The sequence below is a fragment of the Klebsiella sp. GG_Kp173 genome, assembly GCF_040062415.1.
In the GTDB taxonomy this organism is placed as follows: domain Bacteria; phylum Pseudomonadota; class Gammaproteobacteria; order Enterobacterales; family Enterobacteriaceae; genus Klebsiella; species Klebsiella quasipneumoniae.
Genome location: NZ_JBEAFZ010000077.1, coordinates 53953 through 104702 on the forward strand (window position 1 = coordinate 53953; position 50750 = coordinate 104702).

The following is a 50750-nucleotide window of genomic DNA, read 5'->3' on the forward strand; positions in this document are numbered from 1 at the left end:
GCGCCACGGTGCTGGACGTCTACAAGAGCATCGGCTTCCTCAACATGGGCGATGTCCCGATGTTTGCCGTCGGCTTCGTGATGGCGTTTATCGTGGCGCTGATTGCGATTAAAACTTTCCTGCAGCTGATCAAACGGATCTCGTTCATTCCGTTCGCTATCTACCGCTTTATCGTCGCGGCAGCGGTTTACGTGGTCTTCTTCTAAGGCCTGCGCCCTCAGCCTTGCGGCTGGGGGCAACGCTGTTCCTTCCACTGCGCCACCGCCGCAATTCTCCGCCGCGTCAGCTCCTCGCGAATTTCCGCCCCTTTAAACCCCGCCGCCACCACCTCTTTGGTGGAGACCGACCGCGCCACTTCCCAGGCCTCTAATAGCAGGCGCCCCTGCGGATAATCGCTAGCCTCGAAACCGGTGCGCCCGCGAACGTCGGCTTCGCTGGTGAGGGCGATCTGCTGCACGCGCTGCGGTTTACGCCAGGCGTCAATGCTGTCGAAGAGTTTAACGAGGGTTTTCGGCTGCAGGATCGGTAGGGTGTGGATCAGATCATGATACTCCGCCACCAGTTTCGCGAGATCGCGGATATCATTCGGCACCCGCAGACGCGCGCAGAGCTGTTCCACCAGCTTGACTCCCGCCGGGCCATGGCCGTGGTGACGCGGCCAGAGCGCTTTCGGCGTCAGCCCTTTGCCAAGGTCATGGCATAGGGTGGCGAAGCGCACATCGACGTCCGGCGACAGCATCGCGGCCATCGTGACGGTCATCAGGGTGTGCAGGCCGGTGTCGATTTCCGGGTGCCATTTTGCCGGGGCCGGCACGCCGTACAGGGCGTCAATCTCCGGGAACAGCACCTTGAGGGCCTGGCAGTCGCGCAGCGTCTGAAAAAAGACCTGCGGGTTGCGGGTGGTCAACGCGCTTTCCGTCTCTTTCCACACCCGCTCCGGCGTTAAATGGGCCAGTTCGCCGGCCTCAACCATGGCGGCCATCAGGGTCTGGGTCTCTTCGGCAATGCGAAAACCGAGATGGGCATAGCGGGCGGCAAAGCGCGCCACGCGCAGCACGCGCAGCGGATCTTCGCTAAAGGCAGGGGAGACATGGCGCAGCAGACGCTGGCGGAGATCGTTTTGTCCGCCGTAGGGGTCGATAATTGCGCCGTCGGCGTCCTGGGCGAGGGCGTTGACCGTCAGGTCACGGCGCAGCAGATCCGCTTCGAGGGTGACGTCCGGGGCGGCATAGCAGGTAAAACCGGTATAGCCTGCGCCGGATTTGCGCTCGGTGCGTGCCAGGGCATACTCTTCCCGGCTTTGCGGATGAAGGAACACGGGAAAGTCGCGGCCTACCTGCTGATAGCCCGCGTCAAGCATCTGTTGCGGAGTGGCGCCCACCACCACCCAGTCTCGGTCTTTGACCGGCAGTCCTAACAGCGCGTCGCGCACCGCACCGCCGACCAGATAACTCTTCACGCCTGATTCTCCCGTATCTGTTTTTTGCAAGATGATACGTAAGTCTGGCAGAGAAGACGAATTAGTTCATCCACCGGTCTTTACGTTTGCGGCTTGGCACCAGATGCGGCAGCACCAGACCCAGCAGCAGACCGACGCCCAACACGCCGCCGCCGTACATAAACCACTGCATGATAATGGTGCGCTGTTTGTCATCAAGCTGCAGATTCGCCGCATTCACCTTCTTCTGCGCGACAACCAGCTCATTTTTCAACTTTTGGTTCTCGTCTTTCAGCGCGTTGATCACGCTGTCGCTGCCGGCGACTTTCTTCTGCATATCCGCCGTGCGCTGGTTCCAGGTGGCGTCGATATTATTCAGCTTATCGGTCAGCGTTTTGACCTGGTTTTCCAGATCCGGGACGCGGGTGCGCAGGCTGGGCTCGTTGCTCAGCTCTTTCAGCGGGATCCAGGCAGTACGCCCATTGGCGTCGCGGATCTGCGCGTAACTGGTGCTGTCGTTGGTTTGCAGCACCGCCACTTCTTCCCCGGCGTTGATGGTGCCGACCAGACGATAATTATCGCCCGGGCCGCTGCGAACCCAGGTGTTCAGCTCATCGGAAACGTAGCGCTTTTCTTCTGCGTGAACCGCCGTGGCGGCGCTAAGCGCGAGCAAAGTAAAAGTAATCAGGCGTAATTTTGGCATCAGGTCATCGTTTGGTCATAAAAAGTGGAACGATAGTAGAGGCATCGCCAGAGCGACGCAAAGTTTTCCGCCACAATCGGAATCATCCAGGAGGTGGCCCGGCAAAAAGCGCGTTGCATGGCGATTCGCCGCAAAATACTATCTACTGACAAAAAATATCGTCGTAAGTTCGCCGCAATTTGTCGGCGCAGCACAGAAGCGGAAGAATTCAGTCATGGCTCAAGAAATCGAACTTAAGTTTATCGTCGCTCAGGATGGGGTAGAGACGCTGCGCGAGCAGCTCAATGCGCTCGAGGCGAAACATACGCCCGCGGGCCAGTTGCTGAACATTTATTACGAAACCGCCGATAACTGGCTGCGTCGTCACGACATGGGGCTGCGCATCCGCGGCGATCAGGGGCGTTATGAAATGACGCTGAAAATCGCCGGTCGGGTGGTGGGCGGCCTGCACCAGCGCCCGGAATACAATATCCCACTGGATAAACCGGAGCTGGCGCTTGAGCGCCTGCCGGCGGAGGTCTGGCCGCAAGGGGAACTTCCGGCCGCGCTGGCGGAGCATGTCCAGCCGCTGTTCAGCACCGACTTTGCCCGTGAACGCTGGGTGATCCAGGAAGGAAAGAGTGAGATTGAGATTGCCCTCGATCGCGGCGAAGTGAAGGCGGGCGAGCATCAGGAGCCGATCTGCGAGCTGGAGCTGGAGTTGCTCGCCGGGGAGACCGCCGATCTGCTGCGCTTCGCGCAGCGTTTGCTGGAGAGCGGCGTCCTGCGTCAGGGGAGCCTGAGCAAAGCCGCGCGCGGGTATCATCTGGCGCAAGGCAACAATGAACGCCCGGTGGCCCGGTTGGCGGTGCTGCCGGTGGCGGCGAAGGCCAGCGTGGAGCAGGGGCTGGAGGCGGCGCTGGAGAGCGCCCTGGCGCACTGGCTGTATCACGATGAGGTCTGGCTGCGCGGCAACGCGAAAGCTAAAGCGGAAATCCTGCTGGCGTTGGCCCGCGTGCGCCATGCCCTCGTGCTGTTCGGCGGCATCGTGCCGCGGAAGGCGACCACCCACCTCCGCGCCTTGCTGAACGACGCCGAAGCCGCGCTGCTGGCCGCGGACACCGCCGAGGAGGCGTTATTCTGCACCGAGGTCGTCGCCGCCAAACTGGCGCTGACCGAATGGCTGGTCCAGCGCGGCTGGCGTCCGTTCCTCAACGAGGCGGGAGAGAAAAAAATAGCCGGATCGTTCAAACGGTTTGCCGATATTAACCTCTCGCGGGTGGCGGCCGAGCTGCGAAGCGCCGTGCAGCATCTGGCGGTTGAAGATGCCGCCGACCAGTTGCCGAAGCTGTCCCGCGATATCGACAGCGTCCAGCTGCTGGCGGGCGCCTATGGCGACGCCGTCGCGCCGTGGCTGGAGAACTGGCAGGAGCTTCAGCGTGCGATAGAGCATGACGACCGCAGCGTCTTTGAATATTTCCGTCGCCAGGCGCTGGCTGCCGAGCCGTTCTGGCTGCATAGTGGAAAACGATAATTACAGGCCAGGGAGCCCCTATGATGCCGCTTTCTTCGCAGTTACAGCAGCACTGGCAGACGGTCGCTGACCGCCTGCCAGCGGATTTTCCCGTCGCCGAACTGAGCCCGCAGGCCCGGTCGGTGATGGCGTTCAGTGATTTTGTCGAACAGAGTGTGATCGCCCAGCCAGGCTGGCTGAACGAGCTTGCGGACTCCTCGCCGGAGGCGGAAGAGTGGCGGCATTACGAGACCTGGCTGCAGGATCGCCTGCAAGCGGTGGCTGACGAAGCGGGGTTGATGCGAGAGCTGCGTCTTTTCCGCCGCCAGATGATGGTCCGCATTGCCTGGGCGCAGGCGCTGTCGCTGGTAAGCGAAGAAGAGACGCTGCAGCAGCTGAGCGTCCTGGCAGAGACCCTGATTGTCGCCGCTCGCGACTGGCTGTATGCCGCCTGCTGCAAGGAGTGGGGAACGCCCTGCAACGCCGAGGGTCAGCCGCAGCCGCTGCTGATCCTCGGGATGGGAAAGCTGGGCGGCGGCGAGCTGAACTTCTCTTCCGATATCGATCTGATTTTTGCCTGGCCTGAGCATGGCGCCACCCGCGGCGGTCGCCGCGAGCTGGATAACGCCCAGTTCTTTACCCGCCTGGGGCAGCGGCTGATCAAGGCGCTCGACCAGCCGACGCAGGACGGCTTTGTCTATCGGGTGGACATGCGCCTGCGACCGTTTGGCGACAGCGGGCCGCTGGTGCTCAGCTTTGCGGCGCTGGAGGATTATTACCAGGAGCAGGGCCGGGACTGGGAACGCTACGCGATGGTGAAAGCGCGGATCATGGGCGATAACGACGACGCCTACGCCAGCGAGCTGCGCGCGATGCTTCGCCCCTTCGTCTTCCGCCGCTATATCGACTTCAGCGTGATCCAGTCGCTGCGTAACATGAAAGGGATGATCGCTCGCGAAGTGCGGCGTCGCGGGCTGAAAGACAACATCAAGCTCGGCGCCGGCGGGATCCGTGAAATTGAGTTTATCGTGCAGGTCTTTCAGCTGATCCGCGGCGGTCGCGAACCTGCGCTGCAGCAGCGGGCGCTGCTGCCGACGCTGGCGGCGATTGATGAGCTGCATCTGCTGCCGGAAGGCGACGCGGCGCTGCTGCGCGCGGCCTATCTGTTCCTGCGCCGGCTGGAAAATTTGTTGCAGAGCATCAACGATGAGCAGACTCAAACTCTGCCGCAGGATGAACTGAACCGCGCCAGGCTGGCGTGGGGGATGCATACCGATGACTGGGAGACGCTGAGCGCGCAGCTGGCGAGCCATATGGCCAGCGTGCGGCGGGTGTTTAATGAGCTGATCGGCGATGATGAGGCTCAGTCGCCGGATGAGCAGCTCGCCGAGTACTGGCGCGAGCTGTGGCAGGATGCGCTGGAAGAAGATGACGCCAGCCCGGCGCTGGCGCATTTAAACGACGCCGACCGCCGCAGCGTGCTGGCGCTGATTGCCGATTTCCGTAAAGAGCTGGATCGGCGCACCATCGGCCCGCGCGGCCGCCAGGTGCTGGATCAACTGATGCCGCATCTGCTGAGCGAAATCTGCTCGCGCGCCGATGCGCCGCTGCCTCTGGCTCGGATCACGCCGCTGTTGACCGGGATCGTCACTCGCACCACCTATCTTGAACTGCTGAGCGAATTCCCCGGCGCGCTGAAGCACCTGATTACGCTCTGCGCCGCGTCGCCGATGGTCGCCAGCCAGCTGGCGCGCCACCCGCTGCTGCTTGATGAGCTACTGGATCCCAACACCCTCTATCAGCCGACGGCGACCGATGCCTATCGCGATGAGCTGCGTCAGTATCTGCTGCGGGTGCCGGAAGAAGATGAAGAGCAGCAGCTGGAGGCATTGCGCCAGTTCAAGCAGGCGCAGCAGCTGCATATCGCCGCGGCGGATATCGCTGGCACGCTACCGGTGATGAAGGTTAGCGATCACTTAACCTGGCTTGCCGAAGCCATCCTCGACGCGGTGGTGCAGCAGGCATGGGGACAGATGGTGGCCCGCTACGGCCAGCCGACCCATCTGCACGATCGCCAGGGGCGCGGCTTCGCCGTCGTCGGCTACGGCAAGCTCGGCGGCTGGGAGCTGGGCTACAGTTCCGATCTCGACCTGGTGTTCCTCCATGACTGCCCGCCGGAGGTGATGACCGACGGCGAGCGTGAGATCGACGGCCGTCAGTTCTACCTGCGGCTGGCTCAGCGGATCATGCATCTGTTCAGCACCCGCACTTCGTCCGGTATTCTCTACGAAGTTGACGCCCGGCTGCGCCCTTCCGGCGCGGCGGGGATGCTGGTTACCACCGCCGACGCGTTTGCCGACTATCAGCAGAACGAAGCCTGGACATGGGAGCATCAGGCGTTGGTGCGCGCTCGCGTGGTCTATGGCGACCCGGCGCTGCAGGCGCGATTTGACGCCATTCGGCGCGATATTCTGACCACCGTGCGGGATGGCGCGACCCTGCAGACCGAGGTTCGCGAGATGCGCGAGAAGATGCGTGCCCACCTTGGCAACAAACATGCCGATCGTTTTGATATCAAAGCCGATGCCGGTGGGATCACGGATATTGAATTTATTACCCAGTATCTGGTCCTACGCTATGCCAGCGACAAGCCAAAGCTGACCCGCTGGTCTGATAACGTGCGTATTCTCGAGCTGCTGGCGCAGAACGACATCATGGACGAGGAGGAAGCGCGAGCTTTAACGCACGCGTACACCACCTTGCGTGATGCGCTCCATCACCTGGCCCTGCAGGAGCTGCCGGGACACGTGGCGCCGGAGGCATTCAGCCGGGAGCGTGAGCAGGTCAGCGCCAGCTGGCAGAAGTGGCTGATGGCTTAACTATAAAATCGGGTGTGCTATTATCGCGCGCAAAGTTTGCGTCTCGCAGGAGAGAGTCATGAAAGTAACGCTGCCGGAGTTTGAACGTGCAGGAGTGTTGGTGGTGGGTGATGTGATGCTGGACCGCTACTGGTACGGCCCCACCAGTCGTATTTCCCCGGAAGCCCCGGTGCCGGTGGTGAAGGTGGAAAATATCGAAGAACGTCCTGGCGGCGCGGCAAACGTAGCGATGAACATCGCCTCCCTGGGGGCGACGTCGCGCCTGGTGGGATTGACCGGGATTGATGACGCCGCTCGCGCGCTGAGCCAGGCGCTGGCCAACGTCAATGTGAAGTGCGACTTCGTCTCCGTCCCGACTCACCCGACCATCACCAAGCTGCGGGTGCTGTCGCGCAACCAGCAGCTGATCCGCCTCGACTTTGAAGAGGGCTTCTCCGGCGTTGATCCGCAGCCGATGCACGAGCGCATTCAGCAGGCGCTGGGCGCCATTGGCGCGCTGGTTCTCTCGGATTACGCCAAAGGGGCGTTGACCAGCGTCCAGACGATGATCAAGCTCGCCCGTGAAGCAGGCGTGCCGGTGCTGATCGATCCGAAAGGCACCGATTTCGAACGCTATCGCGGCGCGACGCTGCTCACCCCGAACCTCTCTGAGTTTGAAGCGGTGGTGGGCAAGTGCCAGGATGAAGCGGAGATCGTTGAGCGCGGCATGAAGCTTATCGCCGAATTCGAACTGTCAGCGCTGCTGGTGACGCGCTCTGAGCAGGGGATGACGCTGCTGCAGCCGGGGCGTCCGCCGCTGCATATGCCGACTCAGGCTCAGGAAGTGTACGATGTCACCGGCGCCGGCGACACGGTGATTGGCGTGCTGGCGGCGACCCTGGCCTCCGGCAACACCCTGGAAGAGGCCTGCTATTTCGCTAACGCCGCGGCGGGCGTGGTGGTTGGCAAGCTGGGGACCTCCACCGTTTCCCCTGTCGAGCTGGAAAATGCGGTTCGCGGCCGGGCTGAGACCGGCTTCGGCGTGATGAGCGAAGCGGAACTCAAACAGGCGGTAGCGGCAGCGCGCAAGCGCGGCGAGAAAGTGGTCATGACCAACGGCGTCTTCGACATTCTGCACGCCGGCCATGTTTCCTATCTGGCGAATGCGCGCAAACTGGGCGACCGTCTGATCGTGGCGGTCAACAGCGATGCCTCCACCAAACGACTGAAAGGCGAAACCCGCCCGGTGAACCCGCTGGAGCAGCGGATGATCGTGCTGGGGGCGCTGGAGGCGGTCGACTGGGTGGTCTCCTTCGAAGAAGATACACCGCAGCGCCTGATTGCCGGGATCCTGCCGGATCTGCTGGTGAAAGGCGGCGACTACAAACCGGAGCAGATCGCCGGCAGTGAAGAGGTCTGGGCGAACGGTGGCGAAGTGCTGGTGCTCAACTTTGAAGATGGCTGCTCGACCACCAATATTATTAAGAAAATACAAAAAGATAGCGAAAAATAACCGTTTCGCTATTCCCCCGCCATAACGGTGCGGCACCACGGCCTGCGATAGCGATATCGCGGGCCGTTTTTATTTAATGATGTGGAAAATGATTTGGCGCAATAAATAATCATATTAAGCGCATTTTTCGTACAAATGGCGTTAAGGTAAGCGTAAATACTGAAGTGAGTAAAAGGCATATGACTGATCAGAACATCCACCGCTGAAGGAGTATGCGCATGAACCATAACGACATGTATTCAATGAAGAATTTTGATTTTTTGGCACGGAGTTTCGCCAGAATGCACGCCCAGGGCCAGCCAGTTGATCTTCAGGCCATTGTCGGCAATATGGATGAAGAACATCGTGAATGGTTTTGCCAGCGCTATGAACTGTACTGCCGTCAGGTCAACAGCCCGGCGGAAGCCGCACACTAAGCCAACGCAAACGGGCCCCTGAGGGCCCGTTTTTTTACTGCTGCTCTTCGCTGCCAGGCGTCGTCGCCGGGCGGTTTTCGAGGTCATTCAGGCGCTGTTCCAGCAGCGCCAGTTTTTCGCGGGTCCGCAGCAGAACCTGAGTCTGCACGTCAAACTCTTCGCGGCTGACCAGGTCCAGACGGGTCAGCTGCGACTGCAGCGCCTGGCGGATTTTCTTTTCAACATCCTCACCCAGATCGCGAAGTCCTTTTGGCATCGACTCATGGACCTGGCGGGCGATTTGTTCAATTTTTTTCGGGTCAATCATGGTGGTTTCCTGCTCGGGTCGGATGATTGATCATTGTAGTGCGAACCAGGCCGCCTATAAACCAGAAATGTTTGAAGCTTATGCATTGCCGAGGATAGTCAATAGCGTTATAGTTATCTCGCTTATTCTCAGGGCGGGGCGAAATTCCCCACCGGCGGTAAATCAACCATGGCGTTGAAAGCCCGCGAGCGCTTCCCGTGACTACGGGAAGGTCAGCAGATCCGGTGTAATTCCGGGGCCGACGGTTAAAGTCCGGATGGGAGAGAGTAACGGCACAGTCGGGCCCAGGCCCGCTCGCGTTGACTTTTGCCGCTAAACCGGCGCTCCTAAGACTGCCCTGATTCTGGTAACCATAATTTTAATGAGGTTTTTTTACCATGAATCAGACGCTCCTTTCTTCTTTTGGTACCGCTTTTGAACGTGTGGAACACGCTTTGGACGCCCTGCGCGAAGGCCGCGGCGTGATGGTGCTTGACGATGAAGACCGTGAAAACGAAGGCGATATGATCTTCGCCGCCGAAACCATGACCGTAGAGCAGATGGCGCTGACCATTCGTCACGGCAGCGGCATTGTGTGCCTGTGCCTGACCGAAGATCGCCGCAAACAGCTGGATCTGCCGATGATGGTGGAGAACAACACCAGCGCCTACGGCACCGGATTTACCGTCACCATCGAAGCGGCGGAAGGCGTGACCACCGGCGTTTCCGCTGCTGACCGCGTGACCACCGTCCGCGCGGCGATTGCCGACGGCGCGAAACCTTCAGATCTCAACCGTCCTGGCCACGTTTTCCCGCTGCGGGCGCAGCCGGGCGGCGTACTGACCCGCGGCGGCCACACTGAAGCCACTATTGACCTCGTGACCCTCGCTGGCTTCAAACCGGCAGGCGTGCTGTGCGAGCTGACCAATGACGATGGCACCATGGCGCGCGCGCCGGAGTGCATCGCGTTCGCTCAGCAGCACAATATGGCAGTGGTCACGATTGAAGATCTGGTGGCCTATCGTCGCGAACATGAGCGTAAAGCCAGCTAATCAGCGGCTCACAACGCCAGTGAAAACAGCCCGCTTATTAGTGGGCTGTTTTGTTTCTGTGCCTTAACCGATGCCCATCGTCTGGAGCACCACCAGACTCAGCCCCATCACCGACATCCCGCACAGAACGCCATAGCTCGGGTTGCTTTGCGGATCGATCTCTTTCGCCAGCGGCATCAGTTCATCGACCGACAGCGCCACCATAATCCCGGCGACGGCGGCCATGATCGCGCCCATGACCATCGGCGAGACCAGGCTACCCAGAATCAGCCACGCCAGCACGCCGCCCAAAATCTCCGCCATGCCGGAAAGACCGGCCCAGAGCACCGCCTTACTGCGCGATCCGGTGGCGGCATATACCGGCCCGGCAACGGCCAGTCCTTCAGGAATATTGTGCAGGGCGACGGCAAGCGCCACTCCCATGCCAAGCTCGAGGTTGTTGCTGGCCGTGACATAGGTGGCGATCCCTTCCGGAAAGTTATGCAGGCTGATACCCAACGTCAGCAGAATGGCGGTGCGGCGTAAATTGCGCGGGCGCGGCGCGGCGGGGGTCATCAAATCCTGCGGGTGGGCATGCGGCAGCAGGCGATCGAGACCAAAGTAGCCCAGCAGGCCGAAAACAAACATTCCGTAGCCGAGCAGCGGCGACATGTCCTCGGCGGCCAGCGCGGCAGGCAGCATTTCCATCAACGAAATCAACAGCATGATCCCGGCGGCAAAGCCGAGGGAGAAGCCCAGCAGGCGGTTAGAGGGTTTCTGGCCAATCACGCCGAAAATGGCGCCTATAAAGGTTGCGCTACCGGCTAACAGCGTCAATATTAAGGGTGATGACATCGCTTCTCTCCCTGCGAAAATAAGTGCATAGGAGTATATTGCCTGAGGATGCGCGTACGGGACAGCTCCCTTTACCGCGAATTACATTCAAATTTTCTGACGATCATCATCATGGTTATCTGAGTTTATCCTGGCGCAAAAGCGCGTAATGTGAGCACATCACATTGACACCCTAAGGATATCATCATGTCCCGTACCCGAATGCCCGCGTTGTTTCTCGGCCATGGCAGCCCAATGAACGTGCTGGAAGACAACCGCTATACCCGCGCCTGGGCTCACCTGGGCGAAACCCTGCCGCGTCCGAAAGCGATCGTGGTGGTCTCTGCGCACTGGTTCACGCGCGGTACGGGCGTGACGGCGATGGAGGCCCCGAAGACCATTCACGACTTCGGCGGTTTCCCGCAGGCGCTGTATGACACCCATTACCCGGCGCCGGGCTCCCCGGCGCTGGCGCAACGGCTGGTGGAGCTGCTCTCGCCGGTGCCGGTCACTCTCGATAAAGAAGCCTGGGGATTTGACCATGGCTCGTGGGGCGTGCTGATCAAGATGTATCCGCATGCGGATATCCCGATGGTTCAGCTGAGCATCGACAGCACCAAACCGCCGGCCTGGCATCTCGAAATGGGGCGAAAGCTGGCCTCGCTGCGTGATGAAGGGATTATGCTGGTGGCCAGCGGCAACGTGGTGCACAACCTGCGTACCGCCCGCTGGCATGGCGAGAACACGCCGTATCCGTGGGCGGAGTCCTTCAACAACTACGTGAAGGCGAATCTGCAGTGGCAGGGCCCGGACGATCAGCACCCGCTGGTTAACTACCTGGCATACGAAGGGGGCTCGCTCTCCAACCCAACGGCGGAGCATTTCCTGCCGCTGTTATACGTGCTGGGGGCATGGGATGGCGTTGAGGCGATTTCGACCCCGGTCGATGGCATCGAGATGGGCTCGCTGAGTATGCTGTCGGTGGTGGTTGGCGCCTGATAAAAATTGTGCTCCGGCGGCGGTATCGTCGCCGGAGCGCGGCATTATTCGACGAAAATGTGCGGATAGAAACGCGACAGATCCTGGGTAATCAGCGCCCGGTCTTCACGAATGCCGATCCCGGCGGGCTGATCGTTGATGAGCCAGCTGCCAATCAGCGTGTAGCTGTCACCAAACTTCGGCAGCGGGTAAAATTCCTGCACGATAGTGCCTTCTTCCCCATACGGACCTTCCACCGACTCCACCACCTTGCCCTGTTCAACGATCGACACGTTGGCGCCTTCGCGGGAGAAGATCGGCTTAATGACGTACTTCTCCATCTCCGGATGGGCATCTTCGCTGAAGTAAGCCGCCAGCAGATTCGGGTGATTGGGGAACATTTCCCACAGCATCGGCAGCAGCGCTTTGTTGGAGATGATGCTCTTCCACGCCGGCTCCAGCCAGCGGACGCCAGCGTCTTCCAGCTTGGTGGAGAACATCTCCCGCAGCATAAACTCCCACGGATAGAGCTTGAACAGGTTGCCAATCACCTGATCCTGGAGATCGGTAAACTGGCCTTTTTCACCCAGTCCAATATCTTCGATGTAGAGGAATTCCGTCGCCAGCCCCGCCTCGGCGGCGCAATCCTGCAGATATTGCACGGTGCCGCGATCTTCAACGGTATCGCGGCAGCAGGCCATATGCAGCAGCTGGAAGCCAAACTGCTCGCGCAGCTCACCGAAGCGATCGATCAGCTTCTCCTGCAGGCTATTGAACTGGTCGCTGCCCGCCGGCAGCTTGCCGGCGTTGAGCTGGTCTTCCAGCCAGATCCACTGGAAGAAGGCCGCTTCATACAGCGAGGTCGGCGTGTCGGCATTGTTCTCCAGCAGCTTCGGCTCGCCGACGCCATCCCAGGCCAGGTCGAGACGTGAGTAGAGTGACGGCTGGTTGGTTTTCCACGACTGGCGCACAAAGCCCCAGGTGTGTTTAGGGATGCGGAATTTGGTCATCAGCTCATCGCTGGCGATCACTTTTTCCACCACCTGAAGACACATCTGATGCAGCTCGGCGGTGACCTCCTCCAGCTTTTCCACCTGGGCGAGGCTCAGCTTGTAATAAGCCTCTTCGCTCCAGTAGGGCTCGCCGTACATGGTGTGGAAGTTGAAGCCGTATTCGGTCGCTTTCTCGCGCCAGTCCGGGCGCTCGGTAATGCTGACTCTTTCCATGTTGCTTAGCCGCCCATTGAGCGAGAAGAAGAGGTTGAGCCTGCGGCGCTACGCTGCATAGTCGACTGCTTCGCCACCGACTCGCCGAAGCCCCCGCGGGTGACGGTCGTGGTGGTTGCCGGTTTCGGCGCCATCGCGGTTTTCGGCACGTTCATGGTGCGGCCCGGCTGGGCGGCGCCATAGCTCTTACCGCTGGCGTCAGTGTACTGACCGTAGGCCGGGCTGGCAGGGTTTTTGGAGCTGAACAGCGGCTGCTGTTGCGCCATGCCGCCGCCCATCAGGCGGCCCATCATGTAGCCGGCCATCAGCGGCATCCAAAAGCTGCCGCTGCTTTGCGCCTGGGCCTGGTTTTCCGGGGCGACGCCCGCCTGGGCAGGCGTTTGCTGGCACTGACCTTCGCCAAACTCGGCGACGCAGTCTTCGCGGGTGGCATATTTCGGCGCGGTGCGCTCTGCCTCTTTCACCGCGTTGGTGTAGGCCGTGGTGCATTCGGCTGCTTTGCCCGGGTTGGCGGCGGAGCAGTCATCGGCGTTCTGGTACAGCGAGACCGTTTCGTCGCTTTTTTCACAACCGGCAAGCATAAAGACCGCGGTGACGGCCAGGGCGACCGGCGTCAGGTGGCGTGCGCTCCAGCTTTTGCGGAACGACGAATGATTAATATTTTTTGTCCGTTTCATATTTGTCTTCCAGGACCCAGTGGTATGGCGTGTGTTAACGCTCAGGATAGAGGATGAGTGGTGGAAAATGAAGCGAAGAGGGGCGCTAAGCGGGGGATCTTTACGTTGCCTTACGTTTAACGCATCGCCTGTCCGACGGACAGGCGATGCGCGTCACAGTATGAAAATTACTGACGGAACGGATTGCTGCCGCTGCTATGGGTCGTCGTCCGTGCGGACGCCGGCTTCATAGCCGCAGTCGTGTTGCCGTAACCATCGGCAGTAGCATCCTGCTGCGGATTTTCCGGCGCGACGCTGTCGGCAGAGGTCGAGATCGGTTTGCCCAAGGTGTTGTTCAGGGCGATCAGATCCTGCTCGTTCAGCGTACCTAACGCCGACTTGATGTTCAGCTCGTTGATCAGGTAGTTGTAGCGCGCATTAGAGAGCTGCTGTTTGGCGTTGTACAGTGTGGTGGTGGCGTCGAGGACGTCAACGATAGTACGGGTACCCACCGAGTAGCCAGCTTCCATCGCATCCAGGGAGCTTTGCGCAGAGACCACCGCCTGTTTGTAGGCGTTGATGCTGCTGATAGAGGCATTCACGTTGTTAAACGAAGAACGCACGGTCTGGACCACGCTGCGGTGAGCGCTTTCCAGCTGCTCGCTGGCGCCGACGAAATTGTACTGCGCCTGTTTGACCTGCGAGTTAACCATCCCGCCCTGATACAGCGGCAGGGAGAAGCTCAGGCCGATTTTGTTCTGACCGATATCAGCATCTGGCGTGGTACTGTTTGAGCCGCTGTAGCGGTTGTTGGAAACGCCAGACGAGGCGTTCAAATCCAGGGTCGGCAAATGGCCGTCCTGCGCCTGGCGAATCTGCTCGCGGGCCAGGTCCTGATTCAGACGCGCCTGCAGCAGCGACAGGTTGCGGTTCTCCGCTTCCTTCAGCAGGGCGTTCACCGCCTGCGGTTTGCTGGTTTTGAAGCCGTCTACGTTCAGGGAGGCCAGCTCCGGGTAGTAGTTGCCGGTAACCTGGCGCAGCTCTTCCACGGCGTTGTCGAGATCGTTACGCGCGGTCACTTCGTTCGCCAGCACGGCGTCGTATTGTGAGCGGGCGTTCTGCACGTCGGTGATCGCCACCAGACCGACGTTAAAGCGCTGGGTGGTTTGATCCAACTGACGGTAAATAGCCTGTTTCTGCGCTTCGGTATAAGAGAGCGTGTCGATGGCGGCCAGCACTTTGAAATAGGCCGTCGCGGTATTCAGAATCAGCGTTTGCTGATCGGTCTGATACGTGACATCCTGAATGCCTGCCGCTTTTTCCTGCAGCGTCAGGGCGCGCCATTTCGACATATCAAACAGAACCTGCGTTAACTGCAGCGAGCCGCTGGTGACGTTAGAATTCTGGTCTTTATAATCACGGAAGCCGCTGGTATAGGTATAATCCGCTCCCAGCCCGAGCTGAGGCAGTAATGGACTGCGCGCTTCGTTGATCTTTTCGAATGCGGCGTCACGATCGGCTGCCGATTTACGCAGATCGGGGTTGCTGATGCGCGCCTGCTGGTAAACCTGAAGCAGGTTTTCCGCCTGGCTCATGGCGCTGAACCCGGTCAGGCTCAGGCCGATAAGAATGGGGAGCAATTTCTTCATTTGCATTCCTTGTTGTGAAGCATTTAGCGCTGGTCTAATTCTAAGAAAAATTCCGCTGATTGTATCGATTCTGCCGCCGTAAAAAGTTGGCGTTACGTGCCATCCGGCGGTAATTTGCACCAATCTAACATACGGACCGTAAAACGGTAGCCAAACGGTCTGGAAATCCCTCATTTCGGATTAGCAGGACATAACAATGAGCAAACCCATCCACCAGGGAATTACCTTCTCCAAAAATGATGTAGAAATTATTGCACGCGAAACGCTGTATCGTGGTTTTTTTTCACTCGATTTATACCGTTTTCGCCACCGCCTGTTTAACGGCGGCATGAGCGGCGAAGTCACCCGTGAAATTTTTGAGCGCGGGCATGCCGCCGTCTTGCTACCCTTTGACCCGGTGCGGGACGAAGTGGTGCTGGTCGAACAAATCCGTATCGCCGCCTATGATACCAGCGAGAGCCCGTGGCTGCTGGAAATGGTCGCCGGCATGATCGAGGCGGGTGAGACGGTGGAAGATGTCGCCCGTCGGGAAGCGCTGGAAGAGGCCGGGCTTGAAGTTGGGCGGACGAAACCAATATTAAGCTATCTGGCCAGTCCGGGCGGCACCAGTGAACGGTTATCGATCCTGGTGGGCGAAGTTGATGCATCGACGGCAAAAGGCATTCACGGCCTGGCCGAGGAAAATGAGGATATTCGGGTGCATGTGGTAAGCCGGGAGCAGGCTTACCAGTGGGTAGAAGAGGGGAAAATCGACAACGCAGCCTCTGTCATCGCCTTGCAATGGCTGCAATTGCATTATCACAATTTACGAAACGAGTGGACAAAATGAAGCGTTATACACCTGACTTCCCTGAGATGATGCGCCTGTGCGAGACCAATTTCGCCCAGTTGCGCCGCCTGTTGCCGCGAACGGATGCAGCGGGTGAGAAGGTGAGCTATCAGGTGGGAAGCGCGCAATATCGGTTAACGATAACGGAATCAACCCGCTACACTACTCTGGTGGCGATAGAGCAGACTCTGCCAGCGGTGAGCTACTGGAGTCTGCCATCCATGACCGTTCGCCTCTACCATGACGCCATGGTGGCCGAAGTGTGTTCGAGTCAGCAGATCTTTCGCTTCAAAGCGCGATATGATTATCCTAATAAAAAGTTGCATCAACGCGACGAAAAGCATCAAATTAACCAGTTTCTGGCCGACTGGCTGCGTTACTGTTTAGCACATGGAGCGATGGCGATTCCGGTTTGTTAGCGTCGTTAAACCTAAGGACACCATTTGGAAAGCCTGTTAAACCTACCTCTGGCTGGTGAGGCCAGAGTCAGGATCTTACAAATTACTGATACTCACCTGTTTGCTGAAAAACATGAAACGTTGTTAGGCATCAATACCTGGGAAAGCTATCAGGCCGTACTGTCGGCCATTCATGCCTCACAGCGTCCATGCGATTTGATTGTCGCAACAGGCGATCTGGCGCAGGATCACTCCTCCGCGGCCTACCAGCATTTTGCTGAGGGCATCGCGAGTTTTGCTGCACCCTGCGTCTGGCTACCGGGCAACCATGATTTCCAGCCGGCGATGTACAGCACCCTGCAGGAGTCGGGCATTTCCCCCGCCAAGCGCGTGTTTCTCGGCGACCACTGGCAGATCCTGCTGCTGGACAGCCAAGTGTTTGGCGTTCCCCATGGTGAGCTGAGCGACTTCCAGCTGGAATGGCTCGAACATAAGCTGGCGGAGGCGCCGGAGCGTTATACCTTACTTCTGCTGCATCATCATCCGCTGCCGGCCGGCTGCAGCTGGCTGGATCAACACAGTCTGCGCAACGCCGGCGCGCTGGACAGCGCGCTGAGCGCCTGGCCTCGGGTGAAGCATCTGCTGTGCGGCCATATTCATCAGGAACTGGATCTCGACTGGAATGGCCGACGTATGATGGCGACGCCGTCGACCTGCGTTCAGTTCAAGCCGCACTGCGCCAATTTCACCCTCGATACGGTGTCGCCGGGCTGGCGCTGGCTGGAGCTTCACCCTGACGGAACGCTGACCACCGAAGTGTGCCGCCTGGAAGGCGCGGCGTTTCATCCGGATATTGCTTCAGAAGGCTACTGATGGCGACGCTTCTTTATCTGCACGGCTTTAACAGTTCCCCGCGCTCGGCGAAGGCGACGGCGTTAAAGACCTGGCTGGCGCAGCACTATCCTGAGATCGCCATGGTGGTGCCTGAGCTGCCGCCTTACCCGGCGGAAACGGCGGAGCTGCTGGAGTCCATCGTGCTGGAGCACGGCGGCGAGCCGCTGGGGGTCGTAGGGTCGTCGCTGGGCGGCTACTACGCCACCTGGCTGTCGCAATGCTTTATGCTGCCAGCGGTCGTGGTTAACCCGGCGGTGCGGCCGTTTGAGCTGCTGAACAATTTTCTCGGCCACAATGAGAATCCGTACACCGGGCAGCAATATGTGCTAGAGTCTCGCCATATTTACGATCTCAAAGTCATGCAAATCGACCCGCTCGAAGCGCCGGATTTACTCTGGCTGCTGCAGCAGACCGGGGATGAAGTGCTTGATTACCGCCAGGCCGTTCATTACTACGCCTCCTGCCGGCAGACGGTGGAGGAGGGCGGTAATCACGCATTTGTCGGCTTTGACGATCATTTCACTCAGATTATCGAATTTCTCGGCCTGCGCTAAACGGCCCTGAACGACCTACGAATACACACCATGACGCAATCTTCATATAACGCTGATGCCATTGAGGTACTCACCGGGCTAGAGCCGGTGCGCCGCCGTCCGGGCATGTATACCGACACCACCCGTCCTAACCATCTTGGTCAGGAAGTGATTGATAACAGTGTGGACGAAGCGCTGGCAGGCCACGCCAAACGCGTGGAAGTGATCCTTCACGCCGACCAGTCCCTCGAGGTGATTGACGACGGGCGCGGGATGCCGGTCGACATTCACCCGGAAGAGGGGGTGCCGGCGGTTGAGCTGATCCTCTGCCGACTGCACGCGGGCGGTAAGTTTTCCAACAAAAACTACCAGTTTTCCGGCGGCCTGCACGGGGTGGGGATTTCGGTGGTCAACGCCCTGTCTAAACGCGTGGAGGTCAACGTGCGTCGCGACGGTCAGGTCTACAGCATCGCCTTTGAGAATGGTGAGAAAGTAGAAGACCTGCACGTCACCGGCACCTGCGGTAAACGCAACACCGGGACCAGCGTCCATTTCTGGCCTGACGAAAGCTTCTTCGATAGCCCGCGCTTCTCCGTTTCGCGTTTGACCCACTTGTTAAAAGCGAAAGCGGTGCTGTGCCCGGGCGTGGAAATTGTTTTCCGCGATCAGGTCAACAACAGCGAGCAGAGCTGGTGCTATGCCGATGGCCTTAACGACTACCTTAGCGAAGCGGTGAACGGCCTGCCGCTGCTGCCGGAAAAACCCTTCGTCGGCACCTTCTCCGGTGAGACGGAGGCGGTGGACTGGGCGCTGCTGTGGCTGCCGGAAGGCGGCGAGCTGCTGACCGAGAGTTATGTCAACCTGATCCCGACCATGCAGGGCGGGACGCACGTCAACGGCCTGCGCCAGGGGCTGCTGGACGCGATGCGTGAGTTCTGCGAGTACCGTAATATTCTGCCGCGCGGGGTGAAACTGTCGGCGGAAGATATCTGGGATCGCTGCGCCTACGTGCTGTCGGTGAAGATGCAGGATCCGCAGTTCGCCGGGCAAACCAAAGAGCGCCTGTCGTCGCGTCAGTGCGCGGCGTTCGTCTCCGGCGTGGTGAAAGACGCCTTCAGCCTGTGGCTGAACCAGAACGTGCAGGCTGCGGAGCTGCTGGCGGAGATGGCCATCTCCAGCGCCCAGCGTCGTCTGCGCGCCGCCAAGAAAGTGGTGCGCAAAAAGCTGACCAGCGGTCCGGCGCTGCCGGGTAAGCTGGCCGACTGCACCGCCCAGGATCTGAACCGTACCGAACTGTTCCTCGTCGAAGGGGACTCGGCGGGCGGGTCAGCCAAGCAGGCGCGCGATCGTGAATATCAGGCGATCATGCCGCTGAAAGGCAAGATCCTTAATACCTGGGAAGTCTCTTCCGATGAAGTGTTAGCTTCGCAAGAAGTGCACGACATTTCGGTGGCGATTGGTATTGACCCGGATAGCGATGATTTAAGCCAGCTGCGCTACGGCAAAATTTGTATTCTGGCGGATGCGGACTCCGATGGCCTGCACATTGCCACGCTGCTGTGCGCGCTGTTCGTGAGACACTTCCGTACTCTGGTGAAAGAGGGGCACGTCTACGTGGCGCTGCCGCCGCTGTACCGTATCGACCTCGGCAAAGAGGTTTACTACGCGCTAACGGAAGAAGAAAAAACCGGCGTGCTGGAGCAGCTGAAGCGCAAGAAAGGCAAGCCAAACGTCCAGCGCTTTAAAGGTCTCGGCGAGATGAACCCGATGCAGCTGCGGGAAACCACCCTCGACCCAAATACCCGCCGCCTGGTGCAGCTGGTGATCAGCGATGAGGATGAGCAGCAGACCACGGCGATGATGGATATGCTGTTGGCCAAGAAGCGTTCTGAAGACCGTCGCAACTGGCTGCAGGAGAAGGGCGATATGGCGGACCTGGAAGTGTAAGACCGCACGCTGCGCCAGACGTAAAAGGGAGCCTCAGGCTCCCTTTTCTTATTCCGTTTCAGCGTCGGCGGGCTTAGACGCCGGCCTGCAGGATACGGATGGTGGTCTCCAGCACATCGCCTTTGACCGCTTCCGACCAGGCTTTCATGTGCGGGGTCTGCAGGTGAGCTTCAAGATGCGCGACGCTTTCCCACTGCTCCACCATGACGATAGAGTCAGGAGCGGTGGTCTGGAAGCTGACGCCAGCGGCATGATCCACCATGGGCGCATAGCCGTGGCAGCCGGCTTCCTGCAAAACGGTCGGAATAATTTTCGCGAACTGATCGAGAACCGCCTGGCGGTGGTGCTGGCCCGGACGGGTACGGATTTCTGCAATCACTGTTAACATGGTTAACTCAACTCCTTCTGTGTGGATCTTGTCATACTCCAGGTTCCAATAACTCGAAATATGTAGAGCATAGACCCCTAGTTAACCAAAAATTTCCGCCAGATGCTTGCGATATTCTGCGATATACCGCGGGACATCAGGCATTTTTATCACGTCGTTGGCGATAAAGGTTGGCAGCGCCTCCATACCCAGGAACTGGTTGGCTTTATGGAACGGCAGGTAAACGCCGTCAACGCCAACGCCGTGGAAGAACTGCTCTTTGTCGGTGAAGGCCTCCATTGGCGCGTTCCAGGTCAGGGAGAGCATATATTTTTTCCCCTGCACCAGGCCACCGGAGCCATATTTTTTGCTGGCGTCGGAGCGGGTACGGCCGTCGCTGGCGTACAGCGAACCGTGGCCTTCGGTAAAGACGTCATCCATATATTTTTTCACCGTCCACGGGGCGCCCATCCACCAGCCCGGCATCTGCCAGATCACCACATCGGCCCAGAGGAAATTCTGCACTTCGGCTTTTACGTCGTACTCGCTTTCGGCGCGAACGCTTTTAACATCGTGCCCGGCGTCGCGCAGATAACTCTCCGCGACCTCGGTCAGGGTGTCGTTCAGTTGGCCATTCGAGTGGGCGAATTTTTTTGCGCCATTGATAATCAGGATGTTGCTCATTAGTTGTCCTCAATCTTGAAAATTTGCCGACGATCTTACCCCGCGAAGCGGGGCAGTAAAATGAGCAAAATGTGCAAAGTCTTTTGCTAAATGAGCAATAATCCCGCTACCAGCCAACGCGGGCTTCGAAGCCGCCGTCGCGGGCGTTGGCAAACTCGACGCGCATGCCATGCAGCGAGGCGATGCGCCGGACGATAGACAAGCCCAGGCCGCTGCCCGGAGCATCCTGACCAGGCGGGCGGTAAAAACGCTCGCCGACGCGCGCCAGCGCCTGCGGGCTAATGCCGGGGCCGTTATCGCGGACCCGAAACTCGCGGGCGTTGAGGGTGATATCGACCTGACTGCCGCGCGGGCTGTAGCGCACCGCGTTATCCAGCAGATTGCGCACCAGCAGGCTGAGGAGCAGCGGCTGGCCGGTGCGGGAGATGCCAGAGGCATTAAGATGCAGGCGCAGCTCAATCCCGGACTGCTGCGCCGGGTGGTACATCTCCATTACCGCCGACTGCAGCAGGTCGTCGATGGCGACCGGCTGCAGGTCGTCCAGCTGGGCGAGCGAGTCCAGCCGCGACAGCGTCAGCAGCTGATCCACCAGACGGGTGGCGCGATCGATCCCCTGATGGAGCTGAGCCAGGGCTTTCTCCCGCCCTTGTGGATCGTCCAGAGAGAGCTGGGCGACTTCAGTCTGCACCTTCAGCGCCGCCAACGGGCTGCGCAGCTCGTGGGCGGCATCAGAGGTAAACCGACGCTCGCGCAGCATGACGTCGTGGGTGCGCTGGAACAGCTGATTCAGGGCTTCGACCAGCGGGCGGACTTCAGGGGGGATCTTCTCCACGCTGAGCGATTCCGCCGAGTCCGGCGCGCGCAAACGCAGCGTGCGCGCCAGATGTTTCAACGGCGCCAGTTCGCGGCTTAACAGCACGATGAGCAGCACGAACATCAGCGGCAGGGCGACCATCCACGGAGTGAGCTGCGAGGTGACAATGTCCATCGCCATTTCGCGGCGATAATCCCACTCCTGGCCGACGGCGATGCGGTGGCGGCCATCGGCGGTGGTTAACCACAGGAAGCGCCACTCGTCATCATCGCCGCGCAGGTAGCCATCGCTAAAGCCCTCACGCTGCGAGTGCCACTGTATATCCTCTCCGTTCTCGCCGTCGTTAAGCACCATTTTGCCGTCGCGGGTGAAGATGGCGAACGCCAGCGCATCGTCGTCGATATGCCCGTGGCGCACCTTTTTCTTTTCCCCGAGCGATGCCGGCGGGGCGCGCAGTTCATCGAAATGCATGGCGCTCAGGCGGCGGGCGAACAGCAGCTGCTGGGTATCAAACAGCTTATCCAGCTTTTTACTGGTCTGCTGCCAGGCGATCACGCTGGCCACGCCCCAGGCGGCGGCGGTCAGCACGGCAAACAGCAGCGTCAGGCGCAGGCGCAGGCTCAGGCGGGCAAGTCGTTTCATGCGTCACCCAGGGTATAGCCGATGCCGTGGACGGTGCGGATAAATTCACTGCCGAGTTTGCGCCGCAGATGGTGGACGTGAACTTCCACGGCGTTGCTGGAGACCTCGTCGTCCCAGTTGTAGAGCTTTTCTTCAATAAGCTTACGCGGCAGCACGCGCCCGGCGTTACGCAGCAGCAGTTCCAGCAGGGCGAACTCCTTCGGCTTCAGCGTCAGGCTTTCGCCGTCGAGGCTGGCGGTTAAGCGGTTCGGGTCAAGGCGTACCTTGCCGTGGCGCAACTCGCTGCTGCTCTGGCCGTGGGCACGGCGGATCAATGCTTCGAGGCGGGCCGCTACCTCAATCAGGGCGAAAGGTTTGCACAGATAATCATCGGCGCCCAGGCGCAGCCCCTCCACCCGCTGGCTGAGCGCATCGCGGGCGGTGAGGATCAGCACCGGTTCATGGCGGCCTTTGTCGCGCCACTCGCGCAGAATATCGAGGCCATCAACGCCAGGAAGAGTGAGATCAAGAATTGCCGCGTCGTAGGGGGCGCTGTATAGGGCGTTTTTGCCCTCCAGCCCGGCGGTAAACCAGTCGATGCTGAAGCCCATTTTGCTTAGCCCGGCCTTAATGCCATCGCCGATTAACTTGTCATCTTCCACCAATAATATGCGCATTTTCCCTCCTGCCAACCCGGCTGCTCTGCGCAGTAAACCGCGTTGCGACCGGGGTTGTACAGCATTAAAATTTCTTTTTTCCCCTTAAGAAGTCGTTAAGTTTTGTCGGGCGTAATAGGAGCCATATCAACACGAAGGGAGAACACATCATGAAGAAAATTGCTGCGATGACCGCGATCGTTGCCCTGGTTTCCATGCCGGCGCTGGCTGCTGGACAGGGCGGGTATACCGGTCCTTCTGCGACCACGCCGGCAAGTTCAACCACCCAGGGCGGCGGCTTCACCGGCCCGAGCGGCGCGATCACCACCGTCACCAATGTCAAATCGCTGCGGGACGATACCTGGGTGACCCTGCGCGGCAAAATCACCGAGCGCGTGTCCGACGATCTGTATAAGTTCCAGGATGCTACCGGAGTGATCAATGTCGATATCGACCACAAACGCTGGAACGGCGTCACCGTCGGCCCACAGGACACGGTAGAAATTCAGGGGGAAGTCGATAAGGACTGGAACTCGGTGGAAATCGACGTTAAACAGATCCGTAAAATCGCGCCATAAGTCTCCGTCGGATAAGCGCAAGATCGGTCAGGCATCGCTATCCTCGCTCTGTCACAGTATGTCGCGAGGAGGAGACGATGAACGATATTAAGGCCAGCCCGGCGTATGTCGGGCGCTTCCAGCGCGTCTGTAGGTACATTGCGCACCATCTTGATGAGCCGCTGTCGCTGGAGATGCTGAGCGCGATAGCGCACAGTTCGCCTTACCATTTTCACCGGCAATTTAGCGCTTATACTGGCATTCCCTTGTACCGGTATATTCAGTGGTTGCGTCTGCGACGCGCCTGTTGGCGCCTGGCGTTCAACCCCCGCGATAAAGTCATCGATATTGCCCTTGATGCCGGATTTCAGAATGCGGAGTCGTTCAGTCGTGCCTTCCGTACCGCGTTTGACCAAAGCCCGACCCAGTTCCGTCAGCAACCGGACTGGGCCGAGTGGCATCGGCGCGTACCGAAACATACGCTACAGGAGCAAACGTCGATGGACGTCAACATTATTTCGTTCCCCACCACCCGGATAGCCGTACTGCAACATCGCGGCAGCCCGGACCTTGTCAACGCCACCGCCGCGCGTTTTATCGCCTGGCGTAAAACGAGCGGATTATCGCCCATCGCCACCTGCGATACCTGGGGGATCGCCTGGGACGATCCGCAGACCACCCCGCAGGGGGAATTTCGTTTTGACATCTGCGGTACGGTCGCACGGCCGGTCGATGAAAACGCCTTTGGCGTGATTAACGGTGAAATCCCCGGCGGACGCTGCGCCGTCGTGCGCCATCACGGCTCGCTGGACACGCTGGCGAACAGCGTTTGGTTTCTCTATCGCGACTGGTTACCCGCTTCAGGCGAGACGTTACGGGATTTTCCGGTGTACTTCCGTTACCTCAATTTTGTCCATGAAGTGGCTGAGCATGAGCTGCAAACCGATATTTATCTGCCGCTGGCCTGATTAAGGTGACGGAATCCTCAACCGATCTCACGGCCTGTGACTCAGGGCGTGAGATCGGGTATTATCGCGGGTAGTTTTGCCGTCCGAACGGTCGGTACCCAGATTGAGGATCCACGATTAATGAGCGATATGGCAGAGCGCCTTGCGCTGCATGAATTTACGGAAAATGCTTACCTGAACTACTCCATGTACGTGATCATGGACAGGGCATTACCGTTTATTGGCGATGGCTTAAAACCGGTCCAGCGTCGCATCGTCTATGCGATGTCCGAACTGGGGCTGAACGCCAGCGCCAAATTCAAAAAGTCCGCCCGCACCGTCGGCGACGTGCTGGGTAAATATCACCCGCACGGCGACAGCGCCTGCTATGAAGCGATGGTGCTGATGGCGCAACCCTTCTCCTATCGCTATCCGCTGGTGGATGGCCAGGGGAACTGGGGGGCGCCGGACGATCCGAAATCCTTCGCCGCCATGCGTTACACCGAATCCCGCCTGTCGAAGTATGCCGAGCTGCTGCTCAGCGAGCTGGGGCAGGGGACGGTCGACTGGGTGCCAAACTTTGACGGCACGCTGCAGGAGCCGAAAATGCTGCCGGCGCGCCTGCCAAACATCCTGCTCAACGGCACCACCGGCATCGCGGTGGGCATGGCGACCGATATTCCGCCGCACAACCTGCGTGAAGTAGCGAAAGCGGCGATTACGCTGATTGAGCAGCCGAAAACGACCCTCGACGAACTGCTGGATATCGTCCAGGGGCCGGATTTCCCGACCGAGGCGGAGATCATCACTTCGCGGGCGGAAATTCGCAAAATCTACCAGAACGGACGCGGTTCTGTGCGCATGCGCGCGGTGTGGAGCAAAGAGGACGGCGCGGTAGTGATCAGCGCGCTGCCGCACCAGGTCTCCGGCGCCAAAGTTCTGGAGCAAATTGCGGCGCAGATGCGCAATAAAAAGCTGCCGATGGTGGATGACCTGCGCGACGAATCGGACCACGAAAATCCGACCCGTCTGGTGATCGTCCCGCGCTCCAACCGGGTGGATATGGAGCAGGTGATGAACCATCTGTTCGCCACCACCGATCTGGAGAAGAGCTACCGCATCAACCTCAATATGATCGGTCTCGACGGCCGCCCGGCGGTAAAAAACCTGCTGGAGATCCTCAGCGAATGGCTGGTGTTCCGTCGTGATACCGTACGTCGCCGTCTGAACCACCGGTTAGAGAAGGTCCTTAAGCGCCTGCATATCCTCGAAGGTTTGCTGGTGGCGTTCCTTAATATCGAAGAAGTCATTGAGATCATCCGCACGGAAGATGAGCCGAAGCCAGCTCTGATGTCGCGCTTTGCCATCAGCGAAACCCAGGCGGAAGCGATTCTGGAACTGAAGCTGCGCCATCTCGCCAAACTGGAAGAGATGAAGATCCGCGGCGAGCAGAACGAGCTGGAAAAAGAGCGCGATCAGCTGCAGGCGATTCTGGCCTCTGAACGTAAGATGAACAATCTGCTGAAGAAAGAGCTGCAGGCCGATGCCGATGCTTTCGGCGACGATCGCCGCTCGCCGCTTCACGAGCGTGAAGAAGCGAAAGCGATGAGCGAGCATGACATGCTGCCGTCTGAGCCGGTGACTATCGTTCTGTCGCAGATGGGCTGGGTGCGCAGCGCCAAAGGGCACGACATTGACGCCCAGGGCTTAAGCTATAAGGCGGGCGACAGCTGGAAAGCCTCGGCGAAGGGCAAGAGCAACCAGCCGGTGGTGTTTATCGATACCACCGGGCGCAGCTATGCCATTGATCCGATTACTCTGCCCTCGGCGCGTGGCCAGGGTGAGCCGCTGACCGGTAAGCTCACGCTGCCGCCGGGCGCGACCGTGGAACATATGCTGATGGAAGGCGACGATCAGAAACTGCTGATGGCCTCCGACGCCGGCTACGGTTTTGTCTGCACCTTTAACGATCTGGTGGCGCGCAACCGCGCCGGTAAAGCGTTGATCACCCTGCCTGACAACGCGCATGTGATGCCGCCGCTGGTCATTGAGGACGAGTCCGATATGCTGCTGGCCATCACCGCCGCCGGGCGGATGCTGATGTTCCCGGTCAGCGATCTGCCGCAGCTGTCGAAAGGCAAGGGCAACAAAATCATCAACATTCCCGCGGCGGAAGCCGCCGCCGGCCAGGACGGTCTCGCACATCTGTTTGTCCTGCCGCCGCAGAGTACGCTGACCATTCACGTCGGCAAACGGAAGATCAAACTGCGTCCGGAAGAGCTGCAAAAAGTCACCGGCGAGCGCGGCCGCCGCGGTTCGCTGATGCGCGGGCTGCAGAAAATTGACCGTGTTGAAATTGACTCGCCGCGCCGCGCCGCGGCAGGCGATAGCGAAGAGTAAGCGCTTCTCCTCCCGTCTTTGACGGGAGGAGGCGAAAAAATGCCGCAAAATCGTTGTTTATTCAGGCGTTGCGATTAACAATGTCCATCATCAGGGACCCAGGAAGAACGGTCCCGGCCTGCGCAGAACTCGTGAGCCTGCCTTCTGCCAGCAGCGAATAATTCTAAGCGGTTTGGGTTTTAGAGGTAGCTATGCTATTCATTTTTCGAGTAATTTTCGTGGTCATTTATTGCATCGTGGTGTGCATACTTGGCTGTCTGTACTGCTTGTTCAGCCCGCGTAATCCAAAACACGTTGCCACTTTCGGCCATCTGTTTGGCCGCTTATCCCCGGTGTTTGGCCTGAAGGTTGAGCTGCGCAAACCTGCCGACGCGGAAAGCTATGGCAACGCGATCTACATCGCTAACCACCAGAACAACTATGATATGGTGACGGCGTCTAACATCGTGCAGGCCCCGACGGTTACCGTGGGGAAAAAGAGCCTGCTGTGGATCCCGTTCTTTGGCCAGCTGTACTGGCTGACCGGTAATCTGCTGATTGACCGTAATAATCGAACCAAAGCGCACGGCACCATTGCTGAGGTCGTTAACGCCTTTAAAAAGCGTAAAATTTCGTTCTGGATGTTCCCGGAAGGGACCCGTAGCCGCGGCCGCGGTCTGCTGCCGTTTAAAACCGGCGCCTTCCACGCGGCTATTGCCGCCGGAGTGCCGATTATTCCGGTGTGTGTCTCGAATACATCGAATAAAATAAAGCTCAATCGCTGGAACAACGGTCTGGTGATTGTGGAAATGCTGCCGCCGGTGGATACCAGCCAGTTCGGTAAAGACAACGTGCGCGCGCTGGCGACGCATTGCCGCGAGCTGATGGCCGCCAAAATCGCTGAGCTGGACAACGAAGTGGCCGAGCGCGAAGCGGCCGGCAAGCAATAAGACAGGAAACGCCGCCACCGCGCGCGTATTGCTGGCGGGAAACGAATTCCCTTTTTCATTTGTCAGTATGTCATGGAGTTAATATGTCACTCAGTCGGCGTCAGTTTATTAAGGCTTCCGGCGTAGCGCTGTGCGCTGGCGCCGCGCCGCTGAAGGCCCATGCCGCCGGCCAGCAGCCTGCGCTGCCGGTTCCGCCGCTGCTGGAATCCCGTCGCGGTCAGCCGCTGTTTCTGACGCTGCAGCGTTCGCACTGGTCGTTTACGCCAGGCACCCGCGCCCCCGTCTGGGGGATCAATGGCCGCTATATGGGGCCGACGATCCGCGTCTGGAGCGGAGACGACGTCAAGCTTATCTACAGCAACCGTCTGACAGAGAACGTCGCGATGACCATCCGCGGCCTGCAGGTGCCGGGCCCGCTGATCGGCGGCGCGGCGCGCATGATGTCGCCGAACGCCGACTGGGCGCCGGTGCTGCCGATCCGCCAGAGTGCGGCGACGCTGTGGTACCAGGCCAATACGCCGAACCGGATGGCGAAGCAGGTCTATAACGGTCTGGCCGGCATGTGGCTGGTGGAGGATGAGGTGAGCAAGAACCTGCCGATCCCTAACCACTATGGCGTCGATGATTTCCCGGTGATAATTCAGGATAAACGGCTGGATAACTTCGGCACGCCGGAATATAGCGAACCGGGCAGCGGCGGCTTCGTCGGCGACACGCTGCTGGTCAATGGCGTGCAGAGCCCCTATGTCGAAGTGTCGCGCGGCTGGGTGCGACTGCGCCTGCTGAACGCCTCCAACTCCCGGCGCTATCAGTTACAGATGAGCGATGGCCGACTGCTGCATGTCATTTCCGGCGACCAGGGGTTCCTGCCGGCGCCGGTTTCGCTCAAGCAGCTGTCGCTGGCGCCGGGAGAACGGCGTGAAATCCTGGTCGATATGACCAACGGCGATGAAGTGTCTATTACCTGCGGCGAAGCGGCGAGCATTGTCGACCGTATCCGCGGCTTTTTTGAACCGTCCAGCATTCTGGTCTCCACGCTGGTGCTGACCCTGCGCCCGACCGGGCTGCTGCCGCTGGTCACCGACAGTCTGCCGGTGCGTCTGCTGCCGACCGAGCTGCTCTCCGGTACGCCGATCCGCAGCCGGGATATCACCCTCGGCGACGATCCAGGGATTAACGGCCAGCTATGGGATCCGCAGCGTATTGATATTACGGCGCAGCAGGGAACCTGGGAGCGCTGGACAGTGCGCGCCGACCGCCCGCAGTCGTTCCATATTGAAGGGGTGATGTTCCAGATCCGTAACGTCAACGGTTCGACCCCTTTCCCGGAAGACCGCGGCTGGAAGGACACCGTGTGGGTCGACGGGCAGGTCGAACTGCTGGTCTACTACGCCCAGCCGTCGTGGCCGCACTTCCCGTTCCAGTATCTGAGCCAGACGCTGGAGCTGGCCGACCGCGGTTCGATTGGCCAGATGCTGGTGAATCCTGCGCCATAATCTCTTCGACCCTGGCCGGCATACGGTCAGGGTTTGAGAAAATCCTCCTTCATTTCCACTATCATTCCGGCTTATAATCCACGCCCTTTTGGTTATTTTTTTATCATTTTCCCCGGAAGCAATATGAGCGCAATATCCCTGATCCAACCGGATCGTGACCTTTTTTCCTGGCCGCAATACTGGGCTGCCTGTTTCGGCCCTGCGCCATTTTTACCGATGTCGCGTGAAGAGATGGATCAACTTGGCTGGGATAGCTGCGACATTATTCTGGTGACTGGCGACGCCTACGTCGACCACCCGAGCTTCGGGATGGCCATCTGCGGCCGTATGCTGGAAGCGCAGGGGTTCCGCGTGGGGATCATCTCCCAGCCGGACTGGAACACCAAAGACGACTTCATGCGTCTAGGCAAACCGAACCTGTTCTTCGGCGTGACCGCCGGCAACATGGACTCGATGATCAACCGCTACACCGCCGACCGTAAGCTGCGTCATGATGACGCTTATACCGCCGGCAACGTGGCGGGCAAGCGTCCGGACCGCGCCACCCTGGTCTACACCCAGCGCTGTAAAGAGGCGTGGAAAGATGTGCCCGTGATCCTCGGCGGCATCGAAGCCAGCCTGCGCCGTACCGCCCACTATGATTACTGGTCCGATACCGTGCGCCGCTCGGTGCTGGTGGACTCCAAGGCCGATATGCTGATGTTCGGCAACGGCGAGCGTCCGCTGGTGGAAGTGGCTCATCGCCTGGCGATGGGCGAAACCATCGATCAGATCCGCGATGTGCGCAATACCGCCATCATGGTGAAAGAGGCCCTCCCGGGCTGGAGCGGCGTTGACTCTACCCGTCTGGATACCCCGGGCAAAATCGACCCCATCCCGCACCCGTATGGCGAAGATCTGCCGTGTGCCGATAACAAACCGGTGGCCCCGAAAAAAGCCGAGGCTAAAGCCGTTGTCGTGCAGCCGCCGCGGCCAAAACCGTGGGAAAAGACCTATGTGCTGCTGCCCTCCTTCGAGAAGGTGAAAGGCGATAAGGTCCTGTACGCTCACGCCTCGCGCATTCTGCACCATGAAACCAACCCCGGCTGCGCCCGGGCGCTGATGCAAAAGCACGGCGAGCGCTACATCTGGATCAACCCGCCGGCAATCCCGCTCTCCACCGAAGAGATGGACAGCGTTTTCGCGCTGCCCTACAAGCGCGTGCCGCATCCTTCCTATGGCGATGCGCGCATCCCGGCGTATGAGATGATCCGCTTCTCTATCAACATCATGCGCGGCTGCTTCGGCGGCTGTTCGTTCTGCTCGATCACCGAGCACGAAGGACGCATTATCCAGAGCCGTTCTGAGGATTCGATCATCAATGAGATCGAAGCCATTCGCGACACGGTGCCGGGCTTTACCGGCGTGATCTCCGATCTCGGCGGACCCACCGCCAACATGTATATGCTGCGCTGCAAATCGCCACGAGCCGAGCAGACCTGTCGCCGTCTCTCCTGCGTCTACCCGGATATCTGCCCGCACATGGATACCAACCATGAGCCGACGATCAACCTTTACCGTCGCGCCCGCGAGCTGAAGGGCATCAAGAAGATCCTTATCGCCTCCGGGGTACGCTATGACATCGCGGTCGAAGATCCGCGCTATATTAAAGAGCTGGCGACCCACCACGTCGGCGGCTATCTGAAGATCGCGCCGGAGCATACCGAAGAGGGCCCGCTGTCGAAGATGATGAAGCCGGGAATGGGCAGCTACGACCGCTTTAAAGAGCTGTTCGACACCTATTCGAAGCAGGCGGGTAAAGAGCAGTATCTGATCCCGTACTTTATCTCCGCCCACCCGGGGACCCGTGATGAAGACATGGTGAACCTGGCGCTGTGGCTGAAGAAGCACCGCTTCCGTCTCGACCAGGTGCAGAACTTCTATCCGTCGCCGCTGGCGAACTCGACCACCATGTATTACACCGGCAAAAACCCGCTGGGCAAGATCGGCTATAAGAGTGAAGAGGTGGTGGTGCCGAAGGGTGATAAACAGCGCCGTCTGCACAAAGCGCTGCTGCGCTACCACGATCCGGCCAACTGGCCGCTGATCCGTCAGGCGCTGGAGGCGATGGGCAAGAAACACCTGATTGGCTCTCGTCGCGACTGCCTGGTGCCGGCGCCGACCCTGGATGAGATGCGCGAAGCGCGTCGCCAGAACCGTCATACCCGCCCGGCGCTGACCAAGCACACGCCGATTGCGCATCAGCGTTCTAACGGTGGCGCAACGGCGAAAAAGCCCGTCAAACGGGGTAAAGTCGCCGGGCGTTAAGCCTGACTTTGCGCCCGGCTGCGTTTCGCTGGCCGGGTGGTTTCTCAAGCCGGGCACGCATCAGCGCAGCCCGGCTTTTTTACCTGTTATCCGCCAAACTGATCCGGGTCAGGACCCAGACGCTTGCCCTGATCCAGCTTCGCAATCTCACCCAGCTCCTCTTTATCCAGGCGGAAATCCCAGACGTTAAAGTTTTCAGCGATGCGCGACGGCGTGACGGATTTCGGGATCACCACCAGACCGCTGTCGAGATGCCAGCGGATGACAATCTGCGCCGGCGTTTTACCATATTTATCAGCCAGCTGATGGATGACTTTCTGATCGAAGACGCCCTTACCGCCCTGGGCCAGCGGGCTCCAGGATTCGGTCTGGATCTTGTGGGTGGCGTTCCAGGCGTGCAGCTGCCGCTGCTGAAGCAGCGGATGCAGCTCTATCTGGTTGATCACCGGCGCGACGCCGGTTTCATCAATCAGCTTCTGCAGATGCGGCACCTGGAAATTACACACGCCGATGCTCTTCGCCAGCCCCTGCTGCTGCAGCTCAATCAGCGCCTGCCAGGCCTCGACGTAATGGCCGATAGCCGGCACCGGCCAGTGGATTAAATAGAGATCCACATAGTCCAGTTTCAGCTTGCTGAGACTCTCTTTCAGCGCCTCGTGTGGCCGTTTTTGATCGTCGTTCCATAGCTTGGTGGTGATGAACAGCTCATCGCGATTGACGCCAGCGCTTTGCAGCGCGTTGCCGACGCCAGCCTCATTTTGGTACGCGGCGGCGGTGTCAAAAGAGCGATAACCGACTTCCAGCGCCTTATGAATGGCGGAGACGACTTCCTCGTTGCCAGCTTTCCACACGCCGAGACCCAGCTGCGGCATCAGGTTGCCGTCGTGTAGTTTTATAACGGTTGGATGTGTCATGCCTTCCTCCTGTTAATGAACTCGGCGAAGCAGGATCCGCCGAGGGGTAGCATTAAGTCTGGACGAAATAGCTAAAAACGGTAGTAAAAACACCCCTCCCCGACGTTTGTTTAACGTAAGGAGAGGTGAATCAGGCGGGGTAACTTAGCGGGCAGCCTCGTAGATACGGCGGCTGACGTCCAGGGTGATATCCTGATGCTCGCCCAGTTTGGTCATGCCGTGCTCTTCCAGTTTCGCCAGCAGCGCCGGGATGGAGTTCCCGTCGAGACCGTAATCGTAAAGGCGGGTCGGCACGCCCATCTGCTCGAAGAACTGGCGCGTCGCAGCGATGGCGGCATCGATGCGCTGGTCGTCGGAGCCCTCGGTGATATGCCACACGCGCTCAGCATATTGCAGCAGCTTCTCGCGCTTGGTATCGCGTTTCTCATTCCACAGCGCCGGCAGAACGATAGCCAGCGTCTGGGCGTGATCGAGACCATGCATCGCCGTCAGTTCGTGGCCAAGCATATGTGTTGCCCAGTCCTGCGGCACGCCAGCGCCGATCAGGCCGTTCAGCGCCTGGGTCGCGGCCCACATAATGTTGGCGCGCACGTTATAATTTTCCGGCTCCTGCAGCGCTTTTGGACCATCCTCGATCAGGGTCAGGAGAATGCCTTCGGCGAAGCGGTCCTGAATTTTGCCGTCAACCGGGTAGGTGACGTACTGTTCGACGGTATGGACGAAGGCGTCAACCACGCCGTTGGCGACCTGGCGCGGCGGCAGGGTATAGGTGTAGACCGGGTCGAGGATCGCGAACTGCGGCTGAACGTGCGAAGACATAAACGCGCGTTTGTCGCCGGTAGTTTTCCGCGAAATCACCGCCCCTTTGTTTGATTCAGAACCGGTCGCCGGCAGAGTGAGAACCGAGCCCATTGGAATGGCGCTGGCGATCTTACTGCCATAGGTTTCCAGAATTTCCCACGGATCAATGTTGGCGTCATAGTGGGCTGCTGCCGCGATAAATTTAGTGCCATCCAGCACCGAACCGCCGCCGACCGCCAGCAGGAAAGTGACCTTCTCTTCGCGGGCGAGCTTCACCGCATTCATCAGGGTTTCGTAAGACGGGTTCGGCTCGATGCCGCCAAATTCAAGGACGTCCAGGCCATTCAGGGCGGTCAGTACCTGATCCAGGACGCCCGTTTTTTTCACGCTGCCGCCGCCGTAGGTGATCAGTACGCGAGCTTCCGCCGGGATCTGTTCACGCAGCTTTTCAATCGCGCCTTTGCCAAACAGAATGCGGGTTGGGGTATGCAGGTCAAAATTATTCATTGCTTGGGTCCTCCAAAGAGTAAAACTGCCGACAGGGACGATACCGCTGCCCGATGACGGTTATTGTGGTCCTCGCGCCGTTGCCCCTCAATGCACATTTCTGCCTATGTCTTGCCTATTTCTCCATATGGCTGGAGAATCCGCGGCGACCTTCGCACAATATATAGGTGAAGAAACATCGGGAGAGACGGTGGCAATGCAACACGCAGAGATATGTCGGACACTGACAGAGAAGGTTAACCAGCTGAAAGATAAGCAAGAAATGTTAAGTTCGCTGCTACCTGACGTTCGGCTGCTGTACGGGACGCAGCCGGGACCGCGGATGCCGGTGATGTACCAGCCGGGGATCGTTTTTCTCTTTTCTGGCCATAAAATTGGTTATATCAATGAGCGGACGTTTCGCTACGATACAAACGAATATCTACTGCTGACCGTACCGCTGCCCTTCGAGTGCGAAACCTTTGCGACCCCGGAGGTGCCCCTGGCCGGGATGCGCCTGAACGTCGATATCCTGCAGCTGCAGGAGCTGCTGATGGACATTGGCGAGGATCCGCTGTTTCAGCCCGCCGTTGCCTCCAGCGGGATAAACTCCGCAGTGCTTTCGGAGGACATCTTGTGCGCTGCTGAACGGCTGCTCGACGTGATGGAACGGCCGTTGGACGCGCGGATCCTTGGCAAGCAGATCGTCCGTGAAATCCTCTACTATGTGCTGACGGGACCCTGCGGCGGCGCGCTGCTGGCGCTGGTCAGCCGGCAGACCCACTTCAGCCTGATTAGCCGCGTGCTCAAGCATATCGAGAGTCAGTACACCGAAAACCTCAGCGTCGATCGGCTGGCGGCCGAAGCGAATATGAGCGTGTCGGCGTTTCACCATAATTTTAAAGCGGTGACCAGCACTTCGCCGCTGCAGTATCTGAAAACCTACCGTTTGCACAAGGCGCGCATGCTGATGATCCATGACGGCATGAAGGCCAGCGCGGCGGCGATACAGGTGGGCTATGAAAGTCCTTCCCAGTTCAGCCGCGAGTTTAAGCGCTACTTCGGGATGACGCCCGGGGAAGACGCCGCGCGTATTCGTATGATGCAGGGGATGTAAAACCGGGGGAGGGAGCAGGCCGGGCGGGCGCAGCCCCCCCGGCAGTCAACGTCAGGCGCTGCAGTATTTCTTTTTGATCACCACGAACAGCGTGCCGAGCAGGCCAGCCAGCAGTAGGGCAATTGGCAGGATCATCAGGCAGGTCATCACCTGATCTTCATGACGTTTCACGAACGGGATCATGCTCAGCGCATAGCCGAGGCCCGTGACCACGCCGACCCACAGCAGGGCGCTCAGCCAGTTGAAGAACTGGAAGCGGCGGTTCGGCAGACCGGAAATCCCCGCCATGGTTGGCAGCAGGGTACGGACAAAGGCCAGAAAGCGGCCCGCGAGCAGCGCCAGCAGACCGTGGCGGTCAAACATGCAGGTGGCGCGCTGATGGTACTTATGCGGCAGGTGCGCCAGCCAGCCTTTCACCGTTTGCGTATTGCCCAGCCAGCGCCCCTGTACATAGCTCAGCCAGCAGCCGAGGCTGGCGGCGGCGGTCAGAATGGCGATAGTGGGCACAAAGTCCATGACGCCTTTAGCAATCAGCGCGCCGGCGAGCAGCAGCAGGCTGTCTCCAGGTAAAAAGGAGGCAGGCAGCAGCCCGTTTTCCAGAAACAGGGTCGCGAACATAACCAGATATACAACGCCCACAACATGAGGGTTCGCCAGTGCGGCAAAATCATGTTGCCACAGCGCGGCGACAATCTCTTGAATGACAACCATGGACTTTCCTAAGTGGTACCGTATTGTTGACTAGTGTACTCCTGAAGAGACCCGAGCACCTTGATCCCGGGCGCAACAAAAGCGGCCGCTCCGATAAAAAGCGTCCGCTATTGTTGCCACTGACTGTCACTTTACACGATACGCGCGAAGCCCGCTGCTAAATCCGCCTGCAGATCGTCAACATTTTCGAGACCAATGTGCAAACGGATCAGCGTGCCGCTGAAGTCGACTTCTGCATCCGGTCGGATGTGAGCGATTTGCTCCGGCTGATTGGCCAGTATCAGCGATTCAAAGCCGCCCCACGAGTAGGCCATGCTGAACAGGCTGAAGTTGTCGAGATACTCTGCCAGCTCAGCGTCGTTGAGACGCTTGTTGAGCACAAACGAGAACAGCCCGCTGCTGCCGGTAAAATCGCGTTTCCAGAACTCATGGCCTTTACTGCCGGGCAGGGCGGGGTGGTTGACCCGCGCCACCTGCGGATGCTGCGCCAGCCACTCGGCGATGCGCAGGCTGCTTTCATGATGCTGACGCAGGCGGACGCCCAGCGTGCGCAGGCCGCGGCTGGTCATATAGGCGGTATCGGCGTCCAGCATTTGCCCCATCAGATAGGCATTCTCACGCAGCTGCGGCCAGCAGCGCGCGTTCGCCACCGCGGTGCCGACCATGGCGTCGGAGTGGCCGATCAGGTATTTGGTGCCTGCCTGGATGGAAATATCAATGCCAAAATCCAGCGCTTTGAACAGGATCCCCGCCGCCCAGGTGTTATCGATCATGATAATCGCTTCCGGCGCGACCTGACGCACGGCGGCGACAATCGCTGGCACATCATGCACTTCCATGGTGATGGAGCCGGGCGATTCCAGGAACACCACGCGGGTCTCCGGCCGAATAAGTTGGGCAATATCAGCGCCGATTAAGGGATCGAACCAGCTGGTGGTGACGCCGAGTTTAGCGAGAATTTTGGTACAAAAGTCCTGGCTTGGCTCATAGGCGGTATTGGTCATCAGCACATGGTCGCCCTGCTCGACAAACGCCAGGATAGTGTTGGCTACCGCGGCGGCGCCGCAGGGGAAGAGGGCGCAGCCGGCGCCACCTTCCAGCTCGCACATCGCTTCCTGCAGCGAGAAGTGGGTCAGGGTGCCGCGACGCCCGTAAAACAGCTCGCCGTTGGCCCGATTGCGAGTGGCGTGCTTTTTGGCCTCTACGGTGTCGAAAACCAGCGATGACGCGCGCTGGATCACGCTGTTCACTGAGCCCTGGGTGTACTTTTTGCTCCGCCCGGCGTTGACCAGCGCGGTATCAAGATGTTTATCAGCCATGTTGATGAACCTGTTTTTATACGTCTGGACGTCTAAACTAGCATGATTCTTCTTTTCTGTACCAGCGCGCTGCCGATACAGGCGAAAATTTTACCAGGCCCGCGGTTAGCCACTTTTTTACTGCGTAAGCGCAAGGAAAATAAACGTGATTTGCTGCACAGTGTAAATACTAATGAGAACCACTATCAATTCGATGTCGTTTTGATATTATTGAGGGCAGATTTTGTGATTATCGTCGTGGAGATAGAGCGTGGGTAATAATTTGATGCAGGCGGATCTCTCCGTTTGGGGTATGTATCATCATGCTGATATTGTCGTTAAGGTGGTGATGATTGGCCTGATTCTGGCGTCAGTCGTCACCTGGGCCATCTTCTTCGGCAAAGGGGCGGAAATCCTCGCCAGTAAGCGTCGCCTCAAACGCGAACAGCAGCAGCTGGCGGAAGCCCGCTCTCTCGATCAGGCCAGCGATATCGCCAGCGCCTTTGAGGCGAAAAGCCTCACCACCCAGCTTATCAATGAAGCGCAGAACGAACTCGAACTCTCCGCCGGCGCCGAAGACAATGAAGGCATCAAGGAACGAACCGGTTTCCGCCTTGAGCGCCGCGTCGCGGCCGTCGGTCGCCATATGGGGCGCGGCAACGGCTACCTGGCCACCATCGGCGCCATTTCGCCGTTCGTGGGCCTGTTCGGGACCGTCTGGGGCATCATGAACAGCTTTATCGGCATCGCTCAGACCCAGACCACCAACCTTGCGGTGGTGGCGCCGGGCATCGCGGAAGCGCTGCTGGCGACGGCCATCGGCCTGTTCGCCGCTATCCCGGCGGTGGTCATCTATAACATCTTCGCCCGCATGATCGGCAGCTATAAGGCCTCGCTCGGTGACGTCGCCGCTCAGGTCCTCCTGCTGCAAAGCCGCGACCTGGACCTCAGCGCCAGCGGCGTGAAGCCGGTGCGCAGCGCGCAGAAATTACGGGTAGGTTGATCGGCTATGGCGATGCGTCTTAATGAAAATCTGGACGATAACGGCGAAATGCATGAGATCAACGTGACGCCGTTTATCGACGTCATGCTGGTTCTGCTGATTATCTTTATGGTGGCCGCGCCGCTGGCGACGGTCGACGTGAAGGTGAATCTGCCGGCCTCCTCCAGCCAGCCGCAACCGCGACCGGAAAAACCTATCTACCTGTCGGTGAAGGCGGATAAGAGCATGTTCCTCGGCAACGACCCGGTGACCGAAGCGAATATGATTAACGCCCTGGATAGCCTGACCGCCGGCAAAAAAGATACCACCGTCTTCTTCCGCGCGGATAAAACCGTCGATTACGAGACGATGATGAAAGTGATGGATACCCTGCATCAGGCGGGATATCTCAAGATTGGGCTGGTGGGCGAAGAGACCGTCAAAGCCAAATAACCCGATGCTTTTCCTGAAAAGGCTGGCCGCGCGCCGGCCTTTTTTATTGTCGTCTGCCAGCGAAGTGTTGGCCTGGCGTTGCCATCACGTTATCTGTCTGGGATATAATGTCGCTTCTTTTTGTTAACTGACAGGATCTTATGGAACGCTTTCTGGAAAATGCTATGTACGCCTCGCGCTGGCTGCTGGCGCCGGTTTATTTTGGCCTCTCGCTCGGTCTGATTGCGCTGAACATCAAATTTTTTCAGGAGATCTTCCACATACTGCCGCATATTTTTAGCGTCAGTGAGTCGGATATGATTCTGACCCTGCTGTCGTTGGTGGATATGACCCTGGTGGGCGGTTTGCTGGTGATGGTGATGTTCTCTGGATATGAAAATTTTGTCTCGCAGCTGGATATTAACGAGGGTAAAGAAAAACTCAGTTGGCTGGGCAAAATGGACGCGACTTCGCTGAAAAATAAGGTTGCCGCCTCCATCGTGGCGATCTCCTCTATTCACCTGCTGCGGGTGTTTATGGATGCGAAAAACGTCCCGGACAATAAGCTGATGTGGTACGTGGTTATCCACCTGACCTTCGTGCTGTCGGCCTTTGTGATGGGCTACCTCGATCGTCTGACCAAAGTGAAACACTAATCCCTTCTCTCCCGGCGGTGGCAGCTGCCGGGCTTTTTTCTCCCCGTTTCTGCTTTACTGCGCTGGCGTATGTCCGGGCTTCTGCTTTGCTTAAAAGGCGATAAACAACGGAGGCAGGGTGATGACGCGATTAACGGCCAAAGATTTCCCGCAGCAGCTGCTTGAGTATTATGACTACTATGCCCACGGTAAAATCAGCAAACGCGAGTTTCTCCAGCTGGCGGGGAAATATGCCGTCGGCGGGATGACCGCGCTGGCGCTGTTTAATCTGCTGAAGCCCGACTATGCTCTGGCAGAGCAGGTACCGTTCACTGACCCGGATATCCGCCCGGAGTATATTCATTATCCCTCTCCTGACGGCCACGGCGAAGTGCGGGCTTACCTGGTGACGCCGACGAAAATAGCCGATAAAGCGCCCGCCGTTGTGGTGGTACATGAGAACCGCGGCCTGAATCCCTATATTGAAGACGTCGCCCGGCGGGTAGCGAAAGCGGGGTATATTGCGCTGGCGCCGGATGGCCTGAGCTCCGTCGGCGGCTATCCGGGGAATGATGATGAAGGCCGCGCGCTCCAGCAGAAAGTCGATACCGTGAAGCTGATGAATGATTTTTTTGCGGCGGTCGCGTTTATGGCGAAGCATCCGCAGGCGACGGGGAAGGTCGGTATCACCGGTTTTTGTTACGGCGGCGGCGTCAGCAACGCGGCGGCGGTTGCCATTCCGGAGCTGGCCTGCGCGGTGCCGTTTTACGGCCGCCAGCCGCCGCTGAAGGAGGTCGATAAAATTCAAGCGCCGCTGCTGCTGCACTATGCCGGCCTCGATAGCGGCATTAATGAAGGCTGGCCTGCCTATGAACAGGCGTTGAAGGAACACCATAAAGTCTACGAGGCCTATCTCTATCAGGGCGTGAATCACGGCTTTCATAATGATTCTACGCCGCGCTACGATCGGGCTGCGGCTGATCTGGCCTGGCAACGCACGCTGGCATGGTTTGATAAGTATTTACGCTAACGCAAACGTCATAAATAGCGCTACCGCTCGCTCAAAAAAACGCTATATAATTTATTATATAACGATTGGGAGAGCTTGATGGAAAATCATTTTGGCAAAGGCTTAATGGCGGGGCTACAGGCATCCTATGCTGATACCGCCGCGCATGCGGCGAATTTTTGCGCCGACTATAAACGCGGGTTTGTGCTTGGTTACTCGCACCGCATGTTTGAAAAAACCGGCGACCGCCAGCTCAGCGCGTGGGAGGCGGGGATCCTGACCCGTCGCTATGGCCTTGACAGAGATATGGTGATGGACTTCTTCAAAGAGAGTGGTTCCTCGACCGCGATGCGCTACTTTATGGCGGGCTATCGGCTGGAAAGCTAACAACCGGAGGCGGTTGCCTCCGGTGGGTCAGAGCGTTACGCCTGGCGCTTATCTTCCGTTTGGGTGTCAAAGTCGCGGGCGTCGTGGCGCTCATGCAGCTGCTCATTGAGCGGGCCGTTGGTGCGGTTCACGATGCGTCCCCGCTTGACCGCCGGGCGGTTGCCCACATCCTGCGCCCAGCGCAGCACGTTTTTATAGCTCCCGGCGTCGAGAAACTCCGCTGCGTTATAGACATTGCCCAGCACGACGTTGCCATACCACGGCCAGACAGCCATATCGGCGATGGTGTACTCCTCGCCGGCTACATAGCGACCGCGGGCGAGCTGTTTGTCCAGCACGTCGAGCTGGCGTTTGGCTTCCATCGTAAAGCGGTCGATCGCGTACTCGATCTTCACCGGCGCATAGTTATAGAAGTGGCCGAAGCCGCCGCCCAGGAAGGGCGCGGCGCCCTGCAGCCAGAATAGCCAGTTAAGGGTTTCAGTGCGGCCGGCAGGATCCTTCGGCAGGAAGAAACCAAATTTTTCCGCCAGGTAGAGAAGGATGTTGCCGGACTCGAATACCCGGGTCGGCGGCGTGGTGGAGTGATCGCTCAGCGCCGGGATCTTCGAGTTCGGGTTGATGTCGACAAAGCCGCTGGAAAACTGATCCCCTTCGCCAATGCGTATCAGCCAGGCGTCGTACTCCGCGCCGCTGACGCCTAACGCCAGCAGCTCCTCCAGCATGATCGTCACCTTCTGGCCGTTGGGCGTGCCGAGTGAGTATAGCTGGAGCGGATGGGTTCCCACCGGCAGGACGCGTTCATGAGTCGCGCCGGAAACGGGACGGTTGATGTTGGCGAACGCGCCGCCGCTGTTTTGCTTCCATTCCCACACTTTTGGTGGCTGGTAGTTTTGCTCTGACATGCTGGTTTGCCTTTTTCGTGGATGTACAAAAAGTGTAGCAGGTGACCTCAGGCCATAATCCGCGCGGCCCACACGCTGACATCATCGCCGCTGCCCAGATCCGGCTGCACCAGGCCATTGACCATAAAGGTCGGCGAGACATGGATGCCGTTCTGGCGGGCATATTTACTGTGCCATTTGATCACGTCCTGCAGCTCCGGGCGGGCAAAGGCGGCCCCCAGCAGCACGTGACTGTAGCGCTCAATGCGTTCAATGATTTGCTGCGGGGTGGCGTTCATGTTCGGCCCGCTGCAGTGATCGGTAAACTCAAACTCTTCCCGATGGTCTGCCACGGCCTGCATCACCTTATGCGCCTGCTCTCTGCCGTGCGGCAGGGTGGACGCGGCGAGGATGCAGCGGACAATCACCCCGGAGAACAGATGCCACGGCTGCGATTGCAGCCGTATCTTGATGGTGACGTTATCGGCGCCGACCTCATCGAGCAGATCGTCGAGTTTATTAAACGCGCGGACAGAGTAGGGGCAGGTGGGCTCAAGGAACACCTCAAACGTCCGCGGGCCGTGTCCCCAGACCAGCGGTTGGGCATTCAGATGCGAGGGTGTGCTCATTGTCGACTCCTGATGTTGCGTTGTTTTTTGTTATATCACCGATAACGATATCACTTCTGCTTCCGGCTGCAGGGTTATTTTCCTTAACGGCACGATTAGCGAAACGAATGAGTGGTATCATCGTTACACCTCTGTCTGGTAAGTGCCTGCGGCAGGATAAGAAGAGGGAGTTTTGTTTCGCCAACTGCCCGGGCTGCATTAATTTGAGGTCAGGCTAAATGAGCAAAGGATCGACAAGCAGTGACGCCCCGTTTGGGACATTGTTAGGCTACGCGCCCGGCGGCGTGGCAATTTATTCATCGAATTACAGTAGCTTAAATCCACAGGATTATCCGGATGACGCGACGTTTCGCAGCTACATCGGCAATGAGTATATGGGGCATAAATGGCAGTGCGTGGAGTTTGCGCGCCGCTTTCTGTTCCTGACCTACGGGTTTGTCTTTACCGATGTGGGGATGGCCTATGAAATCTTCTCCCTGCGCTTTCTGCGCGAAGTGGTCAATGACAACATTCTCCCGCTTCAGGCCTTCGCCAACGGCTCCCGTCGTCCGCCGATCGCTGGTTCGCTGCTGATCTGGCAGAAGGGCGGCGAGTTCAAGCACACCGGCCATGTCGCGGTGATCACCCAGCTTGTCGGCAATAAGGTGCGTATCGCCGAGCAGAACGTCATTCACTCGCCGCTGCCACAGGGCCAGCAGTGGACCCGAGAGCTGACCCTCGAGGTCAACGCCGGCCGGTACACCATCAAAGATACCTTTGCCGATACCGAAATTTTAGGCTGGATGATCCAGACCGCCGATACCGAACACAGCCTGCCGCAGCCGGTACTGCCGGGTGAGGCGATGGCGATCAAGGGCGCGCGGCTGCCGAATAACGGCCAGTTCCGCGGCAAATGGCTGAACGAGAAAGATCCGCTGCAGAAAGCCTACGTGGCGGCCAACGGCCATTTTATCAATCAGGATCCTTATCAGTATTTCACTATCAGCGAAAGCGCCGAACAGGAGCTGATTAAAGCCACCAACGAGCTGCACCTGATGTATCTGCACGCCACCGATAAGGTGATGAAGGATGATAACCTGCTGGCGCTGTTCGATATCCCGAAAATCCTCTGGCCGCGTTTGCGTCTCTCCTGGCAGCGCCGGCGTCATCATATGATCACCGGGCGCATGGATTTTTGCATGGACGAGCGCGGGCTGAAGGTATACGAGTACAATGCCGACTCCGCCTCCTGCCATACCGAAGGCGGGCTGATCCTCGAGCAGTGGTTGAAGCAGGGCTACTATGGCACTGGTCACAATCCGGCGGAAGGTCTGCTCGATGAGCTGGCGGGAGCGTGGAAACACAGCCGGGCGCGGCCTTTCGTGCACATCATGCAGGACAAGGATCTGGAAGAGAATTACCACGCGAAGTTTATCCAGCGTTCGCTGACCCAGGCCGGTTTCGAGAGCAAAATTCTCTTTGGCCTCGATGAACTGCGCTGGGATGCGGCCGGCCAGCTGATCGACGCCGACGGGCGGCTGGTCAACTGCGTCTGGAAAACCTGGGCGTGGGAAACCGCCATTGAGCAGGTGCGCGAAGTCAGCGCCGATGAGTACGCGGCGGTGCCGATTCGTACCGGGCATCCACAGAATGAGGTGCGACTGATTGACGTCCTGCTGCGTCCTGAAGTATTGGTATTCGAACCCCTGTGGACGGTGATCCCGGGCAACAAAGCGATCCTGCCGGTGCTGTGGTCGCTGTTCCCGCATCATCGCTATCTGCTGGATACCGATTTTGTGGTTAACGACGAGCTGGCGAAAACCGGCTATGCCGTGAAGCCTATTTCCGGGCGCTGCGGGAACAATATCGACCTGATCGGGCCTCAGGATGAGGTTCTGGATAAGACCAGCGGCCAGTTTGTCGATCGCAAGAATATCTACCAGCAGCTGTGGTGCCTGCCGAAAGTGGACGGTAAGTACATTCAGGTGTGCACATTTACCGTCGGCGGTAACTACGGCGGTACCTGCCTGCGCGGCGATTCGTCGCTGGTGGTGAAAAAAGAGAGCGACATAGAGCCGCTGATCGTATTGAAAGACAAAGCGTGACGTGCTGACCCCGGATAGCGGCTCCTGCCCTGTCCGGGGAGAGCGCAGAGACACGAACAAGGATAGCCCGGACTGGTAAGCGCCGCCGGGGAACACCTGCAATAAAGCCAAGATAATTAACACAACAACAAGACAGAAAAGGAAAATAGTATGCACGATCGGCGTCTCGCCGCCCGCGCGGGTGAACTCAAGCCCTCCGCCGTCCGCGAACTTCTCAAGCACAGTAAACTGCCGGGCGTGATCTCGCTTGGCGGCGGCATTCCGGCCCCGGAACTGTTTGATACCGAAGGCCTGGAGCTGGCGGTGCAGAAGGTGATGAGCGAGCGTTTTCATGACGCATTTCAGTACGGTCTGACGGAAGGCTACCCGCCGCTGCGTCAGGCGGTGAGTGAAATCTGCCACTCCCGTGGCGTGACCTGTTCAGCCGCTCAGGTCTATATCACCTCCGGCTCCCAGCAATCGCTGGATATCGTTGCCCGCACGCTGCTCGATCCAGGCGATACTATCATCGTTGAGCGACCCACCTATCTGGCGGCGCTGCAGGTGTTTCAGCTGGCGCAGGCCAATATTCTCAGCGTCGATACCGATGATGACGGGATGCTGGTGGAGCAGCTGGCTGACCTGCTGGAGACCACCCGCGTCAAAGCCGTCTACCTGGTGCCGACGTTCGGCAACCCCGGCGGTAAAACGCTGAGCGAGGCGCGTCGTCGCCGGCTGGTCGAGCTGGCGAAAAAATATGACTTCGTCATTCTGGAAGACGATCCCTACGGTGAAATTAGCTTTACTGACGCCGTGCGACGTCCGCTCTATCAGCACGCCGTTGAGCTGGGCTGTGAAGATCAAGTGGTTTACACCTCGACGTTTTCAAAGATCCTCGCGCCAGGGATGCGTATCGGCTGGATCGTCATGCCGGACTGGCTGGCGCAGCAGACGGTGATTGTGAAGCAGGCGGCGGATCTGCATACCAATATGCTGTCGCAGGTGATCACCGCGGAATACCTCAGTCTGAACCGGCTGGATAACCAGATTGCGTTGATTCGCGAAGACTATCGCAAGAAGTGCGTGGCGCTGGCCGATGCGCTGGAAAGCCGCCTTGGCGAGCACCTGGAATTCAGCCGCCCGCAGGGGGGGATGTTCCTGTGGGCGCGTTTCCGCTATCCGTTCGATACCATGGCATGGATGAAGAAAACGCTGGAAAACGGCGTGGTATACGTTCCGGGGGAAGCGTTTTATCACGATAATCCGGATACCCGTACCCTGCGTCTTTCCTACTCAACGGTGTCGGAAGCCGGGCTGCTGACCGCCGTTGAGCGGCTGGCGGCCTCCCTGTAACGGTCCTGCTGTGCGCCGCTTAGCGGCGGCGCATCCTCTTCGCTTCAATAGCGAGAGGGAGTGACGCTAGCGTTCAGCGCTGGGATCACTCCGTATCGACGATGCGATCATCCAGCCAGACCAACATCAGCGCTGCGAGAAAAGCCACCGCAAAGGTACCAATAAACAACCACATAGATGTCCCTCGCGGGTTAATTATTTTGCTGATTTTACCGGAGAACGATCGTTTCGGTCGGAGATGGAGATTTTTGTCCCAGCCGAATGGCTGGCGAGAGAGAAAAAGTCATCGGCATCAATATCGAAGTTAAGAATAATTTCCCTGTATTCCCCACCGTTAATTAACGCTTTGGCTTCTTTAACACTACTGGCAATAATGACAGGCATCAGTTTTATCTCATTTTGAAAACTGAGAAGCAAAATAAGAGTTAGTTCGTACCAGATCAACTACTTTTTATCGTATACGACTGCAGAAAAAAACGTCCTCCTGTGGCTCGGTGATAGAGGAGGATTTTGTGACAGCGATCCGCTCGTCAACAGCGGGATCTTATCGGGCGCTGTGACGGGCTGCGGTTTCGCCAGCCCGCCGGGATTATTTACCCTGCTGTTTTGCTCGTAATATCTCGCCACAGCGCTGCTGGTCCTGACGCAGCGCCTGCTGTTCCTGCGGGCTGAGCTGATGCCAGGTGTCCAGCATCCGCTGCCCCAGCGCCGGCAGGTAATGTGCTTTATGCAGCGCGTAGTCAGAATTCCCCCCCTCGACGATGTTTTGCATATCGTGGAGGAACTGGCGGCTGTCGTCATGATCGATCACGCAAAATACCGCCCGGTAGTAAGCTTCGTCTTCCTCGGTGTAATGCGGAGTGAACCACCAGACCAGCAGCACGGTAAGCGCCAGCAGCGGGATAATAAAGGATAATTTTTTCAACATCAGTTTTTCGGCCGGAGACAATCAGCCGTCAGTGTACCTGCAACGACGGCCTGATGTAAGCGCCGGCCCCGGCGGGCCGGCACTGGCTAGTAGCCGACCGGGTAGATGCGGCCGGTTTGCACCCCTTCAATGCTGCGGCGATAGGCCTGTGCTACGGCGGCGGCGGGAACGCTGGGAAAGCCCGGGAAAAAGTCGCCGTAGGCCGCCAGCGACTCGCTGAGCACGGTGGGGCTGATGAGATTGATGCGGATCCCGCGCGGCAGTTCGCAGGCGGCGGCCCGCACAAAGCCTTCCAGACCGGCGTTGACCGTCGTGGCATTGACGCCCTGAGCAATCGGCTCCTGCGCGACAATGCCGCTGACCAGGGTAATCGACCCGCCGTCGCGCAGGAAATGCTGGCCGACCAGCGCCAGGCGAATTTGCCCCAGCAGTTTGTCCTGCAGACCGAGGTTGAACTGGCTGTCGGTCATGGTGCTTAACGGCCCAAAGTGCAGATTACCGGTGGTGGAGACGATGGCGTCTACTTCGCCGGTCTGCGCAAACAGCGCCTCGACGCTCTCCTGCGAGGTGATATCCACCTGATAATCCCCCCGGGTGCGGCCGACGCGGATAACGTCATGTCTCTGGCTCAGTTCTTCGCTGACCGCGCGACCAATGGTGCCGCTGGCACCGACAACGATAATTTTCATGGCAGACTCCTGATGAGGTGAGAGGCTATTCTTTAATAAAACGGATATCGGATAAACTGGCTAAAAGTTAGAACATTACTAACCAGAGGTTAGCAATATGGATAAGCTGCGAGGGATGGAGACGTTTATTGCCGTGGTGGAGTGCGGCAGCTTTACCGGGGCGGCGTCGCGCCTGGGGCTGTCGGCGGTGATGGTCGGGAAATATATCGCCCAGCTGGAAACCCAGCTGGCGACGCGCCTGCTGGAGCGTAACACCCGACGCCAGAGCCTCACCGACGCCGGGCGGGTCTATTTTGACGAAGCGAAACGGGTGATGGAGCAGGTCTCCATCGCCGAAAGCGCCGTTGAGCGGCTGCGGCTGGCGCCCGCCGGCACTCTGCGGGTGAGCGCGCCCACCTCGTTCGGCGCCAGCGTGATTGCGCCCCTGACCGCCACCTTTCTGCAAGCCTGGCCAGCGGTCCGAGTGGAACTGGATCTGACCAACCGGATGGTCGATCTGGTAGATGAAGGTTTCGACCTGGCGATCCGCATTGGCGAGATCCATCAGGAGGATCTGGTGGCCCGCTATCTGGCGCCCTATCGGATGGTGATCTGCGCCGCGCCGGCTTATCTGGCGCGTTACGGAATGCCAGGGAGGCCGGAAGATCTCGCCGATCATCTCTGCCTGTCCCATACGGTCTGGACCGCCCGCAACGAGTGGCGGCTGCCGGGCATGGAGGGGGAAGTGCGCTGGAAGCGCGATGCGGTTTTGCGCTGTAACGATGGCTATGCGCTGCGCCAGGCGGCGATCGCCGGGGCTGGGCTGCTGATGCAGCCGGAGGTACTGCTGGCCGATGCGCTGGCCAGCGGCAGCCTGGTGCGGGTGCTGGAGGCGTGGACCCCACAGCCGAGGCCCGTGCATCTGCTCTGGCGCCAGGATCGCCGGCCCCTGCCGAAGTTGACGCAGTTTATCGCCCACCTTCAGCAGGGAATGCCTGACGCGCTGGCGACGACCCGCGCGTCGGAATAATCACTCCTCCCGAAGCGCCTGCTGCCAGTCGGCAATCAGATCGTGAGGATCTTCGATCCCGACCGACAGGCGGATCAGCTGCGGCGTGATGCCGTTCGCCAGGCGCTTCTCCAGCGGGATCGAGGCATGGGTCATGCTGAAGGGCTGGCTCACCAGGCTCTCGACGCCGCCCAGACTCTCCGCAAGGGTGAACCAGCGCAGCTTGCTGATGATGCGTTCGGCGTAACCGTCATCGCCTTTCACCACTACCGAAATCATGCCGCCGGGCAGGGCCATTTGCCGGCGCGCAAGCTGATGGTGCGGGTGCGAGGCCAGCCAGGGGAACCAGACGCGCTCCACTTCCGGCTGCTGTTCCAGCCATTCGGCGAGCTGCAGCGCGTTCGCGCTATGACGCTCCATCCGCAGCGCCAGGGTGCGGATGCCGCGTAGCGTCAGGAAGCTGCTGAACGGGTCGAGTACGCCGCCTACCGCATTCTGCAGGTAGCCAAGCTTCTCCGCGAGCGCGGCGTTATCGCCGACCACCGCCAGGCCGGCGACGACATCGGAATGGCCATTGAGGTACTTAGTCGCGGAGTGGACCACAATATCAAACCCGTGCTCCAGCGGGCGATGGATCGCCGGCGAGGCGAAAGTGTTATCGGCGACGCTGATCAGGTTATGGCGGCGCGCGATAGCGGCGATAGCGCTGAGATCCGCCAGCTTCAGCAGCGGGTTGGTGGGCGTTTCCACCCAGATCATGCGCGTATCGGGGCGGATCGCCGCTTCAATTCCCGCCAGGTCGTCGGGTTTCACCCAGCTCACCTGCAGACCAGCGCTACGGCGGCGTACGTTTTCCAGCAGGCGGTAAGTGCCGCCATACACATCATCGACCGCCACCAGGTGACTGTCCTTATCCAGCAGCTCCAGCACGGTGGCGATGGCGGCCAGCCCGGAGGCGAACGCGTAGCCGCGCGTACCGTTTTCCAGGTCGGCGATCGCCGTCTCCAGCGCATGGCGGGTAGGATTCCCGCTGCGGGAATATTCATAGCCGGTATGCTGCCCCGGCGCCGGCTGAGCGAAAGTGGAGGTGGCATAAATAGGCGGCATCACTGCGCCGTGGCTGTCGGTGAAGGTTCCGCTATGTACGCTCAGGGTGTGGATAGATGACATAAAAAATTCCTTATTGTGCTACTCGGTTACGCCAGGCGGTCAGTACATCGCTGCGGGTGACCAGGCCAAGAAAACGCGCGTTGTCAGCGATCACCGCCACCAGACCGCGATCGAGAATGGCCTGCAGTTCGCTCTCTGGCGCACGCTTATCGAGAGTTTCAACATGGCGGCTCATCGCTTCGCTGACCGGCAGGGAGAAGCGTTGGCGATCGCCCTGTACGTGGCGGATCAAATCCCACTCATCGACGATGCCGACCACGCGGCCATCCTCCAGAACCGGCAGTTGGGAGATGTCATACAGCCGCATGCGGGTAAAGACCGCGGCCAGGGTGTCGTCCGGCGCGGCCGTGACGGTAGCGCCTTCGTCATGGCGCAGGGCGATAAAATCACTGAGATCGCCCTGTTCGGGGCGGGCGATTAGCCCTTGCTGGCGCATCCAGTCGTCGTTGAACATTTTTGACAGGTATTTATTGCCGCTGTCGCAGGCGAAGGTCACCACCCGCTTCGGACGGCTTTGCGCCCGGCAGTAGCGCAGCGCGGCGCTGAGCAGGGTGCCGGTGGAGGATCCGGCCAGCACACCTTCGACCAGCAGCAGCTGGCGCGCGGTGTGGAACGCTTCGCGGTCGCTGATGCGATAGGCGGTATGCACCCCCTCCAGCCTGGCCAGCGGCGGGATGAAATCTTCTCCAATCCCTTCGACCAGCCAGGATCCCGTTTCGCCGTAGCGTCCGGTATCAACCTGATCGGCAAGGATCGAGCCCGCCGGATCGGCGAGGATAAATTCCGTTTTCGGCGAGTGTTCTGCAAACCAGGCCTGAAGCCCGCCCAGCGTGCCGCCAGAGCCAACGCCGACCACGATGGCGTCGATGTCGCCCTCCAGCTGCTGGAAAAGTTCTGGCGCGGTGGAGGTCGCGTGCGCCAGCGGATTAGCGTCGTTGTTAAACTGGTCGATATAAAAAGCCCCCGGCGTTTCATCGGCAAGGCGGCGGGCATAATCCTGGTAATAGGCCGGGTGACCTTTATTGACGTCGGAACGGGTGAGCAGCACCGTCGCGCCCAGCGCCCGCAGGTGAAAGATTTTCTCGCGGCTCATTTTGTCCGGCACCACCAGGATCAGGCGGTAATTTTTCTGCGCCGCGATCAGCGCCAGGCCGAGGCCGGTATTGCCGGCAGTGGCTTCGATAATTGTCCCGCCGGGCGCCAGTTTGCCCTGGCGCTCGGCTTCGTTAATCATCGACAGCGCAACCCGATCTTTAATTGATCCGCCCGGGTTCTGATTTTCCAGTTTTAAAAACAGACTGCAGGGCCCGGTATCCAGTTTGTGCAACTGGAGCAGGGGAGTATGACCGATCAGGTCGCTCACGGAATGAAACAGTGACATAACCATTTACCCACTCGTTTAAGATATTTTTGCATGGTAGGGCTGTGAAATCGGTAATTTAAAGAACATTTCTCTGTCATTTAGCGCAAAATGGAATATAAGATGCTGTTCAGCCATCCGGAGGGAAAGCAGGGTAGCCGCCTGGGCGGATCGATTGCCAGAAAAGGGCGTTATTAGCCGCTTTTAACGACAGAATGGCGATTTGAATCAGCGGGTTATCTGATATTTGAAAATGTATTTGCGAAAAGATTCTATGGGGAGAGGCGGTCTGCGCTGGCCGTTAAGTGGCAGCTGGCTCACCAGGAGAAAAGTGCAGCAGAGAATCACGGGTTAGCGATGTTCGATGAAGAGTCCGGCTACAGAAACGCAAAAACCCGCCTTTTGGGCGGGTTCTTTAAATAGTGGTGCCCGGACTCGGACTAACGCCGCAGGCGTTG

The 50750-nt window shown here is 59.0% G+C and carries 50 protein-coding genes, 1 pseudogene and 1 riboswitch (1 of these 52 running past the window's edge); of the genes and pseudogenes, 28 read left to right on the forward strand and 23 right to left on the reverse strand.

Annotated features, from left to right (window positions below):
• Window positions 1-206, forward strand: partial view of an undecaprenyl-diphosphate phosphatase gene (gene bacA / locus ABLU50_RS16570; RefSeq protein WP_004205255.1) — the 3' portion only. 616 nt of this gene lie to the left of the window's left edge; only the last 206 of its 822 coding nucleotides appear in the window; its start codon lies off the left edge, out of view; it ends in the stop codon at window positions 204-206.
• A gap of 11 nt (window positions 207-217) precedes the next feature.
• Here bacA and ABLU50_RS16575 read toward each other — a convergent pair whose 3' ends face one another.
• Both ABLU50_RS16575 and ABLU50_RS16580 read right to left on the reverse strand, forming a co-directional pair.
• A complete protein-coding gene (locus ABLU50_RS16575; protein WP_017899740.1) occupies window positions 218-1459 on the reverse strand; it encodes a multifunctional CCA addition/repair protein in 1242 nt (413 codons plus the stop codon).
• Between the two features lie 61 nt (window positions 1460-1520).
• The gene (locus ABLU50_RS16580) at window positions 1521-2141 is read right to left on the reverse strand and encodes a TIGR04211 family SH3 domain-containing protein (protein ID WP_004205252.1); all 621 of its coding nucleotides are present in this window, start codon (window positions 2139-2141) and stop codon (window positions 1521-1523) included.
• Window positions 2142-2355: 214 nt separating this feature from the next.
• Here ABLU50_RS16580 and ABLU50_RS16585 point away from each other — a divergent pair, with 214 nt between their 5' ends.
• Genes ABLU50_RS16585 through hldE form a run of 3 tightly spaced genes read left to right on the forward strand, consistent with a single transcriptional unit; the run spans window position 2356 to window position 8004 of the window.
• Window positions 2356-3654 carry an inorganic triphosphatase gene (locus ABLU50_RS16585; RefSeq protein WP_048325758.1) on the forward strand — a complete coding sequence of 433 codons (1299 nt, stop codon included), beginning with the start codon at window positions 2356-2358 and terminating at the stop codon, window positions 3652-3654.
• A 20-nt stretch (window positions 3655-3674) separates the two neighbouring features.
• A complete protein-coding gene (gene glnE / locus ABLU50_RS16590) occupies window positions 3675-6512 on the forward strand; it encodes a bifunctional [glutamate--ammonia ligase]-adenylyl-L-tyrosine phosphorylase/[glutamate--ammonia-ligase] adenylyltransferase (protein WP_004205250.1) in 2838 nt (945 codons plus the stop codon).
• 58 nt (window positions 6513-6570) lie between these two features.
• A complete protein-coding gene (gene hldE, locus ABLU50_RS16595; protein ID WP_017899743.1) occupies window positions 6571-8004 on the forward strand; it encodes a bifunctional D-glycero-beta-D-manno-heptose-7-phosphate kinase/D-glycero-beta-D-manno-heptose 1-phosphate adenylyltransferase HldE in 1434 nt (477 codons plus the stop codon).
• An 80-nt stretch (window positions 8005-8084) separates the two neighbouring features.
• On the opposite strand, the pseudogene ABLU50_RS16600 reads toward hldE, so the two are convergent.
• Window positions 8085-8231 (reverse strand): annotated as a pseudogene (locus ABLU50_RS16600) (hypothetical protein); the annotation flags it as partial.
• Between ABLU50_RS16600 and glgS the strand changes: the two are divergent.
• Window positions 8223-8420, forward strand: coding sequence for a cell surface composition regulator GlgS (glgS, locus tag ABLU50_RS16605; protein ID WP_004205248.1), 198 nt, complete (start codon window positions 8223-8225; stop codon window positions 8418-8420). The pseudogene ABLU50_RS16600 and the gene glgS sit on opposite strands and share 9 nt — an antisense overlap.
• A 34-nt stretch (window positions 8421-8454) precedes the next feature.
• Here glgS and ABLU50_RS16610 read toward each other — a convergent pair whose 3' ends face one another.
• Complete coding sequence (locus ABLU50_RS16610; protein WP_004174355.1) at window positions 8455-8727, reverse strand: accessory factor UbiK family protein; 273 nt, start codon at window positions 8725-8727, stop codon at window positions 8455-8457.
• Between the two features lie 120 nt (window positions 8728-8847).
• A riboswitch (FMN riboswitch) is annotated at window positions 8848-8999 on the forward strand.
• A gap of 105 nt (window positions 9000-9104) precedes the next feature.
• Between ABLU50_RS16610 and ribB the strand changes: the two genes are divergently transcribed.
• Complete coding sequence (ribB, locus tag ABLU50_RS16615; protein ID WP_017899745.1) at window positions 9105-9758, forward strand: 3,4-dihydroxy-2-butanone-4-phosphate synthase; 654 nt, start codon at window positions 9105-9107, stop codon at window positions 9756-9758.
• 63 nt (window positions 9759-9821) lie between these two features.
• Here the strand turns inward: ribB and zupT are convergent, their stop codons facing one another.
• Complete coding sequence (zupT, locus tag ABLU50_RS16620) at window positions 9822-10592, reverse strand: zinc transporter ZupT (protein ID WP_017899746.1); 771 nt, start codon at window positions 10590-10592, stop codon at window positions 9822-9824.
• Between the two features lie 186 nt (window positions 10593-10778).
• On the opposite strand from zupT, the gene ygiD reads away from it, so the two are divergent.
• Window positions 10779-11570, forward strand: a complete 792-nt coding sequence (gene ygiD, locus ABLU50_RS16625; protein ID WP_087833153.1) for a 4,5-DOPA dioxygenase extradiol — start codon at window positions 10779-10781, stop codon at window positions 11568-11570.
• A 44-nt stretch (window positions 11571-11614) separates the two neighbouring features.
• Here ygiD and ABLU50_RS16630 read toward each other — a convergent pair whose 3' ends face one another.
• The 3 genes from ABLU50_RS16630 to tolC all read right to left on the reverse strand — a co-directional run bounded on the left by ABLU50_RS16630 (window position 11615) and on the right by tolC (window position 15080).
• The gene (locus tag ABLU50_RS16630) at window positions 11615-12775 is read right to left on the reverse strand and encodes a glutathionylspermidine synthase family protein (protein ID WP_023319165.1); all 1161 of its coding nucleotides are present in this window, start codon (window positions 12773-12775) and stop codon (window positions 11615-11617) included.
• Window positions 12776-12780: 5 nt separating this feature from the next.
• Window positions 12781-13452 carry a DUF1190 family protein gene (locus ABLU50_RS16635; RefSeq protein WP_002916849.1) on the reverse strand — a complete coding sequence of 224 codons (672 nt, stop codon included), beginning with the start codon at window positions 13450-13452 and terminating at the stop codon, window positions 12781-12783.
• Window positions 13453-13619: 167 nt separating this feature from the next.
• Entirely contained in the window at window positions 13620-15080 is a 1461-nt protein-coding gene (tolC, locus tag ABLU50_RS16640; protein WP_060656486.1) for an outer membrane channel protein TolC, read from the reverse strand.
• 196 nt (window positions 15081-15276) lie between these two features.
• Between tolC and nudF the strand changes: the two genes are divergently transcribed.
• Genes nudF through parE form a run of 5 tightly spaced genes read left to right on the forward strand, consistent with a single transcriptional unit; the run spans window position 15277 to window position 19681 of the window.
• Entirely contained in the window at window positions 15277-15909 is a 633-nt protein-coding gene (nudF, locus tag ABLU50_RS16645; protein WP_004205241.1) for an ADP-ribose diphosphatase, read from the forward strand.
• A complete protein-coding gene (locus tag ABLU50_RS16650; protein WP_004205239.1) occupies window positions 15906-16328 on the forward strand; it encodes a DUF1249 family protein in 423 nt (140 codons plus the stop codon). Before nudF ends, ABLU50_RS16650 begins: the two co-directional genes overlap by 4 nt.
• Window positions 16329-16352: 24 nt before the next feature.
• Complete coding sequence (cpdA, locus tag ABLU50_RS16655; protein ID WP_004205237.1) at window positions 16353-17180, forward strand: 3',5'-cyclic-AMP phosphodiesterase; 828 nt, start codon at window positions 16353-16355, stop codon at window positions 17178-17180.
• Window positions 17180-17755 (forward strand): esterase YqiA, encoded by a 576-nt coding sequence (yqiA, locus tag ABLU50_RS16660; RefSeq protein WP_004205236.1) that lies wholly within the window; start codon window positions 17180-17182, stop codon window positions 17753-17755. Before cpdA ends, yqiA begins: the two co-directional genes overlap by 1 nt.
• A gap of 30 nt (window positions 17756-17785) precedes the next feature.
• Window positions 17786-19681: a DNA topoisomerase IV subunit B gene (gene parE / locus ABLU50_RS16665; protein ID WP_004205235.1), complete on the forward strand. Its 1896-nt coding sequence runs from the start codon at window positions 17786-17788 to the stop codon at window positions 19679-19681.
• A 73-nt stretch (window positions 19682-19754) separates the two neighbouring features.
• Here the strand turns inward: parE and ABLU50_RS16670 are convergent, their stop codons facing one another.
• The 4 genes from ABLU50_RS16670 to qseB form a co-directional block, all read right to left on the reverse strand.
• Window positions 19755-20069: a putative quinol monooxygenase gene (locus ABLU50_RS16670; protein ID WP_004205233.1), complete on the reverse strand. Its 315-nt coding sequence runs from the start codon at window positions 20067-20069 to the stop codon at window positions 19755-19757.
• Between the two features lie 81 nt (window positions 20070-20150).
• Window positions 20151-20732, reverse strand: a complete 582-nt coding sequence (locus tag ABLU50_RS16675) for an NAD(P)H-dependent oxidoreductase (RefSeq protein WP_023319164.1) — start codon at window positions 20730-20732, stop codon at window positions 20151-20153.
• 106 nt (window positions 20733-20838) lie between these two features.
• Window positions 20839-22188 carry a quorum sensing histidine kinase QseC gene (gene qseC / locus ABLU50_RS16680; RefSeq protein WP_023319163.1) on the reverse strand — a complete coding sequence of 450 codons (1350 nt, stop codon included), beginning with the start codon at window positions 22186-22188 and terminating at the stop codon, window positions 20839-20841.
• A complete protein-coding gene (qseB, locus tag ABLU50_RS16685; RefSeq protein WP_023319162.1) occupies window positions 22185-22844 on the reverse strand; it encodes a quorum sensing response regulator transcription factor QseB in 660 nt (219 codons plus the stop codon). The genes qseC and qseB overlap by 4 nt, the downstream gene beginning before the upstream one ends.
• Before the next feature lie 149 nt (window positions 22845-22993).
• On the opposite strand from qseB, the gene ABLU50_RS16690 reads away from it, so the two are divergent.
• From ABLU50_RS16690 to ABLU50_RS16715, 6 genes are all read left to right on the forward strand, one after another.
• Complete coding sequence (locus tag ABLU50_RS16690; protein ID WP_048325749.1) at window positions 22994-23401, forward strand: YgiW/YdeI family stress tolerance OB fold protein; 408 nt, start codon at window positions 22994-22996, stop codon at window positions 23399-23401.
• 77 nt (window positions 23402-23478) lie between these two features.
• Window positions 23479-24348, forward strand: a complete 870-nt coding sequence (locus tag ABLU50_RS16695; RefSeq protein WP_057212935.1) for an AraC family transcriptional regulator — start codon at window positions 23479-23481, stop codon at window positions 24346-24348.
• 120 nt (window positions 24349-24468) lie between these two features.
• Window positions 24469-26727, forward strand: coding sequence for a DNA topoisomerase IV subunit A (gene parC, locus ABLU50_RS16700; protein ID WP_087833152.1), 2259 nt, complete (start codon window positions 24469-24471; stop codon window positions 26725-26727).
• A 191-nt stretch (window positions 26728-26918) separates the two neighbouring features.
• On the forward strand, window positions 26919-27656 hold the full coding sequence (gene plsC / locus ABLU50_RS16705; protein ID WP_004205223.1) for a 1-acylglycerol-3-phosphate O-acyltransferase: 738 nt from the start codon (window positions 26919-26921) through the stop codon (window positions 27654-27656).
• 83 nt (window positions 27657-27739) lie between these two features.
• Complete coding sequence (gene ftsP / locus ABLU50_RS16710; protein WP_004205222.1) at window positions 27740-29152, forward strand: cell division protein FtsP; 1413 nt, start codon at window positions 27740-27742, stop codon at window positions 29150-29152.
• Window positions 29153-29185: 33 nt separating this feature from the next.
• Window positions 29186-31459: a YgiQ family radical SAM protein gene (locus tag ABLU50_RS16715; protein ID WP_072140373.1), complete on the forward strand. Its 2274-nt coding sequence runs from the start codon at window positions 29186-29188 to the stop codon at window positions 31457-31459.
• An 86-nt stretch (window positions 31460-31545) separates the two neighbouring features.
• On the opposite strand, the gene dkgA is transcribed toward ABLU50_RS16715, so the two are convergent.
• Window positions 31546-32373: a 2,5-didehydrogluconate reductase DkgA gene (gene dkgA / locus ABLU50_RS16720; protein ID WP_004205220.1), complete on the reverse strand. Its 828-nt coding sequence runs from the start codon at window positions 32371-32373 to the stop codon at window positions 31546-31548.
• Between the two features lie 144 nt (window positions 32374-32517).
• Window positions 32518-33681, reverse strand: coding sequence for an alcohol dehydrogenase (gene yqhD / locus ABLU50_RS16725; RefSeq protein WP_087833150.1), 1164 nt, complete (start codon window positions 33679-33681; stop codon window positions 32518-32520).
• Window positions 33682-33877: 196 nt separating this feature from the next.
• On the opposite strand from yqhD, the gene ABLU50_RS16730 reads away from it, so the two are divergent.
• Complete coding sequence (locus tag ABLU50_RS16730; RefSeq protein WP_017899753.1) at window positions 33878-34777, forward strand: AraC family transcriptional regulator; 900 nt, start codon at window positions 33878-33880, stop codon at window positions 34775-34777.
• Window positions 34778-34828: 51 nt separating this feature from the next.
• On the opposite strand, the gene yghB is transcribed toward ABLU50_RS16730, so the two are convergent.
• Together yghB and metC are read right to left on the reverse strand one after the other, a co-directional pair.
• Complete coding sequence (gene yghB, locus ABLU50_RS16735; protein WP_004205217.1) at window positions 34829-35488, reverse strand: DedA family general envelope maintenance protein YghB; 660 nt, start codon at window positions 35486-35488, stop codon at window positions 34829-34831.
• A 131-nt stretch (window positions 35489-35619) separates the two neighbouring features.
• Window positions 35620-36807: a cystathionine beta-lyase gene (gene metC, locus ABLU50_RS16740; RefSeq protein ID WP_004205213.1), complete on the reverse strand. Its 1188-nt coding sequence runs from the start codon at window positions 36805-36807 to the stop codon at window positions 35620-35622.
• Window positions 36808-37057: 250 nt separating this feature from the next.
• Between metC and exbB the strand changes: the two genes are divergently transcribed.
• The 5 genes from exbB (at window position 37058) to ABLU50_RS16765 (ending at window position 40231) form a co-directional block, all read left to right on the forward strand.
• On the forward strand, window positions 37058-37789 hold the full coding sequence (exbB, locus tag ABLU50_RS16745) for a tol-pal system-associated acyl-CoA thioesterase (protein ID WP_004174395.1): 732 nt from the start codon (window positions 37058-37060) through the stop codon (window positions 37787-37789).
• A gap of 6 nt (window positions 37790-37795) precedes the next feature.
• The gene (gene exbD, locus ABLU50_RS16750; RefSeq protein ID WP_002916785.1) at window positions 37796-38221 is read left to right on the forward strand and encodes a TonB system transport protein ExbD; all 426 of its coding nucleotides are present in this window, start codon (window positions 37796-37798) and stop codon (window positions 38219-38221) included.
• A 140-nt stretch (window positions 38222-38361) separates the two neighbouring features.
• Complete coding sequence (locus ABLU50_RS16755; protein ID WP_087833148.1) at window positions 38362-38856, forward strand: TIGR00645 family protein; 495 nt, start codon at window positions 38362-38364, stop codon at window positions 38854-38856.
• 121 nt (window positions 38857-38977) lie between these two features.
• Window positions 38978-39865, forward strand: a complete 888-nt coding sequence (gene yghX, locus ABLU50_RS16760; protein ID WP_057212943.1) for a YghX family hydrolase — start codon at window positions 38978-38980, stop codon at window positions 39863-39865.
• A 78-nt stretch (window positions 39866-39943) separates the two neighbouring features.
• Window positions 39944-40231 carry a DUF2623 family protein gene (locus ABLU50_RS16765; RefSeq protein ID WP_004205207.1) on the forward strand — a complete coding sequence of 96 codons (288 nt, stop codon included), beginning with the start codon at window positions 39944-39946 and terminating at the stop codon, window positions 40229-40231.
• A 35-nt stretch (window positions 40232-40266) separates the two neighbouring features.
• On the opposite strand, the gene yghU is transcribed toward ABLU50_RS16765, so the two are convergent.
• The gene (yghU, locus tag ABLU50_RS16770; RefSeq protein ID WP_008806496.1) at window positions 40267-41133 is read right to left on the reverse strand and encodes a glutathione-dependent disulfide-bond oxidoreductase; all 867 of its coding nucleotides are present in this window, start codon (window positions 41131-41133) and stop codon (window positions 40267-40269) included.
• A 47-nt stretch (window positions 41134-41180) separates the two neighbouring features.
• Entirely contained in the window at window positions 41181-41741 is a 561-nt protein-coding gene (locus tag ABLU50_RS16775) for a thioredoxin domain-containing protein (RefSeq protein WP_004150918.1), read from the reverse strand.
• A gap of 34 nt (window positions 41742-41775) precedes the next feature.
• Here ABLU50_RS16775 and ABLU50_RS16780 point away from each other — a divergent pair, with 34 nt between their 5' ends.
• The 3 genes from ABLU50_RS16780 (at window position 41776) to ABLU50_RS16790 (ending at window position 45157) form a co-directional block, all read left to right on the forward strand.
• A complete protein-coding gene (locus ABLU50_RS16780) occupies window positions 41776-41883 on the forward strand; it encodes a hypothetical protein (protein ID WP_032426103.1) in 108 nt (35 codons plus the stop codon).
• Window positions 41884-41959: 76 nt separating this feature from the next.
• A complete protein-coding gene (gene gss / locus ABLU50_RS16785; protein WP_004205206.1) occupies window positions 41960-43825 on the forward strand; it encodes a bifunctional glutathionylspermidine amidase/synthase in 1866 nt (621 codons plus the stop codon).
• A gap of 150 nt (window positions 43826-43975) precedes the next feature.
• On the forward strand, window positions 43976-45157 hold the full coding sequence (locus ABLU50_RS16790; RefSeq protein ID WP_323083822.1) for a PLP-dependent aminotransferase family protein: 1182 nt from the start codon (window positions 43976-43978) through the stop codon (window positions 45155-45157).
• Window positions 45158-45352: 195 nt separating this feature from the next.
• On the opposite strand, the gene ABLU50_RS16795 is transcribed toward ABLU50_RS16790, so the two are convergent.
• From ABLU50_RS16795 to ABLU50_RS16805, 3 genes are all read right to left on the reverse strand, one after another.
• Window positions 45353-45541, reverse strand: coding sequence for a hypothetical protein (locus tag ABLU50_RS16795; RefSeq protein ID WP_004205204.1), 189 nt, complete (start codon window positions 45539-45541; stop codon window positions 45353-45355).
• A 205-nt stretch (window positions 45542-45746) separates the two neighbouring features.
• On the reverse strand, window positions 45747-46085 hold the full coding sequence (locus ABLU50_RS16800) for a hypothetical protein (RefSeq protein ID WP_087833195.1): 339 nt from the start codon (window positions 46083-46085) through the stop codon (window positions 45747-45749).
• An 86-nt stretch (window positions 46086-46171) separates the two neighbouring features.
• On the reverse strand, window positions 46172-46774 hold the full coding sequence (locus ABLU50_RS16805) for a short chain dehydrogenase (RefSeq protein WP_087833147.1): 603 nt from the start codon (window positions 46772-46774) through the stop codon (window positions 46172-46174).
• Window positions 46775-46871: 97 nt separating this feature from the next.
• Between ABLU50_RS16805 and ABLU50_RS16810 the strand changes: the two genes are divergently transcribed.
• Complete coding sequence (locus ABLU50_RS16810) at window positions 46872-47783, forward strand: LysR family transcriptional regulator (RefSeq protein WP_087833146.1); 912 nt, start codon at window positions 46872-46874, stop codon at window positions 47781-47783.
• Here the strand turns inward: ABLU50_RS16810 and ABLU50_RS16815 are convergent, their stop codons facing one another.
• Both ABLU50_RS16815 and ABLU50_RS16820 read right to left on the reverse strand, forming a co-directional pair.
• Window positions 47784-48932, reverse strand: a complete 1149-nt coding sequence (locus ABLU50_RS16815; protein WP_004205199.1) for a PLP-dependent aspartate aminotransferase family protein — start codon at window positions 48930-48932, stop codon at window positions 47784-47786.
• A gap of 10 nt (window positions 48933-48942) precedes the next feature.
• On the reverse strand, window positions 48943-50319 hold the full coding sequence (locus ABLU50_RS16820) for a cystathionine beta-synthase (protein WP_072206921.1): 1377 nt from the start codon (window positions 50317-50319) through the stop codon (window positions 48943-48945).
• Window positions 50320-50750: the final 431 nt, after the last annotated feature.

What these genes read in the sequence shown, in the direction of transcription:
- gss (WP_004205206.1), top strand. Translation starts at nt 41,960, where the DNA reads ATGAGCAAAGGATCGACAAGCAGTGACGCCCCGTTTGGGACATTGTTA.
- ribB (WP_017899745.1), top strand. Translation starts at nt 9,105, where the DNA reads ATGAATCAGACGCTCCTTTCTTCTTTTGGTACCGCTTTTGAACGTGTG.
- ABLU50_RS16585 (WP_048325758.1), top strand. Translation starts at nt 2,356, where the DNA reads ATGGCTCAAGAAATCGAACTTAAGTTTATCGTCGCTCAGGATGGGGTA.
- ABLU50_RS16730 (WP_017899753.1), top strand. Translation starts at nt 33,878, where the DNA reads ATGCAACACGCAGAGATATGTCGGACACTGACAGAGAAGGTTAACCAG.
- yghU (WP_008806496.1), bottom strand. Translation starts at nt 41,133, where the DNA reads ATGTCAGAGCAAAACTACCAGCCACCAAAAGTGTGGGAATGGAAGCAA.
- yqhD (WP_087833150.1), bottom strand. Translation starts at nt 33,681, where the DNA reads ATGAATAATTTTGACCTGCATACCCCAACCCGCATTCTGTTTGGCAAA.
- ABLU50_RS16820 (WP_072206921.1), bottom strand. Translation starts at nt 50,319, where the DNA reads ATGGTTATGTCACTGTTTCATTCCGTGAGCGACCTGATCGGTCATACT.
- glnE (WP_004205250.1), top strand. Translation starts at nt 3,675, where the DNA reads ATGATGCCGCTTTCTTCGCAGTTACAGCAGCACTGGCAGACGGTCGCT.
- yghB (WP_004205217.1), bottom strand. Translation starts at nt 35,488, where the DNA reads ATGGTTGTCATTCAAGAGATTGTCGCCGCGCTGTGGCAACATGATTTT.
- ABLU50_RS16695 (WP_057212935.1), top strand. Translation starts at nt 23,479, where the DNA reads ATGAACGATATTAAGGCCAGCCCGGCGTATGTCGGGCGCTTCCAGCGC.
- parC (WP_087833152.1), top strand. Translation starts at nt 24,469, where the DNA reads ATGAGCGATATGGCAGAGCGCCTTGCGCTGCATGAATTTACGGAAAAT.
- nudF (WP_004205241.1), top strand. Translation starts at nt 15,277, where the DNA reads ATGAGCAAACCCATCCACCAGGGAATTACCTTCTCCAAAAATGATGTA.
- ABLU50_RS16755 (WP_087833148.1), top strand. Translation starts at nt 38,362, where the DNA reads ATGGAACGCTTTCTGGAAAATGCTATGTACGCCTCGCGCTGGCTGCTG.
- ABLU50_RS16775 (WP_004150918.1), bottom strand. Translation starts at nt 41,741, where the DNA reads ATGAGCACACCCTCGCATCTGAATGCCCAACCGCTGGTCTGGGGACAC.
- ABLU50_RS16635 (WP_002916849.1), bottom strand. Translation starts at nt 13,452, where the DNA reads ATGAAACGGACAAAAAATATTAATCATTCGTCGTTCCGCAAAAGCTGG.
- ABLU50_RS16580 (WP_004205252.1), bottom strand. Translation starts at nt 2,141, where the DNA reads ATGCCAAAATTACGCCTGATTACTTTTACTTTGCTCGCGCTTAGCGCC.
- ABLU50_RS16815 (WP_004205199.1), bottom strand. Translation starts at nt 48,932, where the DNA reads ATGTCATCTATCCACACCCTGAGCGTACATAGCGGAACCTTCACCGAC.
- yghX (WP_057212943.1), top strand. Translation starts at nt 38,978, where the DNA reads ATGACGCGATTAACGGCCAAAGATTTCCCGCAGCAGCTGCTTGAGTAT.
- plsC (WP_004205223.1), top strand. Translation starts at nt 26,919, where the DNA reads ATGCTATTCATTTTTCGAGTAATTTTCGTGGTCATTTATTGCATCGTG.
- exbD (WP_002916785.1), top strand. Translation starts at nt 37,796, where the DNA reads ATGGCGATGCGTCTTAATGAAAATCTGGACGATAACGGCGAAATGCAT.
- ABLU50_RS16800 (WP_087833195.1), bottom strand. Translation starts at nt 46,085, where the DNA reads ATGTTGAAAAAATTATCCTTTATTATCCCGCTGCTGGCGCTTACCGTG.
- ABLU50_RS16650 (WP_004205239.1), top strand. Translation starts at nt 15,906, where the DNA reads ATGAAGCGTTATACACCTGACTTCCCTGAGATGATGCGCCTGTGCGAG.
- hldE (WP_017899743.1), top strand. Translation starts at nt 6,571, where the DNA reads ATGAAAGTAACGCTGCCGGAGTTTGAACGTGCAGGAGTGTTGGTGGTG.
- ABLU50_RS16765 (WP_004205207.1), top strand. Translation starts at nt 39,944, where the DNA reads ATGGAAAATCATTTTGGCAAAGGCTTAATGGCGGGGCTACAGGCATCC.
- ABLU50_RS16790 (WP_323083822.1), top strand. Translation starts at nt 43,976, where the DNA reads ATGCACGATCGGCGTCTCGCCGCCCGCGCGGGTGAACTCAAGCCCTCC.
- tolC (WP_060656486.1), bottom strand. Translation starts at nt 15,080, where the DNA reads ATGAAGAAATTGCTCCCCATTCTTATCGGCCTGAGCCTGACCGGGTTC.
- metC (WP_004205213.1), bottom strand. Translation starts at nt 36,807, where the DNA reads ATGGCTGATAAACATCTTGATACCGCGCTGGTCAACGCCGGGCGGAGC.
- ABLU50_RS16610 (WP_004174355.1), bottom strand. Translation starts at nt 8,727, where the DNA reads ATGATTGACCCGAAAAAAATTGAACAAATCGCCCGCCAGGTCCATGAG.
- glgS (WP_004205248.1), top strand. Translation starts at nt 8,223, where the DNA reads ATGAACCATAACGACATGTATTCAATGAAGAATTTTGATTTTTTGGCA.
- ftsP (WP_004205222.1), top strand. Translation starts at nt 27,740, where the DNA reads ATGTCACTCAGTCGGCGTCAGTTTATTAAGGCTTCCGGCGTAGCGCTG.
- zupT (WP_017899746.1), bottom strand. Translation starts at nt 10,592, where the DNA reads ATGTCATCACCCTTAATATTGACGCTGTTAGCCGGTAGCGCAACCTTT.
- ABLU50_RS16805 (WP_087833147.1), bottom strand. Translation starts at nt 46,774, where the DNA reads ATGAAAATTATCGTTGTCGGTGCCAGCGGCACCATTGGTCGCGCGGTC.
- dkgA (WP_004205220.1), bottom strand. Translation starts at nt 32,373, where the DNA reads ATGACACATCCAACCGTTATAAAACTACACGACGGCAACCTGATGCCG.
- yqiA (WP_004205236.1), top strand. Translation starts at nt 17,180, where the DNA reads ATGGCGACGCTTCTTTATCTGCACGGCTTTAACAGTTCCCCGCGCTCG.
- ABLU50_RS16795 (WP_004205204.1), bottom strand. Translation starts at nt 45,541, where the DNA reads ATGCCTGTCATTATTGCCAGTAGTGTTAAAGAAGCCAAAGCGTTAATT.
- ABLU50_RS16670 (WP_004205233.1), bottom strand. Translation starts at nt 20,069, where the DNA reads ATGTTAACAGTGATTGCAGAAATCCGTACCCGTCCGGGCCAGCACCAC.
- qseC (WP_023319163.1), bottom strand. Translation starts at nt 22,188, where the DNA reads ATGAAACGACTTGCCCGCCTGAGCCTGCGCCTGCGCCTGACGCTGCTG.
- ABLU50_RS16675 (WP_023319164.1), bottom strand. Translation starts at nt 20,732, where the DNA reads ATGAGCAACATCCTGATTATCAATGGCGCAAAAAAATTCGCCCACTCG.
- ygiD (WP_087833153.1), top strand. Translation starts at nt 10,779, where the DNA reads ATGTCCCGTACCCGAATGCCCGCGTTGTTTCTCGGCCATGGCAGCCCA.
- ABLU50_RS16630 (WP_023319165.1), bottom strand. Translation starts at nt 12,775, where the DNA reads ATGGAAAGAGTCAGCATTACCGAGCGCCCGGACTGGCGCGAGAAAGCG.
- parE (WP_004205235.1), top strand. Translation starts at nt 17,786, where the DNA reads ATGACGCAATCTTCATATAACGCTGATGCCATTGAGGTACTCACCGGG.
- qseB (WP_023319162.1), bottom strand. Translation starts at nt 22,844, where the DNA reads ATGCGCATATTATTGGTGGAAGATGACAAGTTAATCGGCGATGGCATT.
- ABLU50_RS16690 (WP_048325749.1), top strand. Translation starts at nt 22,994, where the DNA reads ATGAAGAAAATTGCTGCGATGACCGCGATCGTTGCCCTGGTTTCCATG.
- ABLU50_RS16810 (WP_087833146.1), top strand. Translation starts at nt 46,872, where the DNA reads ATGGATAAGCTGCGAGGGATGGAGACGTTTATTGCCGTGGTGGAGTGC.